The 41,561-nt window shown below is 68.2% G+C and carries 29 protein-coding genes, 1 pseudogene and 1 riboswitch; of the genes and pseudogenes, 23 read left to right on the top strand and 7 right to left on the bottom strand.

What is annotated here, in order from left to right:
• The 9 genes from ACOJUJ_RS04315 to ACOJUJ_RS04355 form a co-directional block, all read left to right on the top strand.
• On the top strand, nt 1-1,895 hold a 1,895-nt coding region (locus tag ACOJUJ_RS04315; RefSeq protein WP_420125619.1), incomplete at its 5' end, for a DNA polymerase domain-containing protein.
• Nucleotides 1,896-2,728: 833 nt separating this feature from the next.
• The gene (locus ACOJUJ_RS04320; protein WP_420125620.1) at nt 2,729-7,423 is read left to right on the top strand and encodes an RHS repeat-associated core domain-containing protein; all 4,695 of its coding nucleotides are present in this window, start codon (nt 2,729-2,731) and stop codon (nt 7,421-7,423) included.
• A gap of 8 nt (nt 7,424-7,431) precedes the next feature.
• The gene (locus ACOJUJ_RS04325) at nt 7,432-7,836 is read left to right on the top strand and encodes a hypothetical protein (protein WP_420125621.1); all 405 of its coding nucleotides are present in this window, start codon (nt 7,432-7,434) and stop codon (nt 7,834-7,836) included.
• Between the two features lie 179 nt (nt 7,837-8,015).
• Nucleotides 8,016-8,168: a hypothetical protein gene (locus ACOJUJ_RS04330; RefSeq protein WP_420125622.1), complete on the top strand. Its 153-nt coding sequence runs from the start codon at nt 8,016-8,018 to the stop codon at nt 8,166-8,168.
• The gene (locus ACOJUJ_RS04335) at nt 8,165-8,752 is read left to right on the top strand and encodes an RHS repeat-associated core domain-containing protein (protein ID WP_420125623.1); all 588 of its coding nucleotides are present in this window, start codon (nt 8,165-8,167) and stop codon (nt 8,750-8,752) included. Before ACOJUJ_RS04330 ends, ACOJUJ_RS04335 begins: the two co-directional genes overlap by 4 nt.
• Before the next feature lie 630 nt (nt 8,753-9,382).
• Nucleotides 9,383-10,435 carry an RHS repeat-associated core domain-containing protein gene (locus tag ACOJUJ_RS04340; protein WP_420125624.1) on the top strand — a complete coding sequence of 351 codons (1,053 nt, stop codon included), beginning with the start codon at nt 9,383-9,385 and terminating at the stop codon, nt 10,433-10,435.
• 557 nt (nt 10,436-10,992) lie between these two features.
• Nucleotides 10,993-11,625: an RHS repeat-associated core domain-containing protein gene (locus ACOJUJ_RS04345; RefSeq protein ID WP_420125646.1), complete on the top strand. Its 633-nt coding sequence runs from the start codon at nt 10,993-10,995 to the stop codon at nt 11,623-11,625.
• Nucleotides 11,626-12,633: 1,008 nt separating this feature from the next.
• Nucleotides 12,634-13,308, top strand: a complete 675-nt coding sequence (locus tag ACOJUJ_RS04350; RefSeq protein ID WP_420125625.1) for an RHS repeat-associated core domain-containing protein — start codon at nt 12,634-12,636, stop codon at nt 13,306-13,308.
• Nucleotides 13,197-13,460 carry a DUF7710 domain-containing protein gene (locus ACOJUJ_RS04355; RefSeq protein WP_420125626.1) on the top strand — a complete coding sequence of 88 codons (264 nt, stop codon included), beginning with the start codon at nt 13,197-13,199 and terminating at the stop codon, nt 13,458-13,460. Before ACOJUJ_RS04350 ends, ACOJUJ_RS04355 begins: the two co-directional genes overlap by 112 nt.
• Nucleotides 13,461-13,685: 225 nt before the next feature.
• Here the strand turns inward: ACOJUJ_RS04355 and ACOJUJ_RS04360 are convergent, their stop codons facing one another.
• The gene (locus ACOJUJ_RS04360; protein ID WP_420125627.1) at nt 13,686-14,573 is read right to left on the bottom strand and encodes a phosphodiester glycosidase family protein; all 888 of its coding nucleotides are present in this window, start codon (nt 14,571-14,573) and stop codon (nt 13,686-13,688) included.
• A 309-nt stretch (nt 14,574-14,882) separates the two neighbouring features.
• Between ACOJUJ_RS04360 and rocF the strand changes: the two genes are divergently transcribed.
• The 10 genes from rocF to ACOJUJ_RS04410 all read left to right on the top strand — a co-directional run bounded on the left by rocF (nt 14,883) and on the right by ACOJUJ_RS04410 (nt 27,742).
• Nucleotides 14,883-15,794: an arginase gene (gene rocF / locus ACOJUJ_RS04365; protein WP_420125647.1), complete on the top strand. Its 912-nt coding sequence runs from the start codon at nt 14,883-14,885 to the stop codon at nt 15,792-15,794.
• 19 nt (nt 15,795-15,813) lie between these two features.
• The gene (locus tag ACOJUJ_RS04370; protein ID WP_420125628.1) at nt 15,814-16,356 is read left to right on the top strand and encodes a class I SAM-dependent methyltransferase; all 543 of its coding nucleotides are present in this window, start codon (nt 15,814-15,816) and stop codon (nt 16,354-16,356) included.
• 191 nt (nt 16,357-16,547) lie between these two features.
• On the top strand, nt 16,548-17,135 hold the full coding sequence (locus ACOJUJ_RS04375) for a DUF305 domain-containing protein (protein WP_420125629.1): 588 nt from the start codon (nt 16,548-16,550) through the stop codon (nt 17,133-17,135).
• Nucleotides 17,136-17,194: 59 nt separating this feature from the next.
• A complete protein-coding gene (locus ACOJUJ_RS04380; RefSeq protein ID WP_420125630.1) occupies nt 17,195-18,979 on the top strand; it encodes an LVIVD repeat-containing protein in 1,785 nt (594 codons plus the stop codon).
• A 240-nt stretch (nt 18,980-19,219) separates the two neighbouring features.
• Nucleotides 19,220-20,890, top strand: a complete 1,671-nt coding sequence (locus ACOJUJ_RS04385; RefSeq protein ID WP_420125631.1) for an ABC-F family ATP-binding cassette domain-containing protein — start codon at nt 19,220-19,222, stop codon at nt 20,888-20,890.
• A gap of 171 nt (nt 20,891-21,061) precedes the next feature.
• Nucleotides 21,062-22,387, top strand: coding sequence for a hypothetical protein (locus tag ACOJUJ_RS04390; protein ID WP_420125632.1), 1,326 nt, complete (start codon nt 21,062-21,064; stop codon nt 22,385-22,387).
• Between the two features lie 647 nt (nt 22,388-23,034).
• On the top strand, nt 23,035-23,670 hold the full coding sequence (locus ACOJUJ_RS04395; RefSeq protein ID WP_420125633.1) for a L,D-transpeptidase: 636 nt from the start codon (nt 23,035-23,037) through the stop codon (nt 23,668-23,670).
• Nucleotides 23,671-23,970: 300 nt separating this feature from the next.
• Entirely contained in the window at nt 23,971-25,839 is a 1,869-nt protein-coding gene (locus ACOJUJ_RS04400) for an ATP-binding protein (protein WP_420125634.1), read from the top strand.
• A 32-nt stretch (nt 25,840-25,871) separates the two neighbouring features.
• A complete protein-coding gene (locus tag ACOJUJ_RS04405) occupies nt 25,872-27,356 on the top strand; it encodes an RAD55 family ATPase (RefSeq protein ID WP_420125635.1) in 1,485 nt (494 codons plus the stop codon).
• Nucleotides 27,353-27,742: a response regulator transcription factor gene (locus ACOJUJ_RS04410; protein WP_420125636.1), complete on the top strand. Its 390-nt coding sequence runs from the start codon at nt 27,353-27,355 to the stop codon at nt 27,740-27,742. Before ACOJUJ_RS04405 ends, ACOJUJ_RS04410 begins: the two co-directional genes overlap by 4 nt.
• Nucleotides 27,743-28,016: 274 nt before the next feature.
• Here the strand turns inward: ACOJUJ_RS04410 and aceK are convergent, their stop codons facing one another.
• Complete coding sequence (gene aceK / locus ACOJUJ_RS04415; protein ID WP_420125637.1) at nt 28,017-29,834, bottom strand: bifunctional isocitrate dehydrogenase kinase/phosphatase; 1,818 nt, start codon at nt 29,832-29,834, stop codon at nt 28,017-28,019.
• Nucleotides 29,835-30,028: 194 nt separating this feature from the next.
• Complete coding sequence (locus ACOJUJ_RS04420) at nt 30,029-30,583, bottom strand: hypothetical protein (RefSeq protein WP_420125638.1); 555 nt, start codon at nt 30,581-30,583, stop codon at nt 30,029-30,031.
• Nucleotides 30,584-31,380: 797 nt separating this feature from the next.
• Here ACOJUJ_RS04420 and ACOJUJ_RS04425 point away from each other — a divergent pair.
• Nucleotides 31,381-33,687 carry a spermidine synthase gene (locus ACOJUJ_RS04425; protein WP_420125639.1) on the top strand — a complete coding sequence of 769 codons (2,307 nt, stop codon included), beginning with the start codon at nt 31,381-31,383 and terminating at the stop codon, nt 33,685-33,687.
• 208 nt (nt 33,688-33,895) lie between these two features.
• Nucleotides 33,896-34,060 carry a hypothetical protein gene (locus ACOJUJ_RS04430; protein ID WP_420125640.1) on the top strand — a complete coding sequence of 55 codons (165 nt, stop codon included), beginning with the start codon at nt 33,896-33,898 and terminating at the stop codon, nt 34,058-34,060.
• A gap of 261 nt (nt 34,061-34,321) precedes the next feature.
• Here the strand turns inward: ACOJUJ_RS04430 and ACOJUJ_RS04435 are convergent, their stop codons facing one another.
• A complete protein-coding gene (locus ACOJUJ_RS04435) occupies nt 34,322-35,377 on the bottom strand; it encodes a hypothetical protein (protein ID WP_420125641.1) in 1,056 nt (351 codons plus the stop codon).
• Nucleotides 35,378-35,562: 185 nt separating this feature from the next.
• Between ACOJUJ_RS04435 and ACOJUJ_RS04440 the strand changes: the two genes are divergently transcribed.
• Entirely contained in the window at nt 35,563-35,844 is a 282-nt protein-coding gene (locus tag ACOJUJ_RS04440; RefSeq protein WP_420125642.1) for a hypothetical protein, read from the top strand.
• Nucleotides 35,841-36,386: a GNAT family N-acetyltransferase gene (locus ACOJUJ_RS04445; protein WP_420125643.1), complete on the top strand. Its 546-nt coding sequence runs from the start codon at nt 35,841-35,843 to the stop codon at nt 36,384-36,386. Before ACOJUJ_RS04440 ends, ACOJUJ_RS04445 begins: the two co-directional genes overlap by 4 nt.
• Nucleotides 36,387-36,485: 99 nt before the next feature.
• On the opposite strand, the gene ACOJUJ_RS04450 is transcribed toward ACOJUJ_RS04445, so the two are convergent.
• The 3 genes and pseudogenes from ACOJUJ_RS04450 to ACOJUJ_RS04460 all read right to left on the bottom strand — a co-directional run.
• The gene (locus ACOJUJ_RS04450; protein WP_420125644.1) at nt 36,486-37,901 is read right to left on the bottom strand and encodes a S8 family serine peptidase; all 1,416 of its coding nucleotides are present in this window, start codon (nt 37,899-37,901) and stop codon (nt 36,486-36,488) included.
• Nucleotides 37,902-37,948: 47 nt separating this feature from the next.
• Nucleotides 37,949-38,038, bottom strand: a riboswitch (cyclic di-GMP riboswitch).
• Between the two features lie 622 nt (nt 38,039-38,660).
• The gene (gene purL / locus ACOJUJ_RS04455; RefSeq protein ID WP_420125645.1) at nt 38,661-40,979 is read right to left on the bottom strand and encodes a phosphoribosylformylglycinamidine synthase subunit PurL; all 2,319 of its coding nucleotides are present in this window, start codon (nt 40,977-40,979) and stop codon (nt 38,661-38,663) included.
• Between the two features lie 108 nt (nt 40,980-41,087).
• Nucleotides 41,088-41,561 (bottom strand): annotated as a pseudogene (locus ACOJUJ_RS04460) (hypothetical protein); the annotation flags it as partial.

Below are 41,561 nucleotides of genomic sequence, written 5' to 3' on the forward strand. Positions count from 1 at the left end.
GGCGCACGGAGACGCTGGAGGCGCACGGTACGGGCGACGCGGCCGAGGCGGACCTCATCCTGCGGCTGGCGGAGACGGTGCGGGCGGCGGACCCGGACGTGATCGAGAACCACAACCTGCACGGGTTCGACCTGCCGTTCCTGGCCCAGCGCGCGCGCCGGCTGCGCATCCCTCTCGTCCTGGGGCGGCTGGAGGGCCGGGCCCTGCGCGAGCGCGCCGCCCGCCGCGGCGTGGCCAAGGACGACGACGGCGACCGCCGCGTGCGCTTCGTGGCGCCGGGCCGCGAGCTCATCGACACCATGGACGCCGTGGCCCGCTACGACTTCGCCACGCGCGAGCTGCCGGGGCCCGGGCTCAAGGTGGTGGCGCGGCACCTGGGCGTGGCAGCGCCGGACCGCGAGTACGTGCCGGGCCACCTCATCCACACCGTCTACCGCACGGACCCCGAGCGCATCCGCCGCTACGCCGTGGACGACGTGGAGGAGGTGGCGGCCATCGCGCGGCTGCTGGGGGGCGCGGCGTTCGCGCTGGCGCGGATGGCCCCGCGGCGGTACGAGCGCCTGGCGGACGCGGGCCCGGCCACGGGCGTCATCGACCCGCTGCTGGTGCGCGCGTACCGGCGCTCGGGCGCGGCGCTCCCCGCGCACCGCCTGCCGGACGGCACGCCCCACAGCGGCGCCGCGCTGCACCTGTTCGCCACGGGGGTGGCGTGGCGCGTGGTCAAGGCCGACGTGGCCAGCCTGTATCCCTCGCTCATGCGCGCCTTTCGCATTGGCCCGGCGCGCGACCACCTGGGCGCGCTGCTGGCGCTGGTGGACCGGCTGGTGGAGCAGCGGCTGGCCGCCAAGGCGCGCGGGCGCGAGGCACCCCCCGGTTCCGCCCAGCGCCACACCCACGAGGCCATGTCGGCGGCGATGAAGCTGGTGGTCAACTCCGCGTACGGCTACCTGGCCGCGGGGGGCGAGCTTACCCGCTTCGCCGACGTGCACGCCGCCAACGAGGTGACGCGCCGCGGCCGCGAGACGCTGTCGTTCATGTGCCGCGAGCTGGCGGCGCGCGGCGTAACGCTGTTGGAGGCGGATACGGACGGCGTGTACTTCGCCGTGCCGGAGTCGTGGACGGAGGACGACGAGCGGCGCGTGGTTTCCGAAGTGGCCGCGCTGCTGCCGCCGCTGGTTCAGCTGGAGTTCGAGGGACGCTACGCGGCGATGCTCTCGCACGAGCCCAAGAACTATGCGCTGCTGGGGTACGACGGCACGCTGATGCTCAAGGGTGTCGCCTTTCGCTCCAGCCGCGCGGAGCCGTACGGCGAGGCGTTTCTGCGCGCCGCGCTGCACCGCCTGTTCGCCGCCGACGTCACCGGCGTGCGCGACACCTACCTGGCCACGCTCGATGCCCTGCGCCGCCGCGAGCTGGCCACGTACGACGTCTCTTCCCGCGTACGGCTTACCAAGACGCCGGACAAGTACGCCGAGACGCGCGAGTCGCGGCGCGAGCTTGCGTACGAGGCGCTGCTGGCCAGCGGGCGCACCGCGTGGCGGGTGGGCGAGCGCGTCCGCGTGTACCGCACGCAGTCTGGCGGCGGCGCCGTGGTGCCCTCTGAAGAAGCGGACGCCGCCGGCCGTGCCGCCGACCCGCGCGACTACGACGTGGACCACTACGCCCGCGTGCTGCGCGACAACTACGCCACCCGGCTGGCCCGCGCCCTTACGCCCACCGACTTTGCCGCCGTCTTCGCCGACCCTGACCAGCTCTCCCTCTTTGCCCCGTCTACGGCCGCGATGCGCCCCATCCTGGACACACGCCCCGGCATCCACGTCTCGTCCATCCCCGTCGCCGCAGCGGCCGGTGAGATGGAGAATGGCATCGAAGCGGAGCCGCTGGATGACGTCTGATGTGGGGCGGGAGCCGGCGCTGGCGGTCGATACGCACGCGAAACCTTCCTCCTCCGCGCGCTTGTGATGAAAGCCGCGACCCCAAACCGGTCGCGGCGACGAAGGAGATCCTTTCGATGCGCCGCCGATCCTCCACGACCGAAGCCGATCTGGGTCGTGCGATCGATGCGTGCAGGGACACACTCCGTCGGAACCTTGCAATAAATCCCATCTGACATGGAGTGATTCCGCTGTCGGCATTGCTCGTTTGCGAGCGGTGCGAACGTACGCGAATGAATCACGAGTTCGCCCTCCATCCCTCCCCGCGTCCTCAGCGGCGCATCCTTTCGCGATGTGTACGCGACCGCCTGAAAGTGGCTGGCGTGCTCGGTTATACCGCTTCTCGCGGTACGTTGTGCATTCGGCAAATCCGGGTGAGCACCAAACACACCTCCAGAACCGAACATTTCATACCCAATTCGCAAAAAGACTTTGCACGCAGAGGGAGCAGAGGAAGCAGAGGACTGCCCGAAGGATCCCGGTTTTTCTCTGCTTCCTCTGCTCCCTCTGCGTGCAAACCTGCAGTTGGGAATAACGATCGAATGTGAGACTCGTCTTTTCCATGAGCCGGGATGGGTGCGCAATGAACAGCGGGATTTCGGTATTACGCACTCGAAACGCCACTGGGAGCGGGACGTTTCGACCCCCAGGTTCCAAACGGCGCTGACGGGGGCATCGGCGCCAGCAATCGCACACCGTATGCCTTGCGCCAGGGTCGATCTGTCACGTTATTCGATCAAGGTTCGTCCTCTCAGTGTCGTATTCCTCCCTCCTCTTCCATTCATCGGTATCCCATGCCGTCATTCCGTCCCGACGTCCCGCCTCGCGTGCTTGCGGCCACGATCCTTGTGCTCCTTGCGTTGCTCGGAATTTCGTTCGCCGCGCGGGCGGAGGCCATCGGCCCGGGGAAGGAGCCATTCGCGTCGCTGAGCCCGCAGCCGCTCCGCACCGTGGAACCGACGGCGAGGCCGCGTCGCGCCGGGAGCGCGGCCAATGCGGCCGCACCGGCCACGGGCGCCGCCACCGTGGCCATGACGGTGCAGCTGGCCGACCTGAACTCCAGCAAGACGGTAGAGCGCAGCCAGTGCGTGACGGTGGCCACCGGGGTGCGGTCGGCGTACGAGTGCGGCGACCTGCGCATGGTGCACGCGCTCCCCGCCTTTCGCACGCGCAACCAGGCCCGCGCGCCGGTGCTGCTGTACAACGCGCAGCATGCGCACCCGCGTCCCACCGTCTACGCGGACGTCACGCTCCCCGCCGGCGCCGCGGTGCCCACCCTCGTATACGCCGACGTGGTGATCGGCGGCGTGGTGGTCGCCTCGGCCAGCTACCCGGGCGGCGACTGGCAGCCGGGAGCCGCGCGGCGCGTGGCGTTGCAGTGGGACGGGCTGAACACGGCGACGGGCCTGTACGCGTACACGCTGCAGGTAGTCGCGGCCTACGGCACTACGCAGGCGCCGTCCATCCCGGCCAGGGACACGATGGCGGTGGTGAACCGCAAGTCGAGCCCCTTTGGCGCGGGGTGGTGGCTGGCGGGGTGGGAGGAGCTGGTGCCCAGCGGGCCCAACTTTCTGTGGGTGGGCGGTGACGGCAGCACGCGCTTCTTTATCCCCGACACCATCGCCAACCAGTGGAAGGCGTGGAACCCCTCGGGCGCGCGGGACGAGCTGCGCCGGTTCACGGACCCGGGCAACGGCGAGATCCGCTACCGGCGCGTCCTGCGCGGCGGGGGGTCCGTGTACTTTACGTCGGGCGGCACCCACTACCGCACCGACAACCGGCTGGAGCACACCACCTGGTTCACCCTTGACGGTGCGCGGCTGGGGAGCATCTCGCTGCCGGTCGCCGGCGGTGCCGCCCCCACCTACACCTTCGGCTACGACGCCGAAGGGCGCCTGGCGCAGGTGCAGGCGGCGGCCCCGGGCGCGGACACGCGGACGACCCTCGTGGAGCGGTTCGGCGCGGGCGACCGCCGCGTGGCGAGCATCCAGGACCCGGACCAGAAGTCCGTCGCCTTTGAGTACGATCCCCAGGTGACGCGCCGGATCAGCGCGTACACCGACCGGCGGATGACGTACACTTCCTTTACCTTCGACGCCGCGGGAAAGATCTCGGGGACGCGGCTGCGGATGGGCGCCGCGCAAACGCCCTTCGACATCGTGCGCGGGTTCCAGGCGGGGGAGTCGAAGGGCGTCGCGAGCTCCGTGGCCACCTCGGACGTCTATACCCGGCTGGATGGCGCGCGGACGGACGTGGTGGACCACACCTACCTGTGGATCACCCGCTTTGGCGCACCGTCTCGCATTCGCGACGCGCTGGGCCACGAAACGCAGATCTTTCGCGAGAACGGGGTCTTCCCGGCGCTGGTCACCCGCACCGTGGCACCCAACGGCTTTACGCAGCGGGTGGAGTTCACGGGCAGGGGGATGCCGCGCCGGGTGATCTCCATCAACGCCCGCGACGACGGCAAGGCCGACACGCTGACGTACACGTACAACAACGCCAGGTGGCCTGACTTCGCCACCACCATCATCCCGCCGGAGCGTGACAGCGTAACCATCGCGTACCGCAACGACGGCAGCCGCGCCTGGCAGACGGACGCGCTGGGGCGGACGGTGTACTTTCGCTACTACGACTCCGGGCCGCACAAGGGGCTGCTGCGCGCCACCGACATGCCCGAAACGCCGCCGGACTCGGTGACCTACGACGCCACCCTGGGCAACCTTTCGGGGACACGCAGCCCCCTGGGCGTGTGGACGCAGTACGTGAACGACGGCATCGGCCAGTCCAGCGACGTCGCCACGCCGGTCGACTCGGCCGGGCAGCTGCTGCAGCACCAGTACACGTACTACGACGCCATGGGCCGCGACACGCTGGTGCGCGCCACCGGCCCGGCCCTGCCGTACTCGCTCCCCTGGGCGCCCGCGGGCGCGCCGCCGGTGCTGGCGGAGCAGACGGAGGTGCGCAAGGTGTTCGACGGCGAGGGCAACGTGCTCACCGTACTGTCCACCACCAACGCCCCCGACGGCGCCGACGTGCAAAGCAACTACACCTATGACCAGGCGGGGCGCAAGCGTACGGAGTTCGTAGGGCAGAAGCTAACCACGTGGACGTACGATCCCGCCGGAAACGTGGACACCACCTACAGCGACCGCGGCCTGCGGACGGTGATGCGGTACGACGCGGCGAACCGGATGATCTCTCGCGTGATGCCCGCGGCGGTGTACGCGGCGGAGACGTGCGCCGCGCACGGACCGCTGTTCCCCTGCACCTATCGCTTTCCGCTGTATCCCAACCACGCCTCCGGCGGTCTGACCGTCCCGGGCGACACGGCGACGTTCACCTACGACGCCGCGGGCAACCTGCTCACGGCCAACAACCGCGCCGCCCGCATTCGCCGCACGTACACGCCGGGCGGGCTGCTGGCGACCGACTCGCTGCGCATCCGCGTCTACGGCGGCGCGCAGATCTGCCCGACGATCGGGTGCATGCCCGAAACCCAGTCCATCGGGGTTGGAGGAGCCGAAGGCTTCGACACCGGCATCGCGTCCGTCACCGATCCGTATCCGGCGTCGGAGTTCACCACGCACGTCTACGGCCTGGGGTACCGCTACGACCGCAACAGCCGGCTCAGGGACCTGCTGGGCCCTGCGGCGATCTCCGCCGCCTTTGGCCGCGACAGCACGCGCTACACCTACAACCTGGCCGGCGAGCTGATCGGCGTGCGCGACCCGCTGAACAACGTGTTCGGATTCGAGTACGACAACGATGGGCGTCCCGTGCGCACCATCTACCCGGACACCGCCAACCCGGTGGTCGAAACGCGTACGTACGACGCCGACGGCCGGCTTACCCGGCGCCGGGCCGCGGGCGCGTGCCTGGTGCACGACGACAGCATCGAGTACGACGTGCGCGGCAAGGCGCTGCGGGTGAGGGAGGCGTGGGGAAGCAACATCATCCAGAACCGGTACTCCGGGCTGGGGACGCTGGTGGCCTCGTCACACGGGCAGACCACCGCCATCCCCACGGTAGAGGAGTACCGCGCCGATCCCATGGGCCACATGTACTGGAGCCGCACGCGCAACCCCGAGACGGGCAACGCGCCGGAGATGGGGTACGAGTATGCGCCCAACAGCAGCGCCGTGGTCGGCACCGTGTCCATCAACACGCAGTCGCAGACGCAGATGTGGCACCCCGACACCACCTACACCAGCCTGGACGAAGCGGGGAACGTGATCGTCTCGGGGCAGCGGTCGTACCGCACGGTCAACACCGGCTACGGGCTGATGATCAACCTGGTGTCCAGCTCCGCCACGCGGCACTACTATGGGGCGGACGAAAAGCTGCGCTTTCTGCAGAAGTACCACTGGACGGGCGAGGCCACGAAGGGCACTTTCGACGAGTACCGCTACGACGCGCGGGGGCGGCGGGTGCTGCAGCGGATGCGGCGCGACAGCCTGTGTACGGGCTCGGAGTGCACCAGCGCCATTGAGCGGTACGTGTGGTCGGGCGACCAGCTGCTGTACGAGATCCGCGCGCAGGGCGGCGACAACGCCACCGCGGCGCAGCTGGAGAGCGACATCCAGGGAGGTGACGAGTTTGGCCGCGTAGGCTACACGCACGCCGCGGGGATCGACGCGCCGCTGAGCGTAATCCGCACCGGCCACGTGTCGGGGAACGTGACGCTGATCCCGCACTCCGACTACCGCGGCGCGTACCATGCAGCCAGCACGTCCAACGGCGGCATCTACAACTGCGGGCCGAACGATCCATGCCTGTACGTGTTGTGGCCCAAGCCGTATTGGGGCAGCTACTTCAAGGGCGGTGATCCGGCGGCGGGCGACTGGGCGGGAAGCCTGATCCGGGGCCAGCAGGACATCAGCGGCCTGATGTACCGCCGCAACCGCTACTACGACCCCATGACGGGCCAGTTCACCCAGAGCGATCCCATCGGCATCGCGGGCGGGCTGAATACGTATGGGTTCGCGGAAGGGGATCCCGTGTCGTACTCGGATCCTTATGGCTTGAAAGTGGAGTTTGAGAACGACCGCGCCGAACGTCTTTGGCGAGAACTCGAGCGTGAGGTAATACGGGGCTTGAACAGCAGGGATATGGAGGTGAGGCTTAATGCTCGGTATCTTCAATCAGTAATGCAAGATATCGAAGCGTCGCCAAATACGCTGAGCCTGAACGTGGGTCGGCAGAATGTTACGGTGGACCGCTACGGCGGGGCAAAGACGTTTGCGCCAATCTGGGGCTTATTCAACGACAATGCGCGTACGATCATCGACGCGAATTTCGGTCGGCAGCGGTTCGACTTAGACTTGACGATCTCACTTGCGCACGAACTGGGGCACGCATGGGCGATTATGACGGATAATGTGGATAGAGTTGGCCCGGCAATTCAAACTGAGAATGCTGCAAGAATTCTGCACCGATGCTCGCCTTCGCGGTATTCGGACAGACAACTACCACCACGATGCCGGTGAATAGGGACATGACGATCATGTTCAGAATTCCGCTTATGGCCGCCGCGATAGTCCTCGGCATTGCCGTCTACGCGGATCCATACACGTTTTCCGCGGATACGGGCCACTTCCGTGTCGGCGCACCTTTGTGGCAAACAGCTGTAGCCCTCGCGGATCTCTCGCTGCTCGGCCTATACACAGCCGCGTTGTGGAAGCGTGAAACACGACGCGCGATTGGCTTCCTTGCGGTTGGAACTATGCTGAACATAATAGCAAATATCATTTTTATCACCCGCGATGGAGTCGATCGATTTCTGATGGCCTTTGGCACCTACGAGATCCTGACCCTGTATCTTGGCACTCTCGCCATACGGGTTGCCATGCTGAGCGTCTTGGGCTTTTTCAACGACGCCGCCAAATCGAGTGCAAGGTAGAAGTCTGCCTAACCGGCGACTCTGATCTTCTCACACCATATTCCACCGGCTTTCTGTGACTGTGGGTTGGCGGCGTATCGGAGCACGCACGTCTTCGTCTCCCAACGGGGCGCTGCGGGTGACCGTGGGATGGGGGGGGCAACATCATCCAGAACCGCTACTCCGGGCTGGGTACGCTGGTGGCCTCGTCACACGGGCAGACCACCGCCATCCCCACGGTCGAGGAGTACCGCGCCGACCCCACGGGCCACATGTACTGGAGCCGCACGCGCAACCCCGAGACGGGCAACGCGCCGGAGATGGAGTACGAGTATGCTACTACGACCCGATGACGGGCCAGTTCACCCAGAGCGACCCCATCGGCATCGCGGGGGGGCTGAATACGTACGGGTTCGCGGCGGGGGATCCGGTGTCGTATGCTGATCCGTATGGTCTTTGTCCCGAGGAGATGCGAGGAGGAAGCGGCCGGTGCCCTGGCCAGTTAACTGTGGACCAATACAATGCGATGGCTAGTGCGGCTGCAAATATGACCTCGGAAGAGGCTGCTCGCTGGTTACACAAGTTGAACAACGGATACATTGTCGCAGGGTGGCACTCCGACCAATTGGTCCGCGCCCATGCCACGGCTGATTGGGTAGGTGAGAGTTTTATCGTCATCAACATGAACCGCCCTGCTGGAACTACAATGTTTGATCAGGTGGATCCTGGGTTTATCGCAATCACTGGGAGCCATGAGATTGGCCACGTGCTGCAGCAGGAGGGCATGGCGGGTTTTTCTCGAGAGGAGTGGTGGCGGCGCTCTGCTACAGACCGATTCGGTAAGTTCGCGTTCATGATGGAACAGGATGCCGACCGTCATGCATGCGCGAACACTACCGGAACGTTCTCGGATGGCTATTGTGGAAGGAGGAAGTAGTGCTGACTCATCTGTTCTCCGGCCGGGTGGGAGTGATGGCGACAGTCGTAATGGCTGCATGCACCAACGGACGTACAGTGCAACCAGCTGCCCCTGTCAATCCTGAATCGGTCACTCAGGCGGTGGGCGATTCCACGGAGTTGTACATCCGTGGGACGTTCTGCAGTTCGGAACGCTTCATAGCGGAATCGTACAATACCACCGGGCGTACGGGATTCCACCCGATAGTTTGGAACAGGCATTCCCTCGCGCGACTCCCCGAGAGCGTGAAGCAATTTTCACGGACGCTCGACAACGCCCGCTGCGCTATCGGCGCATTGGGGATGTATATGTGCTGAGTGCAAGTGGAGTAGACGGCGTACATGGAACACAGGACGACCTCGTATGGATCGGTTTTCGTGATAGAATGGATGCGTGTGGAATTGTACGTGGAGACGGAATCGTTCGGCGGTTCGAACATTCTACTCCGGCATGTCCCGCTCTACCTGCCAATGAACAACCCGAATTTCCCGAGCAGCAACTCTGACGTACCGAGCACTCAAGCTCTTCGTTCGGACGACGCTTTTCTTAGGCGGGCGCCGTGGCCGACGGCTACTTCAGCGAGTACCGCTACGACGTGCTGGAGCGGCGGTGCCGCAGCGGAGGCGGCGCGACAGCCTGTGTACGGGCTCGGAGTGCACCAGCGCCATCGAGCGCTACGCGGGGTCGGGCGACCAACTGCTGTACGAGATCCGCGCGCAGGGCGGCGACAACGCCAGCGCGACGCAGCTGGAGAGCGACATCCAGGGGGGCGACGAGTTTGGGCGCGTAGGTTACACGCACGCCGCCGGGATCGACGCGCCGCTGAGCGTAATCCGCACCGGCCATGTATCCGGCAACGTGACGCTGATCCCGCACTCCGACTACCGCGGCGCGTACCATGCAGCCAGCACGTCCAACGGCGGCATCTACAACTGCGAGCCGAACGATCCATGCCTGTACGTATTGTGGCCCAAGCCGTATTGGGGAAGCTACTTCAAGGGCGGTGATCCGGCCGCGGGCGACTGGGCGGGAAGCCTGATCCGGGGCCAGCAGGACATCAGCGGCCTGATGTACCGCCGCAACCGCTACTACGACCCCATGACGGGCCAGTTCACCCAGAGCGACCCCATCGGCATCGCGGGGGGCCTGAATACGTACGGGTTCGGCAACGGGGACCCCATTTCATACTCTGATCCGTATGGCCTATGTGCTGAACACGAGGCTGAGCAGGACAGCACGAGAGCGCTCACGCCACAAGAGGAGCAGAGGCTACGTTGCGTTGTTGAAAACTACTCCGCTCCCAACATCAGGGCTGAACAGCTGGCTATGATTGAGGCGGGAGAGGTGGGAGTCGGCAACTATAGGGCCGGAAAGATCGACGCTTATCAACAGGGACGAAACATTTGGTTTACAGGGAACGGGGATTTTAGTTCAGTCGCAATATATAACGAGTTTTCACTAGCCAAGATCTTTGGACATGAGTTGCGGCATCGACATCAGGAGATGATAACGCGCGCACTTACCGGCGCAGCGGTTCCGCCCGATACTCCGCTCGGTCAACTGTTCGAAGCTGATGCGCGTGCGTTCGAGGCGTCTGCAGTCGTTCGCCCGGAACCCAAGTATGCAGGATGGGATGGAGTTGTTCGGTGTCCGCCTTTTTGACTTTCTTCATCCAGGAGCGCTGAAATGCACCGCTACATCGATCGAGCCGCTGTCTTGGTTCTGCTCTCATTGGCGAGTTGTTCAATACACTCTCGGAGGAGTCCAGACTGCCTGTCAAAGGGCTACCCTGCTGCCGCAGCCCGGGCTGCGCTGCCCCCGATCGTCGCCGGCACCCAAACTGTGACTGACCGAGAAGACGATGTATTTCCGGATCCGGAGGTTAGAACGTGGATACACCTCGATGCTCTACGCACACTCGTGAGGCGCTATAGAATGAACACTGGCAAGCTGCCCGAACGCCTTAAGGATGTATCATCGGAAGGTGACAACCTCCCTGTTCTCCGAGATGGGTGGGGACAATTGGTTGTCTACTCGTCGGCGCGAGGGGAGTATGAGATACGCGCTGCCGCTGCCGACGGACGCTACTGTTCGCAGGATGATGTTCTAATGACAGAGCAATACCAACCGCCGTATCCGTCGGCTCCTTAGGGCCCTCAGGTCCCATAGGGGGAATCGGGTGGGAGAGCCTGATCTGCGGCCAGCAGGACATCAGCGGCCTGATGTACCGCCGCAACCGCTACTACGACCCCATGACGGGCCAGTTCACCCAGAGCGACCCCATCGGCATCGCGGGCGGGCTGAACGCCTACGGGTTCGGGAACGGGGATCCCGTTTCATACTCTGATCCGTATGGCCTATGTGCCGATGACCAGAAGGACGGACGAGGCCTTTGTCCCGGAGGATGGGACGACACGAGGTATCGGCAGATCGAATCCTATATTCAGTTGCTCGATGCCGGCGCGCGTGATCCGCTGATGCAAATGCTGGAAGGCGGAAGAATCCGGCGCCATGGGGGTGCGCTGTGGCATAATCGTCCCGCCGGCTCGCCTAGAGGGAAAATCGTGTTAGCCGAAGAGTTCTTCAATGGCCAAGCATTAGGTTACGAGACGGCTGGTCAGCGATCATTCGTTTTGGCTCACGAGTATGGCCATCAACTCCAGCGACAGCAGCGAAGTCTGCTCTACTTGCCGATGAACGGCCGGAGCATCTCGGCTTATTTCAATGCGGGTAGAGGGTCGGCGTTAGAAACCCACTTTCAGAACGATGCGCAAGTTTACGCGTGCAGGCATAGCACGGGAGTCGCACGCGGAAATTGGCAGACGGACTGTAACAACCTGGGAGTACCGTGATGCCGTCAATCACCAGAAGCACCTCGATGCTCGCAATCCGGCTTGCATTCGCAATGATCGGCATGGCCGCATTCGCCTGCGTTCCTCAAGAACAGGGCGACGACCTTCTTCCCCTGTACACGCGGCAGGACAGCGTCCGGGTGACAATTGCGCGAATCTACGCCTTGGTACGTACCACAGATCGAATAGGTCGCAGTGCCGGTGCCCTTCCTCAGACCCTTGTCGATGATGATCCCAAGCCGGGATTCAACGGGCGAGATCCGTGGGGTCAGGTGCTTCACTATACTACAGCCGGACGCACGTTTGAAATTCGATCCGCAGGCAGTGATGGGGCGATCGGCACCACCGACGACATCGTTGCGACCGGCCGCTTGGGTCGAGCCATGCCGTGTGAAATGCGGCACGACGGTCAGACCACGACATGGGATCGGGTTGCTCCTCCGTGCGAGAGGATGACCACGAAGTGGATCTATCCTCTGTGCCCAGCACTCTCGGAGTCGGACAGGATGGATCGATCCATCCCTGCAACGCGCCGAGACTCGATCCTGGCCATGGGCCAGCGGCTGGTAAGAGTTGCTCGGGCAATCGATGGGTATGGGCGAGAAATCGGCGCTGCACCAGAAAGCCTCCGTGGGCCACGCATATGGGCTCGGACCGCCGACGGCGGGTTGCAAGACCTCTGGGGGAGTGATGTCCGGTATCAAGTGAACGGCGAGGAGTTCGAACTTACTTCCGCGGGGCCCGATCGGAACTTGGATACGGCCGACGACATCATCGTCAGGGCTGCGATTGGGAGCGGTGTAGCATGCGAATTCAGAACGGAGTGGGGCGAGCAACGATGTGTTGAGCCCACTCCGGCGTGCTAGTGCATCTCCACAAGAGGAAGTGTTTAAAGTAAACACGAACTGCTAACTTGAGTCACTGCTGTCCGGTGAAACGGGCGGAAGTTTTCTTGTAAGCTGATGCGGATGTGCGCTTTGCGCCGCTTCCGCTAGCGTGACAATTTGGATGAGCGAGGGTCCCGGCTCGAGTTCACGCGCCGCTGAGCGTGATCCGGCAGGGTACGTTTCGGTGAACGTTACGCCGGTCCCACACACGGACTACCGCGGCGCGTACCATGCGGCCAGCACGTCCAAGGCCAAGATGTACAACTGCGGGCCAAACGATCCATGCCTGTACGTGTTGTGGCCCAAGCCCTATTGGGGCAGCTACTTCAAGGGCGGTGATCCGGCGGCGGGCGACTGGGCGGGAAGCCTGATCCGTGGCCAGCAGGACATCAGCGGCCTGATGTACCGCCGCAACCGCTACTACGACCCGATAACAGGCCAGTTCACCCAGTGCGACCCCATCGGCATCGCGAGCGGGCTGAACACGTACGGGTTCGTGGCGGGGGGATCCGGTGCGTTTCCATCGAGAGCCGATTCGGACGCAGTCGAGCGTGCGAAGTGCATTGCGGCGTTTCAGAACGGGTCGCACGGCGCGCTCAGTGGTAGAGCGACGATTGCCGCCCTGTTGTTCGCTATCCTTTTGTTCGGCTGGACTGCATCGAATCAAGTTTGGGACAGCGTCACATGTGGATATGGGTGTTCAACGGCGAGGGACGCAGCTTGCCCTCGGGCGTGTTTTCAACACGCGAGCGTGCTGAAGCTTGGATCGCCCAGCATCGTCTCTCCGGATTGTTGACCGCGTATCCAGTCGATGCGGGAGCGCTGGACTGGGCGATTGCAGAAGGTCACTACTCGCCCAGGAGGGAGATCACCGCTGGATTCAGGGCCGGTTTCACTTCCGGTGCCCAGGAGCACTATCATTTCAACGATGGCCTGCGCACCGGTTGATCCACTACCGAAGTCAACGACTCTCTCCGCACCAAAGGTTCGTATCGAACCCGCCTCAAGCGTCCGACAGCAGATCTCTCAGTCGGCGCCGGAAACCGGAGTGGAAGACGGTTCGGTGCGGCGCCTCCTTCGAAATTACAGTCGGGGCGTGCGGGTGCTCCATCCTCGAGGTCGCCGCAGCCCCGGCCGCTTCAGCCCGTAGCCTGCGCGATCCGCGCCAGGGTGTCAGTTCGCGATCACGAACAGGCCGTCGTACACGCGCCGCTCGGCGCAGCCGGTGGCGGAGGGGCAGTTGACCACGCCTCCGTTCGGCTGGCCGGCGACCCACATGGTGGTGGATCCGCCCCCGTCCAGGTTCATCGCGTCGGCCGCGCCGAGGGTTACGAGGAAGTTGGCGAAGCCGGAGAGCGTGAGGCCTGGCTTGTCGACGGTCACCAGCAGCAGGTGTCCGGCGGTGTCCACGGCCACGGCGGTGCGAGGATGCGCGCTGCCGATCCACGGGAACGCCTGCGTGGTGTCCGTCAGCGCCACCGGCTGGCCACCCTGCACCAGCGTGGGCCCCGCGCCGATGGCGTAGGGCATCCCGGTCCACGGCGTGTTGGGCGAGAGTACGGTGAAGTGCGTGCCGCCCTGCAGGTCGATGCCAAAGGCGCTGCGTGGCGCCCTGCAGTTGGTGGACGACCACGTGCCGGGGATCTGCAGCAGGCTCGACGGGCGGTACGCCGGGCAGCTGCCGCTCTGGCACGCGCCGCAGATGTCGTCGCTCCCCGCGTTCAGGAAGAATCCGCCGTTCACCCCCGCCACCGCCTGCGGGGTGTTCGCGCCCATGTCGCTGACCGTGTGGTACGTGCTGTCGTCCGGCCGGACCGGGAGCACCCGCACCGCCGTGTTGGCGAGATCCACCTCCACCACGTTCACCAGCACGGTCTGCGGCGTGGAATCCGGAAGGGAGAGCGTCGCGCGGCGCCATACCACGCCCGCGGCCACCGTGTCCGCGCACCACGGGTTGCAGAGCGGCAGGGACGTCGGCGCGACGGCACCCGCGCGCGGGGCGGGGGAGCAGTTGGCGAGAACGGCGGCGAGCAGCGCAAGCGCGGCGGGATGGATGCGCATCGGGGATCTGGGAGGACGGTGGGGGACTGGGCGGAAGGACGAGCCTGATTCTATGCGCCGCGCCAGGTCTCCGCACCCGGCTCGCGGTCGGCGGCTCCAACAGCCGGCTTTGGACAAATCCGATGAAGGTGGGCAACGCGCCTCGACGGGCCGCGGCGGAGCATCCACCCCGATCCGCGCCGCTGTACGAGCCGGTAGCCCGGTCCTTGCCTGCGCCGCCCTCCGCCGAAACATTCTCGGCCCACGCAGCGTCTTCAACCGTTCCGCACACGGCGGGGACGCGAAGCACCGCATCATCCGAAACCGACAATCGTGCACGTAGACCTGATCGGCGTTCCGCTGGACTTTGGCGCCGGGCGGCGAGGGGTGGACATGGGGCCCAGCGCCATCCGCTACGCGGACCTGCAGCTGGCGCTGGAGGGCCTGGGCCTTCCCGTGTCGGACCTGGGCAACATTCCCGTGCCCGTGCGCGAAAGCTGCCCGCCGGGCGACTCGACCCTCAAGTACCTGGAGCCGATCGTCGAGGTGCAGGCGCGCCTGGCCGACCGCGTGGCGGCCAGCGTGGAGCAGGGGCACTTTCCCCTGGTCCTGGGCGGGGACCACAGCCTGTCCGCCGGCTCGGTGATGGGCGCGCTGCGGCACCGCCGGCTGGGCCTCATCTGGCTGGACGCGCACGGCGACTTCAACACGGACCAGACGTCGCTCTCCGGCAACATCCACGGAATGCCGCTGGCCGCGCTCTGTGGGCGGGGGGCGGAGCCGCTGGTTACGCTGGCCGGGCGCGAGGCGTTGGGACCCAAGCTGCAGCCGCGCAACGTGGCCGTGGTGGGCGTGCGCGACCTGGACGTGGAGGAGCGGACGCTGATGCGCGCGGCCGGCGTGAACGTGTGGTCCATGGAGGCCATCGACCGCGTGGGGATCCGCGAAGTGATGCGGCAGGCCATCGAGGCGGCGTCGCAGGGCACCGAGGGCATCTGGCTCAGCCTGGACCTGGACGTCCTGGACCCCACCTTCGCCCCCGGTGTGGGCACGCCGGTGATGGGCGGGCTGAACTACCGCGAGGCGCACCTGGCGGTGGAGCTGGTGGCGGAGACGGGGCGGCTGCGGGGGATGGACCTGGTGGAGGTGAACCCGATCATGGACCGGGAGAACGCCACGGGAAAGCTGGCCGTGCAGCTTGCCGCGTCCGCGCTGGGCAAGCGCATCTGGGACGCCCCGTGACGCGCCGCACGCTCGGCGGATGACCGACACGGACGCGCTGGATCTGCTGCGCGCCGCCGTCCCCGCGGCGGATGGCGAGGTGTGGGCTGACCTGGGCGCGGGTACGGGCGTGTTCAGCCGTGCGCTGGCGATGCTCGTAGGCCGCGCGGGGCGGGTGATCGCGGTGGATCGGGATGCGCGGGCGCTGGCGTCCCTGCTCCGCGGGCGGCGCCATCCGCCCCGCGTCCCGGCCGCGCCGGTGGAGGGACGGGTGGGGGACGTGACGGGGCCGCTGGCGCTGCCGGTGCTGGACGGGGTGGTGATGGCCAACGTGCTGCACTTTGTCGCCGACGCGCGGGGAGCGCTGCTGAACGTCGCGGGGATGCTGCGGCCGGGCGGACGGCTGGTGCTGATGGAATACGAAGGGCGGCGGCCGGGCCCGTGGACACCGTACCCGGTGGACTTCGACCGCTTCGTGGAACTCGCGCCGGCCGCCGGGTTTACCCTTCCCACCCGGGCCGCCCGGCGCCCATCTCGTTTTGGGGGAGAGATTTACGTCGCCGTGGCCGTGCGCGCGGGATAGCGGACATCGCGCCCGTCGTCGTCCGGGCGGCGGGGTGGGAGCGGAAATTCCGCGAAACGTCGGGAAAAATGCCGCCTTGCGAGGCGTTGCGGGCGAACCCATTGTTGGCGGCGCCGGCGAACGGACGAACGTTCGGCGGGCCATCGAGGAGCAGGAACAGGATGAGGCAGGGAAGCAGATCGTTTCGATGGATGCGGGCCGCCGGCCTGCTGCTCTCCGTCGCCTACGCGGCGTGCGGGGCGGGGACGGCGCAGGCGCAGGCCGTCGCGGGGCCGCGGCACGGCGAAGCGGACGTGCGGTTCGTGACGGGGATGATCGCGCACCACGGGCAGGCGCTGGAGATGGTGGCGCTGGTCCCCGGCCGCGCGACGCGCGACGACGTGCGGATGATGGCGGAGCGCATCGCCGTCTCGCAGCGGGACGAGATCGCGCTGATGGAGCGCTGGCTCACGGCTCGCGGCGAGCCGGTGCCGTCCGCGGACAGCGCGCACGCGCACCACGGCCCCGGCCACGTGATGGCGGGGATGCTCACGCCGGAGGAGATGCAGCGGCTTGCCGCGGCGTCGGGCGCGGAGTTCGACCGGCTGTTCCTGGAGTTGATGATCCGCCACCACGAGGGCGCGCTGGCCATGGTGGCGGAGCTGTTCGGCACCCCCGGCGGGGGGCAGGAGTCGGCGGTGTACCACATCGCCAGCGAGGTGGAGGCCGACCAGCGGATGGAGATCGACCGCATGCGCACCATGCTCGCCGGGCCGCTGAACGGCTCCCGTCCCCGCTGACCGGCGAAGGACGGACGCGAACGAGGTCCCGTATCAACACACTTCAAGCAGAGACCAGGATGAGAACGGAAACGGTGGCTGGACGGCCGCGTGACCGATGGACCGCCCGCGCGCCGCTGGCCGCGCTGGCGGCGGCGCTGCTCGCCACGGGCGCGCAGGCCCAGGACGCCCGCGACCCGCGCATCGGCCTGCGGGCGGGGTGGGACGACGCGGGCGTGGCGGTTCGCGGCATGGAGCTGGTGTCGCACACCAACCGGCCGGCGGGCTTCTTTAACCCCGCCGAGCGGGCCGACTTCGGGTTCGCGAACACCGACATGGCGTTCTCGGGCAGCCGCGTGTACATCGGCAGCTACAACGGCTTTCAGATCTACGACATCAGCGACCCGGCCCGTCCGCGGCTGCGGGGCTCGCTGGTCTGCCCCGGCGGCCAGGGCGACGTGTCGGTGCACGGCAACCTGCTCTTTCTGTCGGTTGAAGAAACGCGCGGGCGGCTGGACTGCGGCGCGCAGGGGGTGCAGGGGGCGGTGAGCGCGGAGCGCTTTCGCGGCGTGCGCATCTTCGACATCAGCAACCTGGACCGGCCGCGGCAGGTGGCGTCGGTGCAGACGTGCCGCGGCTCGCACACGCACACGCTGGTGCCGGACCCGCGCGACGCGTCCAGGGTCTACATCTACGTGCAGGGTACGAGCGGCGTGCGCCCGGCGGAAGAGCTGCAGGGGTGCTCGGCGCGCAACAGCACCGAAGACCCCAACACCTCGTACTTTCGCATCGAGGTGATCGAGGTGCCGCTGGCCCGTCCGCAGGCCGCGCGCGTGGTGAACGCGCCGCGCATCTTCGCCAACGCGCAGACGGGCGCCATCAACGGCCTTAACCAGGGCGGCCGGCAGGGGCCCAACGCGCAGGAGACGGCGCAGACCAACCAGTGCCACGACATCACCGTCTATCCGGAGATCGGGCTGGCGGCGGGGGCGTGCGCGGGGAACGGCATCCTGCTGGACATCAGCAACCCCGCCAACCCGGTGCGCATCGACGAGGTGGTTGACCCCAACTTTGCGTACTGGCACTCGGCCACGTTCAACAACGACGGCAGCAAGGTGCTGTTTACGGACGAGTGGGGCGGCGGCAGCGCGCCGCGGTGCCGCGCGACCGACCGGCCGGAGTGGGGCGCCGACGCCATCTTCACCCTGAACAACCGCGAGCTGCGGCAGGTGGGCTACTACAAGCTGCCGGCGGCGCAGACGGAGCAGGAGAACTGCGTGGCGCACAACGGATCGCTGATCCCGGTGCCGGGGCGCGACATCATGGTGCAGTCGTGGTACCAGGGTGGCATCTCCATCTTCGACTTCACCGACCCCGCCAAGCCGGTGGAGCTCGCCTTCTTCGACCGCGGGCCGTACAGCACCACGCAGCCGGTGCTGGGCGGGTTCTGGTCGTCGTACTGGTACAACGGCCACATCTACGGCACGGAGATCGGCCGCGGGCTGGACGTGTTCCGCCTGGTGCCCGGCCCCATGCTGACGCAGAACGAGATCGACGCGGCCAAGACGGTGCGGTGGAGCGAGTTCAATCCGCAGAACCAGCGCCGGGTGACGTGGCCGGCCAGCTTCGTGGTCGCTCGCGCGTACGTGGACCAGCTCACGCGCAGCCGCGGGCTTTCGGGCACGCGCAGCATTCGCGTGGCGCGCGACCTGGACGCGGCCGAGCGGCTGACCGGCGCCCGCCGCCGCACCGCCCTGACGACGCTTGCCACGCAGCTTGACGCCGACGCGCAGTCCTCCGGCGACGCCGCCAAGGTGCGCATGCTGGCGGGTGTGGTCCGCGACCTGGCGGCCGGCCGCCGCTGACGCGCTACAAGTCTCGCGCGGAGACACGGAGGTCGCGGAGGCGCGGAAAAAGATTCGGCACGCAGAGGGGCGGAGCAACGGAGAAGGTTCATCTCCGCTGCTCCGCCCCTCTGCTTTTTCTCCGTGAAATCCCACTCTCCATCTCCTCTCCGCGCCTCCGCGCCCTCCGCGTCTCCGCGTGAGAACACCGTTTCTTGAGGCGGGGGCAGCGAATCGGGCGAATTTCGTTTATATTGAGGGATGATCTCCGTATCCAACCTCGAAAAGTCATACGGCGACCGCGTGCTGTTCGCGGACGCATCGTTCCAGCTGAACCCGGGCGAGCGCTACGGCATCGTGGGCGCCAACGGGTGCGGCAAGACCACGCTGCTCAACATCCTCAGCGGCGACGCGCAGGCCACGAAGGGGCTGGTCTCCATCCCCAAGTCGGCCCGCCTGGGCGTGCTGCGCCAGGACCAGTTCCTGTACGAGGAGCAGCAGATTCTTGAGGTGGCGCTGATGGGCCACCCGGAGCTGTGGGACGCGATGGTGGCCAAGGAGGAGCTCTTGGCCAACGCCCACATCGAGTTCGACGTGGACCGCTTCAGCGAGCTGGAAGAAACGGTGCAGCGGCTTGACGGCTACACCGCTGAGGCGCGCGCGGCCACCATCCTGGAAGGCCTGGGCCTGCCCACGGAGGTGCACCGGCAGCCGCTCTCCACGCTATCCGGTGGCTTCAAGCTGCGCGTGCTGCTGGCCCAGGTGCTGGCGGGTTCGCCGGACGTGCTGCTGCTGGACGAGCCCACCAACCACCTGGACATCCTTTCCATCCGCTGGCTGGAGAAGTTCCTTTCGGACTTTGCCGGCCCGGTCGCCGTGGTGTCGCACGACCACCGCTTTCTGGACAACATCTCCACGGGCATTCTTGACGTGGACTACCAGACGGTGACGCTGTACCACGGCAACTACTCCGACTTCCTCGAGCAGAAGGTGGAGAACCGGGAGCGCAAGGAAAAGGAGATCGAGGGGCGGCAGAAGGAGATTGCGCACGCCCAGAAGTTCGTCGACAAGTTCAAGGCCAAGGCGAGCAAGGCCCGGCAGGCGCAGAGCAAGGCCAAGATGATCGAGCGCAAGGTGGAGGAGATGGAAGAGCTCCCCGGCAGCTCGCGCCGCTACCCCAAGTTCAAGTTCGAGCCCAAGCGGACCAGCGGAAAGGAAGTGCTCAAGATCGACGGCGTCACCAAGGCGTTCGGCGAAAAGGAGGTGCTTCCCGGCGTAAGCCTGCAGGTGAGCCGTGGCGACCGCCTGGTGATCATGGGTCCCAACGGCATCGGCAAGAGCACGCTGCTCAAGATCCTGATGGGCCAGCTTTCCGCGGACCAGGGCAAGGTGGAGTGGGGATATGAGACGCGCCCCGGCTACTTTGCCCAGGACCACCACGAGCAGCTGAGCGACCCGGAGCGCTCGGCGGAGCAGTGGCTGTGGGACTTTTGCCCCGGCGCCAACCGCGGATTCGTGCGCGGTGCGCTGGGCGCCATGCTCTTTTCCGGCGACGCGGCGGAAAAGCGCCTATCCGCCCTCTCCGGCGGCGAGGCGGCGCGGCTGGTGTTCAGCCGGCTGTCGCTTGAGCAGCCCAACGTGCTGGTGCTGGACGAGCCCACCAACCACCTGGACCTGGAGTCCATCGAGGCGCTGGTGGTGGCGCTGCAGAACTACGAGGGCACGCTCATCCTGGTGTCGCACGACCGCTGGTTCGTGGGGCAACTGGCCACGCGCATCGTGGAGATCAGCCCCGCCGGCATCCGCGACTATCTGGGCACGTACGAGGAGTACGTCCACGCCTGCGGCGACGACCACCTGGACGCCGACATGGTGGTGCTGAAGGCGAAGCGCGACGCGAAGAAGGAGCGCAAGCGCGAGCTGGTGGGGTAAAAGAAGTACGAAAGTACGAGGGTACGAAAGTACGTAAAGGACGCTTGGCGACAGCTGGGTACGATCCGGTAACATACTCTTGTCCCCGTACTTTCGTCCCTCCGCACCTTCGTACTTCCGTACTTCCGTACTCTCGTACTTTCGTACTTTCGTACCCTCCGTCTCCCCCCCATGACCGCCAATCCCACCGTGTGGGGCCGCATGGTCGCCCGGCTGCAGGGCGAGGTGCCCGCGACCACGCTGGAGGCGTACCGCCGCGCCAGCCTGCAGGTGTTCGAGCTGATGGACCAGGTAGAGGCGCGGCGCAGGGCGGGCGCGGCCGGCGGGCTGAACCCGTGGACGGTGCCGGCGGCCACGCGCGCGGAGTTCCTGTGCGCGTGGAACGCCTTTGCGCTGCAGACGCTGGGCAACGACCTGCTGGACGCGGACTACGCGGCGGTGCCCGTCACCGCCGGCTTTGTTCCGCCCATCACCGCGGACCAGGTACTGCGCTTTTTCTCGCAGGTGGAAGCGTGGGTGAACCGCGCCCAGCAGGCGCGCGCCAACCCCGGCTACGTGCTGGACGTGAGCGTGCCGGCGGACCTTCCGTCATGGAGCCGGGTGAAGCCGGTGCCCACCACGCACCTGCGCGGGCTTATCCACGCCATGCAGGCGGTGGCCGACCACGCCTCCGCCGCGCTGAGCTTTCTTCCCGCCGAGGCACCCGGCGAGGGGGAGCAGCAGGCGCAGATCAACCGCATCCATCAGCTGTACGCGTCGGCGCAGAGCAAGGCGCGCTACGCCGCCGACCTGCACGGGGCCGCCCCCACGCGCGAGCTGCACGGCCGGGTGGAGCCCCACGTCCGCGCCGCCATCGAACTGTTCTACCAGGTGGGGCAGCTGATCGCGGATCCCACGCTGGCCACGGAAACCGCCGTGGCGCGGCCGGACCCCAGGCCGGCGCCCGCCGTGGCGCCCCCGGATCCGCCGCGTTCGCCGCTGGTGCCCGCGCCCCCGGCGCCGCCGCACGCTTCCGATTCTGCCCTGGAGGCGTGGTCTGCCCTGGAAGAGTGGGCCGGCCCGCACAGGCGCAGCGCGCTGCCGGGAAAGCCCGGGTTTGACCTGTGGGCCCTTACCGACCCCGTGGCGCGCCACACGCTGGAGCGCGACCCGGAGGCCAAGCGGGCGCTGCGCAAGATGTGGAAGATGGATCCGCGCCCCGCGCGCACCCTGGCCGTGCACGACGAGATCAGGGCCGCGTTCGGGCGCGGCGACATCGCCTACGCCGGCAACGGCACCACGCGCGTGGGCCACTTTCACTGCTGTCCGTGGAGCCCCGTCTTCGTCGCCAGGCGCAAGGTCAGCATCGGCGGAACCAGGGTGCGCGCGATGGAGCAGTTCGTCTACGACGTGGGCTGGAGCCACGCCGAGGGAACGTTCCGCCGCCGCATCGTCGTCGGCGCCTTTCAGGAAACCAGCAAGGTGGAGTACGGCCCCCACCGCCTCTCCGCAAAGTAGCGGCTCCGTCCGCGGAGCGGTGGGCGATCCGGAACCCGTACGCGATGGGATTCTCAGGGGTCCGGGATATCGATCCCCTTCCGCGAAACCGCACGTGCGCGGGCGGTCGTTGCGGCCAAAATCGCCCCCACCACCCGGGAAGCTGACATCTGGCGGCCACGATCCAGCGTTCGCGTCCGTCTCGCCAACGTCCGACTAGTTACATTAGAACGAATCCCGATGATCATCGTGCACCCGATCCCGATCAGGGAAAAGACTTGTCGCACACGGGGTCAAGGGGCTCATCGGTTTTGATCTTTACCGTTGACCTCGTTGACCCCGTGTGAGATATCGATTCTGGAGGTGAAACTGGTGTTCACCTGGATTCGCCACGAGTGCACAACCAACCGCGAGAAGCGGTACTAGACAAAGCAGCGACTCGTCCCACCCCGCTAACCCGTTGCAACCAAAAGCGGTAGCAGAACCGCGCCCGGCCCGTGGATGAAACCGCGGGCCGGGCGGGTGCGTTGTGTCGCCAAGGTTGACGCGGCGGTGTTTCGGTCGTCAATATGGGTCCAGGCGCCGCGCGGACGGGGTGGCACGATCCTGGCCTTCCCTCAGGGCAAGCGCTGGATACACAACCGGTTGCAACACGGAAGAGGTGGCTGATGCGGAACAAATGGGTATGGATCGCGGCGGTGCTGGTGGCGGCCGCGCCGGCGGCGGAAGCGCAGCGGCCGCAGCGGACGGTGCCGCGCGACACCGGCCTCATCCTGGGCTCCGTGGAGGCGGCGATCCGCACCCCGGTGCGGCGCATGGAGAACATGGCCGTGGTCGTGGACCTGTCCGACCGGCGGCTGTACGTCACCAGCGGCAACACGGTAGTGCGCGAGTACATGGTGTCGGTGGGCGAGGAGGGCGAGTTCGACACCCCCGACGGGCAGTTCACCATCCAGCGGATGATCTGGAACCCGTCGTGGACGCCGCCGCCCTCGGCGTGGGCGCGCGACAAGAAGCCCGAGGCGCCCGGCTCGCCCGGCAACCCCATGGGGCGCGTGAAGATGTTCTTCCGCGAGCCGGACTACTACATTCACGGCACCGGCCTTACCAGCTCGCTGGGCAACGCGCGCTCGCACGGCTGCATCCGCATGCGCAACATCGACGCGGTGGAGCTGGCGCGCATCCTGATGATCAACGGCGGCGCCGACCGGCCGCTGGAGTGGTACGAGCAAACGCTCCAGAACGCCACCACGTCGCGCAACGTGACGCTTACGCGCCCCGTGACCATCCGGGTGCGGGCGTAAAGGACGGGGAACGAGGGATGAGACCGGCGCGGTCCGGCTCCGTCCCTTCGTCCCAGGGCGACGCGGCGACACGGAATGGCCGTGCAGGCTCCGTGTAACTCGTCCGCCGCCCGTTGCCCTTACATTACGGAGACCCTCCGGCGATGCCGGGGGGTCTCCGCGCTTCCCGCGTGGCACATGGCTCGCGTTGGTGCCGGCCGCGGCAGGCGCGCGGCGGCCGTCGGAAGTCTGTGACAACAGGGGATCGCACGCCGGTCCCGCCGGAGCTTCCGGCCACGCCTTTTTCTTCGGATTGAACCGTTGCGCCGCCATTCCCATCCGCCCGTTCCCAGCGACGCCCCCGTCCCCGACGTGGAGCGGATCCGGCAGCGCGTGGAGCAGCTGCAGCCCGCCGCGGGCGGCGCGGCGGCCGCCGCGGTGTTCGCCGAGCTGCACCGCGTGCTGGACGACCTGCACATCCAGCGCGAGCTGCTGGACAGCACCCGCCGCCGGCTGCAGGTGGAGCGTGAGCAGCTTGCGGAGCTGTTTCGCCTGGCGCCGGACGGGTACCTGGTCACCGATCCCTACGGCGTGATCCAGGAGGCCAACCGCGCCGCCTGCACCCTGCTGGGCGAGCCTGAGGGCGGGCTGGCCGGCGAGGCGCTGGCCGCCTACCTGACCCCCGCGCGGCGGCCGCAGCTGGAGCGCCGGCTGGCGGGGCTGCGCCGTGGCGAAGAGGGCGCCGCGTGGGAGATGCGCCTTTCCCCGCGCGGCGGCGCCTACGTGGACGCCGAGCTCGCCGCGGGGCCCGTGCACGAAGGCGACTCGCTGATCGGCGTGCGGTGGATGCTGCGCGACCTGACCGCCATCCGCCGCGAGGAAACCGCCGCCCGCCGCCTGTGGGAGGAGCAGGCCGCGCGCGCGCACGCCCAGGCCGCCGAGCGCCGCAACGCCTTTCTGGCCGAGGCGGGGGAGATGCTGGCCGCTTCGCTGGACTACGAGGGCACCCTGGCCAGCGTGGCGCGCCTGGCCGTTCCCCGTATCGCCGACTCGTGCATTGCGTACGTGCTGGAGGACGACGGCCGCGTGCGCCGCCTGGGGGTGGCGCACGCGGACCGCGCGCGCGAGCAGGCGCTGCGCGCCCTGCTGGAGCGCCGCCCCTTCGACACCCGCTCGCTGGTGCGCCCCGTCGCGCGCGTGTTGCGCACGGGCGAGGCGGAGCTGATCCCCGAGATCACCGGGCGGGATGGGGACGCGCCGTTCGGGGTGGACGAGGCGGAGTGGAACGAGGCGGACCTGGCGCCGCGCTCGCTCCTGGTGGTCCCGCTCCGCGTCCGCGACCGCATTCTGGGCGCGCTAAGCCTGGGGTGGAGCGAAACGGGCAGGTACACGCCGGACGACCTGTGGCTGGCCCGCAAGCTGGCCGAGCGTGCCGCGCTGGCCCTCGAGAACGCCCGGCTGCACCGCGAGGCGCGCCGCGCCAGCGAGGCCAAGTCGGCGTTCCTGGCCGCCATGTCGCACGAGTTCCGCACCCCGCTCACCGCCATCGTGGCCTTTGCCGACCTGCTGGTGGCCGGGATCCCCGAGCCCATCTCCGGCGCGCCACTCAAGCAGGCGGAGCGCATCCTGGACGCGTCGCGGCACCTGGCGGAGCTCATCGAGCAGGTGCTCACCTTTTCCCGGCTGGATTCGGAGCGCGAGCGGGCGCAGGCGGAGCCGGTGGACCTGGGCGCGCTGGCCCGCGACACCGCCGCCCTGGTGCAGCCGCTGGCCGAGCAGAAGGGGCTGCGGATGACGGTGGACGTCCCGGCGGCCGGGCCCGTGGTGACGACGGACGCCAACAAGGTGCGTCAGGTGCTGTTCAACCTGCTGGGGAACGCCGTCAAGTTCACGGAGCGGGGCGAGGTGCGGCTGGCCATCCATCCCGCCGCCGGCGGGGTGACGCTGGAGGTGCACGACACGGGCGAGGGGATCGCCCCCGCGGACCTGCACCGCATCTGGGAGCCGTTCTGGCAGGCCGCGCGGCCGGAGACGGGGCGGCCGCCGGGGACGGGACTGGGCCTGGGCATCGTGCGGCAGCTGGTGCGGGTGCTGGGCGGCGAAATCCACGCCCGCAGCGAGCCGGGGCGGGGAACGGCGTTCGTGGTGCGGCTTTCCGCCGCGCCGGCGGACGGACAGGGGGCGGCGTGAGGCGGGATCACCCGGTACGGATGGACGGAGCCATGGAGCAGGATCACAGGGAAGGCGGCGTTTCCTACGCCACGCAGATCCCCACGGGCGTGCCGGGGCTGGACCGGCTGCTGAACGGGGGGCTGCGCCGCGGCGCGCTGCACGTGGTGCTGGGCGGCCCCGGCGCGGGAAAGAGCGTGCTGGCGCACCAGGTTGGCGCGCACCTCATCCGCCAGGGCGGCCGGGTGCTGTACCTGACGGCGCTGGTGGAGACGCACCAGACCCTGCTGTCGCAGGCGCGCACCTTTCGCTTCTTCGACCCCGCGGTGGTCCCCAACGCGTTCTACTACGCCAGCCTGTACCCGGTGCTGGCGCGCGACGGGCTTACCGGCGCGCGCGAGGAGATCGGCCGGCTGGTGGCGCACCACGACCCCACCCTCGTGATCCTGGACGGGGTTCACGCGCTCAAGATTACGGCGTCGTCCAAGCTGGAGTACCAGCGCTTCATGCACGAGATGGAGGCGCAGGCCACCGTCAGCGGCGTGACCACGCTGATGCTGACGCACCCGGAAGGGTCCATGTCGTCGGACCCCACCTTCACCATCGCCGACGGCATCCTGCACCTGCGGGCGGACGAGGTGGGGATGCGCACGGTGCGGATGATGTCGGTGGAAAAGCTGCGCGGCGTACCGCACCTGGGCGGGTGGCACACCTTCGCCATCCGCCAGGAGGGGATGCACATCTACCCCCGCCTGGAAGCACTCACGCTGGGGATGGAGGCGATGGCCGGCGGCACGGAGACGGGGGACGGCTCCGATCCGCGGGTGGACTTCGCCATCGACGGGCTGGGGAAGATGCTGGGCGGCGGCGTGCCCCGCGGCTCGGCCACGGTGGTCATCGGCACGCCGGGGTCGGGAAAGACGCTGGCGGGGCTGGCGTTCCTGAGCGCCGGGGTGGACGCGGGAGAGCCGGGGCTGTTCTTTGGCTTTCACGAGGGGCCGGAGTCGCTGTGCCGCAAGGCGGACGGCGTGGGGCTTTCCTTTCGCCGCGGGGTGGAGTCGGGGGTGATCCGCGCGTACTGGCGTGCGCCCACGGAGATGCTGGCGGACGAGGTGGCCGAGCGGCTGCTGGCGATGGTCGAGGAGCACGGGATCCGGCGCGTGGTGATCGACGCCATCGAGGACATTCGCCACGCGGTGGTCCCCGCCAGCCGCGAGATGCCGTTTCTTTCCGCGCTGGCCAACCTGCTGCGCCACCGAGGGGTGACCACGGTGATGCTGCTGGACCTTACGCGCATCGCCGGCATCAACTTCGACCTGCCGCTGCCGGAGTTTGCGGCGGTGATGGACAACGTGCTGCACCTGCGCTTCGTGGAGCAAAAGTCGGAGCTGCACCGCATGGTGGCGGTCCTCAAGATGCGCGCGGGGCCGCACGACCACGCCATGCGCGAGTTCCGCATCTCGGCCAGGGGGCTGCAGGTGGGCAAGCCGTTCGATCACCGTGAGCTGGTGCTTACCGGGCTGGCGCTGCCCCGGTGACGGAGCCCACGGCGGCCTCCCCGCGCGTGCTGGTGGTGGACGACGAGCCCGCCATCACCACGCTGCTTGCCGAGATGCTGGCGTACGCCGGGTTTGGCGTGCTGCACGCGCATGGCGGCGCGGCGGCGCTCACGCTGGCGCGCACGGAGCGGCCGGACGTGATCCTGATGGACGTGATGATGCCGGACCTGGATGGCCGCGACGCCTGCCGCGCGCTCAAGATGGACCACGCGCTGCAGCACATTCCCGTCATCCTGTTCAGCTCCGCGGACGAGCGCGACGTGCACTGGCGGGGCGCGGGCGCCGACGCCTTTTTGCAGAAGCCCTTCAGCATCCGCGCCCTCCCCGCGTTTGTCCGCTCGGTGCTCGCGAACGGATCCTCCTGAAGCGGTTGTCTACGACTGAGGTGCACGCCCAATCCGCGGGAAACCACCGCTGGAAATCTTGCGGCCGGTGTCATTCTGACTCTGAGGGAGGCGCGCGCTCAACCCCTTGCGGTGTGCACCATCGCCTGTGCGCCGACCGAAGAATCTTTACGATGGGCGCACGATCCCGTCGGCTACGTAGGCCACGACGCGAGGGGCCCGCCCGTTTCCGATAGAGATTCTTCGGTCGGCGCCAAAGTCTTTCGTGCAAGCAGAGTACGGCGCGGCGCCTCCCTCAGAATGACATCGATCTTCCAGACGCAGGTTCCGGGTCCGAAAGGCGCAGCCGGCGGGTCTGGGGATAGGGGTAGAAGTCGGGGATCTCGCCCGTTTCCTGGCGGCGCTGCATGCCGCTCCAGAAATCCACCGTAAGCAGGTCGCCGTGCTCGCGCAGAAAGATCTCGCGCAAGGGGCCGGCGGGGACCAGGAACGGCAGCCACTGCTCGGGAAACACGTCCTTCTCATCCACCGAAAAGAACGGCTCCGCGCTCATCTCCTCATCCTCGTTGCGCGCGGCGGGGAGTGCGCGAAAGCGGACGTCGATGAGCAGCGCCAGCTCGTCGTAGTCGTAAAAGATCACCCGCCCGTGGCGCGACACGCCAAAGTTCTTCAGCAGCAGGTCGCCGGGAAAGATGTTGGCGCACGCCAGGTCGCGGATGGCGTTGCCGTACTCGATCACCGCCGCCTCGGCCGCTTCCGGCTCGCTCTCGCGCAGGTAGATGTCCAGCGGGCGCAGCCGCCGCTCGGTGTACAGGTGCTTGATGACGATGCGGTCGCCATCCTCGATCACGCTGGCGCGGGCGCGGGTCAGCAGCTCGTCCAGGATGTCGGGATCAAAGCGGTCGCGGGGAAACCGCAGGTGCTCGAACTCCTGCGCGTCCGCCAGCCGCCCCACGCGGTCGCGCGCGAACACCAGGCGGTATCGGTCCATCACCTGCTCGCGGTCCACGTCCTTGGGCGCGCCGAACACGTCGCGGATCACCTTGAAGACCACGTTGTAGCCGCGCAGGGTAAAGACAATCATCACCAGCCCGCGCACCCCCTCCGCTCGCATGAACCGCGCGTCGGGGTCCGTAAGGTGCTCCGCCAGCTCGCGGTACAGCTCCGTCTTGCCGTGGCGGTTGTGGCCGATGGAGGTGTACAGCTCGTGCACCGGCTTGGCGGGCATCAGCGTGCGCAGAAAGGCGACGGTGTCGCGCGGCCGCCGCGTGTCCGCGTGGAAGTACGATCGCGCGAAGCTGAACACGCGGTGCACCTCGTCCGGGTCGGTGAGCACGGCGTCCGGCCGCACGCCCTCGCGCCGGTTCTCCAGCGGCACCACCAGCGGCTTCACGTCTTCCGACGCCAGCCGTACGCGCGCCACCAGGTACGCCGCCTTGTTGCGGTAGAACAGGAACGGCAGCGCCTCCGCTGCCTGGACGCCGTCCGCCTCCGCCGCCAGCTGCTCGCGCGCCGCTTCCGCACACAACGCGGCGTCTGCCTCGACGTCCGCGAACGCGTCCAGCATACCCGTCCCGCGGAAAAGCTCGATGAACAGCGCCGCGGTCACGCCGTCCGCCTCGATCGCGCGGTGCAGCGGTCCGTCGCGGCCCTCCTTGCGCGGGTCGATGGCCTCGGCGGTGAACTCGGTGCGCGCGTCCACGCCGCGCGTCCCCAGCACCCGCCGCACCACGGAGTTGAAGAACGTTCCCGCCACTTCCGCGTCGCCCCGCCCCAGCACCAGCCGCTGAAAGCGAGTCTTAAACTCCGCGTCGTCCTCGCCCTCCGGCCGCCGCAGCCGTCCGCGCAGCCCCGCCACCGCCCGGTCGACCGCCGCGGCGTACAGCGTAAGCCGCTCCGCCGCGTCGCGCTGCCCGTCCCGCCAGTCGCGCCGCAGAAAGCGCCCCTCCGCGCGCCGGGTGACCTCCAGGAACCCGTCGAGGTACGCCTGATACGCGTCCAGGATCTCCGCCGCGGCATCGACGGAGGACGACGGCGGATCGATGGCGTCGGGCGCTTCGGCGGCGGCGGTCTGCATCAGCAAAACAAAAGCGGGGTGGATGACGACGGTCATCCACCCCAAAGCACGATCGGCGCCAGCGGGGGGCCCTCCCCGGCCCCTCCCCACTCGTTCCTCGCGGAGAGGGGAGCGTTCGTTCCCGCTTGGACGAGCCTCAAGTCGCCACCACCCCTCTCCCGCGCAGTTTGCGGGAGAGGGGTCGACCGCCGTTGCGAGGAACGAGCAAAAGGCCGGTCGGGGGTGAGGCCCTACCGCACTCGGAATCCGATGGAATCCAGCCAGCGCGACAGCTGCATGGCCGCGGGCGAGGTGTTGTGGCTCTCCCAATCACCCTGCTGGCTCAGGAACACCTCGCGATACACGCCGGCCGCGTCCGGCAGGTAGCAGCGCCGGACGGTATCGCCCATGTCGGCGCCCCGGTCTCTGCGTTCGGAGAGCGCGCCGTCGCGGGCCTGCAGCACCTGCGTGTGCCGCCGCGACATTTCCGCGGCCGGGACGGTGCCGGCGGGCGTGCGGCCGGGGGCGTACCGGGCCAGCAGCCTCTGCTCCGTCAGCGAGTCGGCGGGCACCCGCAGCAGCGCCTGGTCGCCGCTGTCGTGCCGAAAGCTGAACACCGCGCCCGCGCTGTCGACGTAGATGCCGCGGTGCTGGTAGCTCCACGCGTGGTTGGTGTGGCTGCGCTCACAGTAGAACGACGGCGCGCCGGAGGGTGTCTCCGCGGGCTCCGGCGTCCCCGCCCGCGCCGACTGGCATCCGCAGAGCAGAAGGACGATCGCAGCGTTTTGCAGGCGTGATCTGATCAAGCAATGCCTTTCGTTGGAGAAACTGATGCGCACGATACTCTGCATCGGTAACGAATCGCGCAACGATGAACTTGTGGGACGAGCCTGCGGGAATGGGCGAGTCCTTGCCCTCAGCCTCAAACGCCTCACCCGATGCGATGATTTCCCGAGGGAGCGCCACGCGGAAGGTGAACGCACACAACCCCGTGCGCGCGACTGAAGGATCTCGTCTGCCCAACACAGATATTGCCCAAACTCACCTGATCCCGTTTGAGGCCAGCTGTCATCCTGAGGGAGCGCACACCCATAACTCTCATGTATACAAAAGCTTGCGCGCGACCGAAGGATCTTCGTCGGGGCGCTCGAGGCCTAGCCCTCGCGAGCCGTTCAAGTCCCTCGGTGCTGCAGACGAGATCCTTCGGTCGGCGCCAGGCTGCATCGTATGAGAAGGTTGTGCGCGGCGCCTCCCTCAGGAGATCAACGGCTTGGTTGGCTTCTTACTCTATCTGGATGGCGGACTCTGCGGCTCAGCGGCTCGAGGAACGGTAACGAGCGGGTGGAGAGTCGATTTCCCAGTCGGCGCCGACGCGCGGGGTGGCGGATGGTCAGGTTCGGGTGCCTCCTCCGAAAGGACGGGTCGTGGTGTGGCGGCATGCATCCCAACGGGCTGACGCAGCCGCGGGTCCGATGGTGTATCCCGCGTCTCCGCACAAGATCCAATCGATTTTTCATCGGCGGGGCATCGCGGGGAGGGGGAGGGGGCGCGTAGAATGTGGCTACGCATCGCAGCAGTTTCCATCGACCGAGAAGAAGTCCGCTTGAGCTCGCATTCCGCTCCGCTTGCGGCGCCGGCCGCCGCACCGCCCGCATCCGCGCGCAGCCGCACCGCCGGGCTGCTGGCCGCGTACACGGCCGCGGTGTTCCTGAGCGCGTTTCTGCTGTTCCTGGTGCAGCCGCTATTCGGCAAGATGGTGCTGCCGCTGCTGGGCGGATCGCCCGCGGTGTGGAACACCTGCATGCTCTTTTTTCAGGCCGCGCTGCTGGGCGGCTACCTGTACGCGCACGTCAGCTCGTCGCGGCTTACGGTGCGGCGTCAGGCGATGGTGCACCTGGCGGCGCTGGCACTGGCGGCGCTGGCGCTTCCCGTAAGCCTGCGCAGCGCGGCGCCGGAAGGGGGCGCGGCGCCCATCCCCTGGCTGCTGGGGGTGATGGCGCTCACCGTGGGCGCACCGTTCCTGGTGCTGAGCGGCACCGGGCCCATCCTGCAGCGCTGGTTTTCGCGCAGCGGCCACGCGCAGGCGGCGGATCCGTATCACCTGTACGCCGCCAGCAACCTGGGAAGCGCGCTGGCCCTGATTGCGTATCCCCTGCTGATGGAGCCGCGGATGCGCCTGGCTACCCAGAGCGCCACGTGGACGGCGGGCTACGCCGTGCTGGCCCTGCTGATCGCCGGGTGCGCCGCCCTGATCTGGAGGACGGCGGACGCGCCCGCTCCGGCGCCTGCGCTTGATTCGGTTGATACAGCGGCGCCAGGCGAATCTGATGGTTCGGCCGATTCGGGCGGGGCGACGAGCGCGGTCGCCGATGCGCCGGCCGCGCGGGTGACGCTGCGGGAGCGGATGATCTGGACGGGGCTCGCCTTTATTCCGTCCAGCCTGCTGCTGGGCGTTACCACGTTCATCACCACCGACCTAAGCCCGGCGCCGCTGCTGTGGGTGCTGCCCCTGGCGCTGTACCTTCTGAGCTTCACCTTCGTCTTTGCGCGCCGCCCCCTCATTCCGCACGAGTGGATGGTGGCGGTCCACCCCTCCGCCATCGCCATCGCGGTGCTGCTGCTGACGGCCGGGTACGTAAAGAAGCCGGCGTTCGCCGTGCCGATGCACCTGCTGGCGCTGTTCATCATCGCCATGGCGGCACACGGCGAGCTGGCGCGGCGGCGTCCCCACGTGCGGCACCTGACGGAGTTCTACCTGTGGATCTCGGTGGGCGGCGTGCTGGGCGGCGTGTTCAACGCGCTGGTGGCGCCCGTGGCGTTCAACGAGATCTGGGAATATCCCATTATCCTTACGCTGGCGTGCCTGGCGCGGCCCTGGCCGGAGGCGCGGATCCCGTTGCGCGGGCATTTGATGTTTGCCGTGCGGGCGGCGGCGTTCGCGTGGGGACTGCTGTACCTGGCGGACAACCAGGAGATGCGCCCCTGGCTCTTTCTGCTGATGGCCGCGGTGCTCATCAACCTGCTGAACGCGCTGCTGGGGCGCGCGCCGCTGTGGCTGGCGGCGTGCATTGGCGTGGTGCTTCTGGTGCGCGCGTCGTCGGTGGTGAACGAGGACGGGGTTCTGCTTTCGGAGCGCACCTTCTTCGGGCGCTACAAGGTGGTGGAGTACCAGCACAACGGCGGATTTCACGTGCTGAGGCACGGCAGCACGCTGCACGGCGCGCAGAGCCTGGAGCCGTACCGCCGCCGCGAGCCGCTGACGTACTACCTGATGCACGGGCCGCTGGGCAAGGTGTTCGCCGTCACCGCCGACCGCGCCGGCCGCCGCCGCGTGGCCGTCGTAGGTCTGGGGACGGGGACGACCGCCGCCTACGCGCGCCAGGGCGAGGACTGGACGTTCTACGAGATCGATCCGGGGATCGAACGCATCGCGCGCGACACGGCGTACTTCAGCTACCTGGCCGATTCGCCGGCGCGCACGCGGGTGGTGCTGGGCGATGCGCGGCTGTCGCTGGCGCAGACGGACCGCACCTACGACCTGATCCTGCTGGACGCGTTCAGCTCCGACGCCATCCCGGTGCACCTGATGACGCGCGAGGCGCTGGACACGTACCTGGCGCGCCTGGCGCCGCGCGGGCTGATCGTCTTCCACATCAGCAACCGCTACCTGGACCTGGAGCCGGTGGTGGCCGCACTGGCAAAGGATCGCGGGCTGGTCACGCGTGCCGGCGTGGGCCCCCGCGACCGCCGCCCGTACGAGAGCACGTCCACCTGGATCGCCGTCGCCCGCAACGCCGCGGACCTGGGTCCCCTGACCGCCGACGCCAACTGGTGGGCCCCCCGCCTTCGCGCCGACGTGGAGCCGTGGACGGACGATTACTCCAGCCTGCTGACGGTGTTTGACTGGTGAGGGTGTGATGGTGTGATGGTGTGAGGGTGTGATGGTGTGATGGTGTGATGGTGTGATGGTGTGATGGTGTGATGGTGTGATGGTGTCCGTGGCCGCTTCTGCGCGGCCCGATGGACGCCGAGGTGGTACAAAGTTGGACACGCTTGACAGTCTGCGAGTCTGGCGGTATTTTCCAGCACGCGTTCGAACCCGACCAAGAGGTAGTCCCATGAGCACGAGGCCCACGCCTCCCCTGTCGCCCGAAGGTGTGGCGGAGATCGTTGCAGAGATGCAGCGACCTCCCGAGGACACGCCGGAGCGGCGGGCAACGTTCGACCGCGCGAGATCGGCGACCTTTCTGGCGCGGCAGGTACTGGAACAGAGTCGCGGTTGAGCCGTTGACGTTGGTTGCGGACGCGCCGGTGCGTGGGACGCCGCACACGGCCGGGCCGCCGAGTCCGCGCAGGCGGACTTCGTGTAGTTGTTGCCGCGAATTTATTCGCTCCTGCAGGCGGACGGCACGTCACCGATTCAGATTCTCAACGGGCATTATTCGCTCTGGCAGGGCGGATGGTACGTTTTCCGACCGACCGCACAACAAACGAGCCCCGCCGAGTGAAGCCGGCGGGGCTCGTCGTCATCCATCAACCGAAGATCAGGTGCCGGCCTGGGGCTCCACGATCTCCACGTCGCCACCGCCGCGCTTCTTGCGCAGCTTTACAGGCTGGCCCTGGCGGTAGCGCGCAAACTGGTCGGGAGTCACCTCGCGCTCGTACGTTTTGCCGTCGTCGTCCGTAAAGCGCAGCACGTAGCGCTGAATGCGCGCGCCCTCACGCTCGTTGCGGCCGATCCGCACCGCGGGCCAGGCCGGCTCCTTGGCCGCGTCTCCGCGCGCCCAGGCGGTGTCGTCCGGGAGCCACTTCTCGATCTCGTACGCGTACTTGGTATCGTAGATCGGCTCCTGGCGGTAGACCGGGTCCTGGTACGTCTCGTTGCGGTAGTTGGTGGTGTACTCAGGCTCCGTGCAGGTCACGTCCTCAAAGTACCCGTTGCCCATGTCGCGCTGGCCGCAGGTGTAGGTGCGCGTTCCCGTCTGCACGCGCTCGGAGACCTGCCGCGTTTTGGTCTCGTAGTGGTCCAGCACCTGGCGGTAGTCGCGGATCGCGCGGTAGCTGCGCTTCTGCCGCCCGCCCTGGGGCACGGACCAGTCCTCCTCCTGCACGGTGCGGTACTCCTGCACCTCGATGGCGCGCGACCAGTCCTTGGCCGCCACCGTGGCCGTGACCTCTACCGGCCCGTTCCACCACATCAGCCCGCCCACGATGGCCACCAGCGCCGCCGGCCCCTTCCACCGCCGCCCGCGCTTTGGCGGTGCGGTGGCGGCCAGGGCGCGCACCGGCTCCTTGGCCGGCTCGTCGAAGCGGTGCTCGTGCGTCTGCTGCCGGGGGCTGCTGCCGCGCTCGGCGCCGCAGCCGGGGCAGCGGTCCTGCGAGGCGCGCGCGCTCACGCCGCAGTGCTCGCAGATCCAGTCGGCGCCGGCGCGGGCTTGGGCCAGGCGCGCGGCGTCGGTCACCTCCGCCGCGTCGTCGGGAAGGTAGAAGCGTACGCCCTCGGGGCGCCGGTTGCCGCAGCCGGAGCACGCCAGATCGCGCCCGGGCAGCCCGGCGTTACCACACGTGGGGCAGTCCCAGCGGCCTTCGCGAATCGCCATCTCAGGGTCCAGCAGAGGGGGAACGGATGGATGCGCCGCGGCGGGGCGCCGCAGGCAGGGTGCAGAAACGTGAAGTTGCTGTAAGATGTTTCATCGCCGCGCGTTTGGGAAGCGGGGGGAACGCCTGTGCGCCTGCGGTGTCTCCTTTCCGCGTCCCCTCCAACCCCTCCCGCCGTCTTTCGCCCATGGCCATTCCCCGCGAAGAATACGACCGCATCGCCGCCGAGCGCATCGAGGCCGAGCTGGAGTCGCGGCGCGAGGAGCGCCGGTACTGGATCATCACCCTGCTGGTGTGCATGGCGTGGTGCGCGCTGGGCGCGCTCATCACCCGGCTGGGCTTTGCGCTGGTGCTGGACCGGGAAACGGCCGACGTGCTGATCACCTCAGGGCAGGGGATCGCGGCGGGCGGCGTGCTGCTCACCGTGTCGTACGCGGGCTACGTGCGGCAAAAGCGGGGGCTGCAGTGAGCGAGCCGGTGCGCGTGCGCGTGGCCACGGAGGGGGACCTGGCCGCCATCCGCGAGCTGATCCCGCGCTCCGTCCGCGGCCTGAGCGTGGGCTACTACACGCCGCGCGAGGTGGAGAGCAGCATTCGCTACGTCTTTGGCCCCGACACGCAGCTGATCGCGGACGGCACCTACTTTGTCGCGGAGAGCGGGGGCGAAGTGGCGGGGTGCGGCGGATGGAGCGCGCGCCGCACCCTGTACGGCGGCGACCAGGCCAAGGACGCGGACGATCCGCGGCTGGATCCCGCGACGGAGGCCGCGCGCATCCGCGCCTTCTTTGTGCACCCGGACCACGCCCGGCGCGGCATCGCTTCCGCCATCTACGAGGCCTGCGTGGCCGCCGCGCGGGCGGCCGGCTTCCGCTCGCTGGAGCTGATGGCCACCCTTCCCGGCGAGCCGCTGTACCGCACCTTTGGCTTCCATCCCGTCGAGCAGGTGGAATCTGTCCTTCCCGACGGCGTCCCCATCCGCTTCGTCCGCATGCGGCGCGACATCGAAGGGTAGAATCCGAACGCGGAGTACGCACCGCGGCACAGGGGAACGAGAAGGGCGGGGCACCGGATCGGCGCCCCGCCCTTTTTCCATCGTCCAGCTACACCGTGATCAGATCACGCCGACGGCGCGCGCCACGTTGATGCGGCCCTTGCCGTAGGCCGGGTCCGTGCCGCTCTGGCCCAGGTCGTCGGCGGTGCCCTGCAGACGCGCGCGGATCTGGCTGGGGTTGCGGCCCACGTCCTCGGCGATGAGCGCGGCCGTGCCCGCCGCGTGCGGCGAGGCCATGCTGGTGCCGTTGATGCCGACGATGTAGGCGCCGGTGCGGCACACCGGGATCTGCAGGCTGAAGGTGGAGCACGCCGCGTACACGGGCGAGAAGTTGCCGCCCGGGGCCGCCACGGTCACCGACGAACGCCCGTAGTTGCTGTAGCTGGCCAGCGCGTCGACGTTGGTCCACGGGCCGTTGGTGCCGGCCGAAGCGGTGGGGCCGGTGGCGGAGACGCAGACCACGTGCGGGGCGCTGCAGTACGCCTTGTAGCCGTTGCCGTCGTGGTCCATGTCAAGCGCGTCGTTGCCGGCCGAGACCACCACCTGGGTGCCGTTCTTGTGCGCGTAGTTGAACGCACGGCCGATGATGGCGATGAACGACGGCCCGTTGCCGCCCGCGGCGCTGGCGTCGCGGCGGTTGAAGGCGCCACCCACGCTCAGGTTGGCCACGTGCGCACCGGCGTCGGCCGCGTACACCACGCCGGCCAGCACGCCGCTGGTGGGGCAGCTGCCGTTGACGTTGCACACCTTGACGCCGATCAGCGTGGTGCCGCTGGTCACGCCGGCGGCGTTCACGGCGTTGCTGCTGACGGTGGCGCCCACGTGCGTGCCGTGGTAGTGCAGGTCGGCGATGGGGTGCGCGCCGGGGAAGTACGCGGCGACCAGCGCGTCGTCCGAAGGCACGAACGACTTGGAGGCGGCCAGGTCAACGCGGCCGGCCAGGTCGGGGTGCGTGTAGCCCAGGCCGGTGTCGAGGATGGCGACCTTGACGTTGGGCGAGCCGCGGCGGCCGGCGGCCCACGCCAGGTCGGCGCCGATGGCGCGCATGTGCCACTGGCGGGCGAAGAAGAAGGCGGTCGCCGGGGCGGCCGGGCTCTCCACACCCTGCTCAACCTCACCCGCCACGGGCGAGAGCACCGTCATGTCGTCGGCTTCCACCGCGGCCACGCCGCTGGAGGCGCCCAGCTGGGCAGCGGCCTCGGGGGTAAGCCCGGCCACCGCGCCAATGCCGGCGCCGCCGTGCGCGAACACCACCGTGCCGCCCAGCGAAGCCACCTTGCTGGCAAAGCCGGCGGGAACGCCGTTGCCCTTGAACATCACCAGGTAGCTGCCGTCGATGGGCGACGTGGTCCCGGCCGACAGCGAGGGGGCGCTGGTGGGGGCGAGGGGCGTGTCGGTGTTGATGTCGTCGCAGGCGGCCAGCCCGGTGGCGGCGACGGCGGCGAGGGTGAGCAGACGAGCGGACGCGTAATTCATCGTTCGACCTTGAAGGAAGTTCTTTCCGGCCAGCGGAAGGGACCTTCTTCGGCAACCGGGCGGTCTCCAGCGGCTGGGGGGCCGGGAGATCCCTGGCTTTGCGGACCGGCCTCGCGGCCGGGGTGCGTTTGTCGGAAGGAGCGGACTGCGGTGTGGCTACGACGGCGGACCCGCGGAACGGAGCCGCCTGCGGTGCTCCGGGCGGCAGCTTTGCCGCCGGGAAAAGGGGTGGACGTTCAGCCGAGAGTACCTGCGGCGGGGAAGGGGTGCGTCACGAAAAGGGATGCCCCACGTCCGTGACGCTGCGCATGATGCACGGGCGAGGCGCACGGGTCAAGCCCTGTGCGCCACCTTCGCGTAGCAGAATCACCCGGAACGGCGGTGATTCCACGAAGGAGTTCCTGTGAGCGCGATTCATTAATCTATCAACAAACGTTGATGTCCGCAATCGTTGCTGGTAAATCCCGCCACCGCCCGATGCGCAGCCCAAGGATCTTCTCTCCGCTCGCGACGGGCATGCTCCACGACGGAAAGCATGCCCCTCGGCTCTGCTGGCGAGATCCTTCGGCCGCGCGCAAGCGTTTGTGCAGTTTATGGTTCCGTGTGTCGCTCCCTCTGGAAATCGACGCCGTGACGCATTCACCGTGAGGACAACACCATCACCCGTTCACCCGTTCACCCGTTCACCCGTTCACCCGTTCACCCGTTCACCCCCACACCCTCACACCCTCACACCCTCACACCCTCACACCCTCACACCTACTCCTGCCCGTGCTGCACGGCGGACTCCAGCGACGTCTCCACGTCCGCGACGCTTCCCTCCATCCGCCGTGGGATGGCGTTCTCGTAGACGTGCGCCAGCTCCGAGGCGGGCGCTTCGATCGAACCGCCGCGGGTGCGGATGACGAAGGTGGCGAACGGCGCGCCGACGGTGCCGATGCGGCGCGCGGGAACGCCGTGCTCCGCCGCCCGGGCCAGCACGTCGTCCACGTCCCCATCCGCGCAGCTGATGACGACGCGCGTCTGCGCCTCGCCAAAGAGAAGCGCGTGCGGCGGCAGCGCGTCCTCCAGTTCCACCTCGATGCCGAAGGGTGCGGCGGGGTCGGTGATGGCGCTCTCGGCCAGCGCGACGGCCAGGCCGCCCTCCGCCGTGTCGTGCGCGGACTGAATCCAGCCGGAGTGGATCATCGACAGCAGCGCCGTCTGCAGCCGCACCTCGCCGTCCAGGCTGATGGCGGGGGCGTCGCCGGCCACGCGGCCGTGGATGGTCTTCAGGTACTCGCTGCCGCCGATCTCGTCCGTGTTGGTGCCCAGGAGGATGATTGCGTCGCCGGACTCGCGAAAGGCGCTGGTGGTGACGTGCGCCACGTCGTCGATCACCCCGACCATGCCGATGGTGGGGGTGGGATAGATGGCGCCGCGCGGGTTCTCGTTGTACAGCGACACGTTGCCGCCGGTGACCGGCGTCTCCAGCGCCGCGCACGCCTCGCCGATGCCGCGCAGGCTTTCCGACAGCTGGTGGTAGACCTCCGGCTTGAGCGGATTGCCAAAGTTCAGGTTGTCGGTCACCGCGCGGGGCAGGGCACCGGAGCACGCCAGGTTGCGCGCCGCCTCGGCCACGGCGATCTGGCCGCCGCGGTAGGGGTTCAGGTAGACGTAGCGCGAGTTGCAGTCCACCGTGGCGGCGATGGCCTTGCGCGTGCCGCGCAGCCGGATGACCGCCGCGTCGCTGCCGGGGCCCACGACGGTGTTCGTGCGCACGGTGCTGTCGTACTGCTCGTACACCCAGCGCTTGGAGGCGATGGTGGGTGAATCCAGCAGCTTGAGCAGCGTCCAGGTGGGGTTCGCCTCTTCGGCGCGCGGCTGGATGGACGCGACGTCGAACGCGCGCAGCGCCGCGATCTCCGCCGACTCAACGCCTTCGCGGGTATAGGTGGGGCAGGCCTCCACCAGCGGCTCGCCGGGCAGGTCCACCACCACCATCCCGTTTTCGCGCACCACGTAGCGGCCCGTGTCCGTCACGTGGCCGATGGTCTCCGCGTCCAGGTCCCAGCGGCCCAGGATGGCGCGCACGTCCTCCTCGCGCCCCTCCTTGGCGACGACGAGCATCCGCTCCTGCGTCTCGCTGAGCAGGATCTCGTACGGCGTCATCCCCTTTTCGCGGACGGGGACCAGGGTGATCTCGATGTCCACGCCCGTGCCGCCACGCGCCGCCATCTCGGTGGAGCTGGAGACGAGTCCCGCCGCGCCCATGTCCTGGATGCCGACGATGTGGCCGCTGCGGATGAGCTCCAGCGACGCTTCCAGGAGAAGCTTTTCGGTAAAGGGGTCGCCCACCTGCACCATGGGCCGCTTGGCCTCGCTCTCCTCGCTGAGCTCGGCGCTGGCGAAGGTGGCGCCGTGGATGCCGTCGCGTCCCGTCTTGCTGCCGACGGCCATGATGGGATTGCCCACGCCCGACGCCACGCCGCGGATGAGCTCTTCCTTCTTCATCAGCCCGATGGCCATGGCGTTGACCAGCGGGTTCCCCTCGTACGCGCTGTCAAAGTACACCTCGCCCGCGACGGTGGGGATGCCCACGCAGTTGCCGTAGTCGCCGATCCCCTTGACCACGCCGGCCACCAGGTAGCGCACCCGCTCTCCGTCGTCGCCGTCGATCTCGCCAAAGCGCAGGGAGTTCAGGCAGGCGATGGGGCGCGCGCCCATGGTAAACACGTCGCGCAGAATGCCGCCCACGCCGGTGGCGGCGCCCTGGTACGGCTCCACGGCGGAGGGGTGGTTGTGCGATTCGATCTTGAAGGCGACCGCCAGCCCGTCGCCCACGTCGATGACGCCGGCGTTCTCACCGGGCCCCTGCAGCACCCACGGCGCCTGCGTGGGGAGCTTTCGCAGCAGCGGCTTGCTGTTCTTGTAGCCGCAGTGCTCGCTCCACATGGCGCTGAACACGCCGAGCTCGGTGTAGGTGGGCTCGCGGCCAAGGATGTCCAGGATCAGCGAGTACTCGTGCTCGCTGATCCCGTGGTCGGCCACGAGCTCGGGTGTGATCTGCGGGTCGCCGGGACGGGGCTGGACGCACATCGCAAAAAAGTGCGAAGGTGCGAAAGTACGAAAGTGCGAAAGTGAAGAGAGTGCGTCGGTGCGTCAGTCACTTTCGCACTCTCGCACTCTCGCACCTTCGCACTGCTTTTACGGATTCTTTGCGTCGTTGCGCCGGGCCCGCTCGGTGGCCGTCGCCTCGTTGCTGCGGTCCTGCCGCACGCGGCGCGTCTTGCGGTCGATGGAGGTTTCGCCGCGCGTGTCGGCCGCCTCGGTGTTCTCCGCCGGGTCGGCCGGCCGCGGCGCGCCGGCCACGGCGTCCGCCGGCGGCGTGACGGGGAGCCGGCCGTCCACCGCGGGCGGGTTGGTGCCGGCCGTCGGGTCCGCCGCGGTGGCCGCTTCCACGTCCGCGGGCGGGGTGGTGATGACCATCGTGGCCGGCTCGCCCGGCCGGCCCTCGCGCGCCTTGTTGACCGGCACGGGCGGCGTCGCGCGCGTCGCGGGCGCGGCGTCCGGCTGGGTGATGACGATGGTGGAGGGCTCGCCCGGCTGCCCCTCGCGCGCCCGCGGCCGCGGGCGGCCCGGCTCCGGCGCGGCGAGGCCGCCGGCCGGGCCGTCCACGCG

It is taken from the genome of Longimicrobium sp. (genome assembly GCF_048594345.1).
Classification (GTDB): Bacteria; Gemmatimonadota; Gemmatimonadetes; order Longimicrobiales; family Longimicrobiaceae; genus Longimicrobium.

Bases quoted from the DNA above. Each gene is read 5' to 3' on its own strand.
- ACOJUJ_RS04450 (WP_420125644.1), bottom strand. From the start codon at position 37,901: ATGAATTACGCGTCCGCTCGTCTGCTCACCCTCGCCGCCGTCGCCGCC.
- ACOJUJ_RS04440 (WP_420125642.1), top strand. From the start codon at position 35,563: ATGGCCATTCCCCGCGAAGAATACGACCGCATCGCCGCCGAGCGCATC.
- aceK (WP_420125637.1), bottom strand. From the start codon at position 29,834: ATGACCGTCGTCATCCACCCCGCTTTTGTTTTGCTGATGCAGACCGCC.
- ACOJUJ_RS04380 (WP_420125630.1), top strand. From the start codon at position 17,195: ATGAGAACGGAAACGGTGGCTGGACGGCCGCGTGACCGATGGACCGCC.
- ACOJUJ_RS04390 (WP_420125632.1), top strand. From the start codon at position 21,062: ATGACCGCCAATCCCACCGTGTGGGGCCGCATGGTCGCCCGGCTGCAG.
- ACOJUJ_RS04360 (WP_420125627.1), bottom strand. From the start codon at position 14,573: ATGCGCATCCATCCCGCCGCGCTTGCGCTGCTCGCCGCCGTTCTCGCC.
- ACOJUJ_RS04355 (WP_420125626.1), top strand. From the start codon at position 13,197: ATGTGGATATGGGTGTTCAACGGCGAGGGACGCAGCTTGCCCTCGGGC.
- ACOJUJ_RS04350 (WP_420125625.1), top strand. From the start codon at position 12,634: ATGAGCGAGGGTCCCGGCTCGAGTTCACGCGCCGCTGAGCGTGATCCG.
- ACOJUJ_RS04375 (WP_420125629.1), top strand. From the start codon at position 16,548: ATGCGGGCCGCCGGCCTGCTGCTCTCCGTCGCCTACGCGGCGTGCGGG.
- ACOJUJ_RS04325 (WP_420125621.1), top strand. From the start codon at position 7,432: ATGACGATCATGTTCAGAATTCCGCTTATGGCCGCCGCGATAGTCCTC.
- ACOJUJ_RS04320 (WP_420125620.1), top strand. From the start codon at position 2,729: ATGCCGTCATTCCGTCCCGACGTCCCGCCTCGCGTGCTTGCGGCCACG.
- ACOJUJ_RS04385 (WP_420125631.1), top strand. From the start codon at position 19,220: ATGATCTCCGTATCCAACCTCGAAAAGTCATACGGCGACCGCGTGCTG.
- purL (WP_420125645.1), bottom strand. From the start codon at position 40,979: ATGTGCGTCCAGCCCCGTCCCGGCGACCCGCAGATCACACCCGAGCTC.
- ACOJUJ_RS04435 (WP_420125641.1), bottom strand. From the start codon at position 35,377: ATGGCGATTCGCGAAGGCCGCTGGGACTGCCCCACGTGTGGTAACGCC.
- ACOJUJ_RS04395 (WP_420125633.1), top strand. From the start codon at position 23,035: ATGCGGAACAAATGGGTATGGATCGCGGCGGTGCTGGTGGCGGCCGCG.
- ACOJUJ_RS04430 (WP_420125640.1), top strand. From the start codon at position 33,896: ATGAGCACGAGGCCCACGCCTCCCCTGTCGCCCGAAGGTGTGGCGGAG.
- ACOJUJ_RS04405 (WP_420125635.1), top strand. From the start codon at position 25,872: ATGGAGCAGGATCACAGGGAAGGCGGCGTTTCCTACGCCACGCAGATC.
- ACOJUJ_RS04335 (WP_420125623.1), top strand. From the start codon at position 8,165: ATGACGGGCCAGTTCACCCAGAGCGACCCCATCGGCATCGCGGGGGGG.
- ACOJUJ_RS04370 (WP_420125628.1), top strand. From the start codon at position 15,814: ATGACCGACACGGACGCGCTGGATCTGCTGCGCGCCGCCGTCCCCGCG.